Below are 46,228 nucleotides of genomic sequence, written 5' to 3' on the forward strand. Positions count from 1 at the left end.
GCAGCCGATTAGGATTCAAATGCCTAGAGTACCGTGGCGGGCATAAAAACTATTCAGGAGAGCTTTGCCCTTGATTCCTTGTTTGTTTTTTAATATCACAAATGCTGTATTACAAGTACCAAATTATCAAACCTCCCCTTCGTCATCGCCACCTATATCGGCACTTATCATAACCACATAAACGGGTGATTGGCATAAAACCGATGCAGCCGAGCAGCGACCTTGCTGGTCCGTAAAGCATCCAACCCTTCCCTGACATGCCTAGCCTAACTTATTACCTGACCGCTTCCGTCATCAAAATCAAAGGCCTGAAAAAGACCTTTTCCGGCTCCCCCATCGACTACGCCAAGCTGCGCAAAGATGATGTACACGCGCCCACAAAAAGCCACACGTTGGGGCAGGCGTTTTACACGGTAAAGGCGGGCTTGGCTACCCTGACGGAAATCAGGCCTGCCAGCGTCAGCCAACCCGAAGTAGCCATTCTGTATTGCCCCGGTGGCGCGTTCGTCTACGGCCCCACGGAAATCAACTGGCACGGCATTGCCCGACTGGCCAAGCAAACGCAGCTGACGGCTTACCTCGTTGACTACCCCAAAGCGCCCGAAAGCCAGATCGGGGCCCTCAACCGTAGCCTCGACGATGCCTACGCTTACTTGCTGACTCGGTACGCGGCCCGCAACATCATCCTCATTGGCGACTCGGTTGGCGGCACGCTGCTTATGCTGCTGGTGCAACGGCTGCGGCAACGCTGTGCCACTGAATTGCCGAACAGCCTCATCCTGGTGTCGCCAGTGGTTGATGCGAGTATGACCAACCCGGCCATTGCAGCCCTAGACCCGCAGGACATTATGCTCTCGATGGCCGGAGTGTTGTCGGCTAAGCAGATGTGCGCCGGGCCCTTGGCGCTGCGTAGCAAGGAAATATCGCCGCTTTACGGCATCTTTGAGGGCTTTATGCCCACGTATCTGTTCATCGCCGAGCGTGACATCATGCGACCCGACGAAGAACTATTGGCCCAGAAGCTAACCAGCGCAGGCGTGCCACTGCGCGTTGTACGGGGTAAGGGTATGCCGCATATCTGGCCTTTCCTGCCGGTGATGAGCGAGGCTCGGCAGGCCCTGAACAGCATCGGAAACATTATCGCAGAGCAGGCACGTACCACTGAAACATCATCTGTAGCTTTGATGTAGCTGCTGGCACGGCACACCCCAGCAGGGCTCATTAGCCTTGAAAGAACCCATTCATTGCCGCTATGCTTCACGACGATACAGTGCTGCTAAACAGCATTGTCCAAGACAAGCTGCCTTTCTCAAGTGGTGTAGAATGGTTTGACGGTCTGGATGAGGCAGGAAAACAAGCTGCCCTTTCACAACTTCATTTCTTCGTTTTACAAGCTCATCCCAGCAGCACGGAGATTGAGCAGGCCATTGCTCAAGCCCCAGTCAAACGTGGAGCAACGCCGCTGGTGTTGCTGCGTAGCTTTCCCCTGCGTGTCGCGATTGAGAAGATTGTAAACCTTACTGCCGGCGAATACCGCAATGCATTTGCGACCTTGTTAACGCTGTTTAAGTTGGCTGATACTCGTCGGCGCCGTACGGAGTGCCTCAATGGCTGTAGCCACGATTGGCACAACATTCCTTGCTAAGTCAGCATAAAGTTTCTCTTTCTCATTCAAACAGGTAGTCTGCTATGCACGACACGCTTGCAATCGATTCGATGGACATTCTTTACCGCGAAGCCGAGCTGGCCGATATTCCAGGTATGTCACGGGTGCGCATGGCCGTGAAGGAGAATGTGCTTTCCAATCCAGCTTTGGTTACTACGGCCGATTACATCACTTACCTCAGTGAGCGGGGCAAGGGGTGGGTAGCCATTGCGGCTGGTGAAACCGTTGTTGGCTTCGCCATTGCCGATCTGCAAGACCACAACATCTGGGCGCTGTTTGTGCAGCCGGAATATGCCGCGCAAGGCATCGGCAAACGGCTGCACCAGCTGATGCTCGACTGGTACTTCAGTCAAACCACTCACCCCATTTGGCTCAGCACCGAGCCAAGCACCCGCGCCGACGTATTTTACCGCCGACAAGGCTGGCTGGAAACAGGCCGCACCAGCAGCGGGGAAGTGCGGTTTGAACTGACGGCTGAGGCGTGGGCCCAGCTTTGCACCGCAGCCCATGGAAACCACCGCTTACCTGCGTAAGCTAGCAGCGGCCGGCCACCCCGATGCGCACTATCGCCTCGGGTACCGCCTAGCTTTCGGGCGAAAACGGCCGCGCCCTACCCGGTGGTCAGAGGCGCTGGAACACTGGCAAACCGCTGCCGCGCAGGGGCATGTAGAGGCGCTTTTTTACCTGGGGGTATGCTACGAGCACGGCCGTGGCGTTGCCATCGATTTAAACAAAGCATTGGACTACTTCCGCGCGGCGGCTGAGCAAGGGCACGACGTAGCGGCGTACAACCTAGGCTTCTGCTACTTGCATGGCGACGGCGTGCTGCAAGATGAAGAACAGGCCGTAAGCTGGTTTCACTACGCGGCCTGCGCCGGCAACCCTGAAGCGCAACGCGACCTGGGCTACTGTTATTTCTACGGCCACGGCGTGGAGCCCGACGCAGCTACGGCCGTGCAGTGGTACCGGAAAGCCGCCGCTGCCGACGACGCCAAGGCGCAGTGCAATCTGGGTCGATGCTACCTGGAAGGCACCGGCGTAACTGCCTCACCCCGATGGGCTAGGTTCTGGTTTCAAAAAGCGGCAGCACGCGGCAGTCGTCGGGCGAAGGCTGAGCTACGACGCCTAACCTAACTTGGCGTAGCCAGTTCCTAGTCTGACGAAGCCTTCTTTAGTTGCGCTGTTTATTTAAACGTTCAGCCTCAGCAACTTTGATTACCAAGCATATCCAAGAAGCTGCTTCTGAAGTTTATTAGTGTCAAGGCTTCGGTCAGGCGCTTAACTTGCGACCCTATGAACCGTGTCGTCCTCGCGTTTGCCACCGCACTGCTTGATCTATCTGCTTCGGCCCAAACCGTCCACTCTCCCACCCGCAAGCTCAGCTTCCGCTTCAGCATCAGCCCGGCGGGAGAGCCCACTTACCAGCTCAACTTCGGCCCAAAAACCGTACTCAAACCCAGCCGCCTCGCAGTGTTGCTGCAAGGCCAACCCGGCTTCAGTCAGGGCCTGACGGTAGTGCGGGTAGATTCGACGCAGACCGACGAAACGTGGACGCCGGTATGGGGCGAGGTCAAGCAGATCCGCAACCGCTACAAGGAGCTGCTCGTGACGCTGCAGCAGCCCGGCCAGGAGCAGCGGCAAATGCGGGTGCGCTTCCGCTTGTTCGACGACGGCCTGGGCTTCCGGTACGAGTTTCCGGAGCAGCCCAACCTGAAGTACTTCACGGTACAAGAAGAGCAGACGGAGTTCAACCTACCCGCCAACCATAAGGCCTTCTGGATTCCGGGCGACTACGACTCCAACGAGTACGTCTACAAAACCACCCGCCTGAGCGAGGTCAACAGCGCCGACATTCCGCCAATTCAGCTGAAATCGGCACCGCAGCGGGTGCAGACGCCGCTCATGCTGAAGTCCGACGACGGGCTGTACGTCAACATTCATGAAGCCGCCCTGGTGAATTATCCGGCCATGATGCTCGATGTAAATCAGCAGACGTACGGCCTTCGGTCTCACTTGGTGCCTTCGGCCACGGGCGCCCTAGCATACCTGCAGGCGCCGGAGCACACGCCGTGGCGCACCATCGTGGTGAGCGACAAAGCGCCCGAGGTGCTGGCCTCAAAGCTGATCCTGAATCTGAACGAGCCGAGCAAGATTCAGGACGTGAGTTGGATCAAGCCGCAGAAGTTTGTGGGCGTGTGGTGGGAAATGCACGTGAATAAGGCCTCCTGGAACTACGCCGACGTCTCGAACATCAAGCTCGCCAACACCGACTGGAAAGCCCTGAAGCCCAACGGCCGCCACGGCGCGAATACCCAGAATGTGAAACGCTACATCGACTTTGCAGCCCGGCACAGCATCCCGGGGGTGCTGGTGGAAGGTTGGAACGTGGGCTGGGAAGACTGGCACGGCAACTGGAAGGAAGAAGTCTTTGACTTTGTGACGCCTTACCCCGATTTCGGCGTGCAGGAGTTGCAGCAGTACGCCGCTAGCAAGGGCGTGAAGCTCATCATGCACCACGAAACCTCCGGCTCGGTCACCAACTACGAGCGCCGCCAGGACGAGGCCTTCCGCTTTATGAAGCAGCACGGCTACGACGCGGTAAAAACCGGCTACGTAGGCCGCATCATCCCACGCGGCGAGCACCACGACGGTCAGTGGATGGTAAACCATTACAACCGCACCGCCGAGCAAATGGCGCAGCTCCAGATCATGGTAGACATGCATGAGTCGGTGCGGCCCACTGGCCTGCACCGCACGTATCCCAACTGGCTGGCCTCGGAAGCCGCCCGCGGCAACGAGTTCAACGCTTGGAGCGAAGGCAACCCACCCGAACACGAAACCATTCTGCCCTTCACCCGCCTCATGGGCGGCCCCATGGATTACACGCCCGGCGTGTTCCAGATCAAGCTCGAAAGCTGGAACCCCGCCCAGAACAAAGGCCGCCAGGTGCACACTACGCTGGCCAAGCAGTTGGCCCTATACGTGACTCTTTATTCGCCCCTGCAGATGGCTGCCGACCTACCCGAGGCCTACGAGCAGCGCCTCGACGCCTTCCAGTTCATCAAGGACGTGCCCGTGGATTGGGACGATACGCGCATCCTGCAGGCCGAGCCCGGCGACTACGTCACCATCGCCCGACAGGCCAAGGGCCGCGACGAGTGGTACCTGGGCGCCATTACCGATGAGCAGGCCCGGCAGCAACAAGTGAAGCTGGATTTCCTCACGCCCGGCACACAATACGTGGCAGCTATTTATGCTGATGGCAAAAACGCCGATTGGGAAAAGAACCCCATGGCTTATCAGATCCAGCGCGTGTTGGTGGACAGACGATCGGTGCTGAAGCTGCAGCTGGCCCCAGGCGGTGGCACCGCCATCAGCTTCAAGCCGGCCACGGCCACGGAAGCCAGAAAGCTGAAGCGCCACAAATAGCCGCCTCAGCTTCTGCGAAGGCGCAATATCACCGCCGCGCTATGCGTTCAAAAGCAGCAAGTCACCCCGTGTGATTTGCTGCTTTTTACTTATCGGATTCCCACTATCCTTTCACCCTGCTTGCCCCACTACCTCGCCATACGCGTGTCCGCATTTATGGAATAACAGCCCGCTGCGCATCCCTTTCATACCATAAATCACGCACCTATGAAAGCCTACACCGCCCTATTTCTCGCAGCGTTATGCACTTCTACCTGCACCCCACGAGTTGCGCAGGTATCCCTTCCCGAACATGAGCCGCAGGCCACGGCCGGCACCGATTCGCAAAGTGAGTTCGGAGCTACTGACTCTGGCTTGATCTATTCCAGTACCACCATGCGGCAGTTGCGGCACATTGTGGACTCGCTCAACTACCGCTTTACCACCTGCGACCTACGCAAGCAGTACCTAGGCGTAGCGCAAGGGCGGGCCCACTACATCGTCCTCACCAAAGGCAACCTGAAGCAAGCCCAGCAGGACATGGCTGAAAACCTTACGGTGGAAGCTTTCCTGCGGAAATATCCGCAAGCAGAAGTACAGAAAGACCTGCTCGTAACGCGCAGCCGATACACATACCGGGAAAATAATGAGATTGTCGAGTTCAGCAGTTTACCCACCCAAGATGACAGCGGCCCGGAAATAGAATTCAGTAAAAGAACCAACGCCTACCCTCATCCGGTACAGAACCGGTGGGTCGTTCAGTTTCAGGAAAAAACCAGCTATTCTGAAGCTAGCCTGCGGGCTTTTTATTTCCCCGAGGAATTACGTCAGCCAGTACTTCCAGTAGCCTATGCCCGCCTGATTCAGTATTCCGACTGCATGGTAGATACCACAGCGCGCATCTTCACCGATAACGCCAAGCGTACCAGTTGGCGATACGCAACAAGCAAGAGCGGTCCTCTACCGGCTTTCCTTGACTACATCCACGCGCAAACGCGCCAGCCCAAAGAGGATACCAAAGACTATACAGCTTACCAATCAGCGCTGCAGAAATGGGAACAACAGCGCTTTACTATCCTCGACGAGCTGGCCAAGACCGACAACTTCCGGCAGCTTCTTTCTAAAGCAGTGGCCGAAGCTCAATTGAAGGGCGGCTCCGACGATGAATTTGAAGAATACGTCAGCCGCTACCACTCCCCCAAAACCGCCTTACAGCTCAAGCGCAACCGCATAGTAGTAGGTGGGTGCAGCCAGGACGACAGCCCCCGCCTGCATGCGCTGAGCATTGCCAAGCTGGCAGCCGAAAGCGTGAGCTGGGAAATCTTCCTCCGCGCCCACCTTGATATCATGAACGACCGGTTTGAGCGCGTTTCGGATGGCAGCTACGCCTGGGCCGGCCGCAAAACCTACCTCAAGGAATTGGAAGTACTCGACATCAACGTGCTGGACCTGCTACTCGGCATCAGCTTGCGGGTGCAGAATCCCAGCCAGAATCACTACTACGGCAACATTGGCCGGCTGGGCCGCGCCTTGGCCGAAACCTCAGCCCCAGCCCAGCTGGAAGCCCGCATGCGTAGCATGATGGCCGACAGTGAACTGGACGATTATAACCGCCTGCTTATTTTTTACTTGTTTCGCAGCTACGTAGCCAACCTCGCTGACAAAGCACAGCAGAGCCGGAGCCAACAACAGTTGCGCCAAGCGGTACAAACGCTACCTTCCCACCTGATGGCTCACGTTAAGATTGATTAGCGCAGCCACCTTTCTGGACTAGCCAAATGCCCGCGGCGCATAGCTTAAAGCCTGCTGCGACGAAGCACATTTAACGAAGAAGGCCGGACAAGTACTGTCCGGCCTTCTTCGTTTAAAGAGCAAGTAAGATGGTATTACTTCTTCTTGTTTACCTCTGCCAGCAACTGCTGATTCAGGCGGGTGTATTCCTCCTTGGTGTGCTCGTTCTTCTCGGATTTCACCAGCTCTAAAGACTTCTTGGCCGCCGTAACCGCCTCCTCTTTACGATTGGCTTTCTGCAGCATTTTGCCCTTCCAATAGTAGGCGTAGAAACTCGGCTGCTGCTTGATGGATTCATCCAGCCAAGCAATGGCTTGATTTATATCTTTATCAGTGCTGTAGTAGTACTGCGCGGCAGCGAAGTAAGGCTTTTTGTCGGTTTTCATGGCCTCCTGAATCTGGGCCATAATGCGCGCATCGGCGTCGGCTACAATGGGCACGCTCACCCGCATTTTGTCCCAGCGCAACGTCAGTTCGGCGGCGGCAGGCTCCAGGTTTTCCAGCCCGATAGAAAATGATTCCATGGCCGTGTTGGAAATGCGCGGCTTGGCTTTTACACGCAGCAAGTCCAGTTCAGGACGGTAATCGTAGGCCCCCCATTGGGAGGTATCCTTGTTCAGGATAATGGTCCATTCCTTAGGATCAGGGATGGTAAACAACGCATAAGTACCGGCGGGCACCACCTGGCCGCCAAACTTTACTTCTTCCCCGAATTTGATGCGCGTAGAGGAGTTGGCTCCGGTACGCCACACTTCACCGTAGGGCACCAGCTTGCCAAATACCTCTCGCCCTTTTTTGGAGGGGCGCGCATACACCAGATCGATGTACGACGTTGAGAAGTCATGGCGCATGCGCACAGTGGGGCTCATCGCCGGCAAACGAAGCTGCTGGGCCTGCGCTGGCAGGGCGAGCAACCCGCAACAGCCAACCGCCAAGCAAAGGGAAAGAAAGGATTTCATGCAGTGAGGAAGTGGTGAAATGGACGTATAAGCAACACCAGGATACTGATAGCCGTGCAGCTTTCGCCGCAGCGGCCCCGCTCATACGGGCAAACAGGGGCGCAATATGCAACTGCCATCAACGTCCTGCTTACAAGCAGTAGTATGTTAGCCGAAGTTGCAGCGTCCACTGCAGCCAAAATTGTGCCGTGGTACTGCGTAAGCCTTTTCCAGCCTGCATTTCGTTTTCCGTTGCCTATTGAGCCGGCTGCTACTTCATTTAGGGGGAACTAGCAGCAGCCTTTTTCACCTTATCAAACTACAACTCCGGTCTGTTGGCCTGCAGGTCTACCTCCAGCCTCAGCAACTGTATTTTTCAAGGAAACTGCATTTGATGTTCCGCTGCTGAAGCGTATTTTTGACCTGCCTCCCCGTCGGTTGTTGATGATTGATTTCTCAGGCGCTTCCTAACCCTTCCTCTATGCATTCCCTGCGGCAAAAACGCCTGTTCGTGCGCAACGAATTCGGTCTGACAGCTTCCGGCCTCCGAGTTAGCACCTATACTTGGAAGGAAGGTCGGGAACAGGTGCTTCCGTACGAAGAGTTGGGCATGAAGCGCGAATACCGCCTGCAACAAACCAACTGGCGTCTCTTAGTGGCTTTCCTGACCGTTTTTGCCTTGGGCGTGGGCCTGCTGGTAAGCGAGTGGACAGCCGAAGGTGAAAATACCGATCTGCTATTCTGGCTTACGGCAATTTTCATCGGGTGCTCTTGCGCGCTGATCTCAGCTTTTTACACCCGAAAGCACTCATTGGTACTCACTGGCGGCCACTACTCCCTGGAGCTGCGCCTCGACCGCAGCAGCCGACAGCAGGTAGAAGCATTTGCCAATGCGCTGCAGGACCGCGTGCGCCAGCGCCATTTGCACAATTTCTTCGCCGAAGAAACCCTCTACACGGCTGATTACCGCCTCAACCGCCTGCGCTGGCTGCGCCAGATCGGGGCCGTTTCGGATACGCAATTCCAACGCATGGTGCGCCGCGCTGAAAAACTGGGCGTACCCAGAAAGCGCGTAAAAGCCGCCGCCGTAGGCTTTGATTTTTCCCTGAACTAGCAGCGGTCGGCCTACTGCCCTATAGCCTGACCAAATACCAAGCCCGGGCAACTAAGTTGCCCGGGCTTGGTATTTGGTCAGTTCCTGCTCCTGCACTTGCCACAGCGGAAGCAACACCACGCCGATTGAACATAGCTACAGGCAAGTATAAAAATCTGGGAGGTACTTGGTACACCGTATCGGTTTATGTTCGTACTTCGCGGCGCAAATGCCCCGTAGAGTTAAGGAGTGCTTGCAGACAAGAATCAATGTTCGACTTCACTTTCTCCTTTGAGCAGCGCGCTTTTGCTACCCGCGGCCGCCAGGCTGAGGTAGCGGTGTGTGCCGTGAGCAAGAAGGGTAAGTGCACGAAACGGGTAAAACATACCCGCAGCTGACCGTCGCCTTACTTCTTCGTCTTTACTGATACGAACCTTCAAGCGCCGGTCTCCCAACCGGCGCTTTTTTCTTGCGTTTTACCCAGCAGCAGGTCCCGCGCCCGTTGCGCCTTTGTCTTCTTCTTTCTCAGTTAACATGAAAGTTCTCAAGTTCGGCGGCACGTCCGTCGGTTCGGCCGAGCGCATGCGTGCCGTAGCCGAGCTTATTCGGGCCGAGGAGCCGCGCATCGTGGTGCTCTCGGCCATGTCGGGTACCACTAATGCCTTGGTGGCCATTGCCCGGCTGCTCTTCGAAGGCGAAATCACGGCGGCTACGGCCCAAACCGAGATTTTGCGCCAGCAATACCACATCGTGGCCAAGGAGCTATTGCCCGCCCCTGTGGTACCGGAAGCCCTTAAGCAACTCGACGAAAACTTCAAGAGCATCTTTAACCTGACACGGAATCCCCTTTCGCCCTCGGGCGAAAAACTGATTCTGGCGCAAGGCGAACTGCTAAGCACCCAGCTTTTTCACCTCTACCTCACCCGCGTACTGGGCGAGGAAGCAGTGCTGCTGCCGGCGCTGGAATTTATGCGTCTGGACAAGAATGAGGAACCCGATGCCGCTTACATCCGCGAGCATTTGGCCTCACAACTAGCCGCCCACGCCGGCCAGCGCTTGTTTATCACGCAGGGCTACATCTGCCGCAATGCCGAAGGCATTATCGACAACCTCAAGCGCGGCGGCTCAGATTACTCGGCGTCGCTGATCGGGGCCGCGGCCAGCGCCGAGGAAATTCAGATCTGGACCGACATCGACGGGCTGCACAACAACGACCCGCGCGTGGTGGAGGACACTTACCCCATTCGGGAGCTGTCGTTTGATGAGGCGGCTGAGTTGGCTTATTTCGGAGCCAAAATTCTACACCCCAGCTCGGTGCTGCCAGCGCGGGAGCATGGCATTCCGGTTCGCTTGCTAAACACTATGCAGCCGCACGCCCCGGGTACGCTCATTTCGTCACGCACCGGCTCGGAGGCTATCAAAGCCGTGGCTGCCAAGGACGGCCTCACGGCCATTCGCATCAAATCCAGCCGCATGCTGCTGGCTTTTGGTTTCCTGCGCAGCATTTTCGACGTGTTTGAGCGGTACCGTACGCCCATTGACATGGTGACGACCTCCGAAGTGGCCGTCTCGCTGACCATCGACGACAGCAGCAACCTGCCGGCCATTTTGGAGGAGCTGCGCCGCTTCGGGGTGGTCGAAGTCGATACCGACCTGACGATTGTGTGCCTGGTAGGCAACCTGGTGCAGGAGCACCACGGCGCGGCCGGGCAGGTATTTGATACGCTGCGCGATGTACCGCTGCGCATGATCAGCTACGGCGGCTCGCCCAACAACATCAGCATTCTGATCAATACGGCCGACAAAGCCCGCGCCCTGCACGCGCTCAACGACGGCCTGTTCCGGCGTCAGCCGCAGCCTAAGGCGGCTGCTCCAGAGCCAGCCGGAAACTAAGGCAGTGCCCTTCCGGGTTTTGGTTTTTCTTATTTGTCGCTTTATACATTTTTGCTTCCTGCCGTATCAGCCACCGTCATAGGAGGTGGCTGATACGACGCCTCCCGCTCCGGGAAGAAAAGGAAGTGAGGCCCCATCTACTATGCCTCTACAACTCCCGCCGGACCTCGCCGACCGGCCTACGCCCTTTTACTTGTACGACCTGCATTTGCTGCGCCAGACGCTGCAAGCCGCTCGCCAGGCCGCTCAGGCCCGCGATATTCAGGTTCACTACGCCCTGAAAGCCAACACCAACGACCCAGTGCTGCAGCTCATTCGGGAGCACGGATTCGGGGCCGATTGCGTGAGCGGCAACGAGGTACAGCGCGCCCTGGATGCCGGTTTCGCGCCCGACCACGTGGTATTTGCCGGCGTGGGTAAATCGGACGCAGAAATCAACCGCGCGCTAGCCGCTGACATTTGGTGCTTTAACGTGGAATCGGGGCCAGAGCTGCTGGTGCTAAACGAGCTGGCCGGTGCCCAAGGCCGCCGCGCCCGGGTGGCGCTGCGTCTGAACCCCAACGTGGATGCGCGCACCCATCACTACATCACCACCGGGCTGGAAGCCAACAAATTCGGCATCAGCATGGGCGAACTGGCGCAGGTGGTAGATATGCTGCCTTCGTTGCCGCACGTGGAGCTGGTGGGTCTGCACGTGCACATCGGCTCCCAGATTACCGACATTTCGGTGTTTGAAACGCTATGTCACCGCGTAAACGAACTGCAGCAGTGGTTTGAGCACCGCGGTATCGAGCTACCGCACCTGAACGTAGGTGGTGGTTTGGGCGTGAATTATACCCAGCCCGACGAGCAACTGATTCCAGACTTTGAGGCCTACTTCAGCACGTTCGAGCAGTACCTGCGCCGCCGACCGGGGCAGCAGGTGCACGTGGAACTGGGCCGGGCGCTGGTGGCGCAGTGCGGTACGCTGGTGAGCCGGGTACTGTACGTAAAGGAAAGCCAGCAGACGCGCTTTGCCATTTTGGATGCGGGCATGACGGAGCTGATCCGCCCGGCATTGTACCAGAGCTACCACCGCATCGAGAACCTCAGCAGCCAGGGTGCCGAACAGGTTTACGACGTGGTAGGCCCGATCTGCGAATCGTCGGACACCTTCGGCCGCAAAGTGACCTTGCCCGAAACCCGCCGCGGCGACGTGGTGGTGCTACGCACAGCCGGCGCTTATGGCGAGGTTATGTCATCGAATTACAACCTGCGCGATAAGGCCGCGGCGGTCTACGTGTAAGAACAAAGCTTTCCTTGGCATGCCGCTGACATATGTAAAGCACGCCAATCAGGTAGTTAGTTTAAATGAGGCGTGGTGCTTCATTTGGCGCATGCCAGATGAAGCACCACGTTCTTTTTTGCCGGCCTGCCCCTATTCAGCTACCTAATGCGCTGCTATTTGCCGTAGTAAATCGTCCAAGAACCTATATGCTCGTGGAGCGGCAGCTGCTCAATCAGCCACCGCCGCTCAGCGGGCAGTTCGCCTTGCACCAGTAGTACCGGCCGCTGGCGCAGCCACGCCCGCATGGTAGTGTCACTTGGGCTGGGCAGGTCGACGTAGGTTTGGCGCCATTTATCGTCGCGCTCAAACTGCGTTTCGCGGTCGAGGGTGTGGTTGCCATCGTACACCGACACGGGAATACGACCCAGGTCGAAAGCCAGGGAAGCCAGCAAGCGGTTGTAAACCAGTAGGGGGCGGTCGGTGAGGCGTAGCTCCCGCAGGCGCTGAGCTACCGGGCGGCTGCCGTTGGCCTGCACTTCGATTTCGCCCAGCAAGGGCTTAGCGGCAACCAGCAGCGCGGCCGTAAACACCACCGCCATAACCAGCAGCCGCGGTGCAATGCGCACTTCGTCCCAAAGAATGTGAGTGAGCAGCAGTACCACCACGCCCGCCGCCGGCCAGATGGCCGTGATAGGCCGGATGGTCAGGCCGAAATCGGGGCCGAAGATGGGCAGCAGGCACAGGGCCCCCAGCAGGATGCCGAATAGCGCCACTAAGCCTACATACCAGCGAAACAGCACCGCATCGGTGCGGCGCCCAAACAGCTCCACGGTGAGTAGAGCTACGCCCGGGAAGATGGGCAGCACATACAGGAGCAGCTTGGATTTCGAGAGCGAAAAAAACAGCAGCGGCACCAGCACCCACCACAGCAGCACCATTTGCCAACGCCGGCCCAGGCCGCGCCAGCCCGTGCGCCCCAGCTCCGTCAGGAACACCACCGACCACGGCAAGGCCCCGACCGGGGCTAGTATTAAATAGAACCACCACGGCTTGGCGCGGTAGAAGGCCGAAGCATTGGCAAACCGCTTTACGGTATGATCAAACAGGAAATAGCGGAAGAAAGCCGGGTCGTCGAGAGCCAGCATCAGGTACCAGCTCACCCCTACCGCCACGAACAATAACGCGCCCAGTACGTGGTGCGCCGTCCACGGCCGGCGCGGCGCACCCTTAGTCAGGTGCAGTCCGACGACAACCATCAGGGGTAGTATCGCTGCCACCGGTCCTTTGGTGAGAAAGCCCAGCCCCAGCGCCACCCAGCCCATGTACAGCCACTTGGTAGCTGGTTCAGCCCGAGGAGTGTAGTGGTAGCGCACAAAAGCGTAGGCCGACAGCAACTCCAGCATGGCCAGAAAAGCATCGGTGGTCACATTCAGGGCCGACATCATCACTACGGGCAGCGTGCCATACACTACGGCCGTGGCAATGGCCCGGCGCGCATCACCATCGAACAGAATCCGGGCCAGTTGGTACATCAGCGCTATTTGCACGAGCACAGCCAGCACGGGCAGTACGCGCACTGCGCCAGCGCTTACCCCAAATACACTGATGCTTAGCGCCGTAAGCCAGTAAGTCAGCGGCGGCTTGTGGAAGTGCTGAATGCCCAGCAACCGCGGACGCAGCCAGTCGCCACTGATCAGCATTTCGCGGCTGATTTCGGCGTAGCGGGCTTCGCTGCTTTCGAGTACACCCCAAGCATTGATGTTGATGAAGAAGGCTCCGCCAAGGGCCAGCAGCAATAGCCATAGCCAAAAGCGGGAAGTCATCGGAACTGCGGGCATAGGCAGACAGAACGAGCGAGCAGGCAAAAGTATAACTAAACCGTAGCCGGTTTCTACCCCAATGCAGCAGTCCTAGTACTGAGCGCCCCCATTATAACCTTCGCACGGAGCACCGAATAGAACTGGATCGGCCGCCATTTTAACCTTTGTCACCACGCCCGGTTTAAATCAAACCATTGTCTACCAATTCACTGCTTTGTGTATGCGTATCCTGCTCACCGGCGCCAATGGCTACATCGGCCAACGCCTGTTGCCGCTGCTGGTGGAAGCCGGCCACAACGTGACTTGCCTGGTGCGCGACCCGCGCCGCTTCGAGCTGCCTATGCCGCTGGAGGAGCGTGTGCAAGTGGTGCGCGCCGACCTACGTCAGCCCGACACGCTGCGCCAGTTGCCCACCGAATTTGATGCGGCTTATTACCTGGTGCACTCCATGAGCACCAACGGCCGCGACTTCCACCGGGCCGAGCAGCAGTCGGCGTCCAACTTCACCCGCTACCTCGATGGCACCAGCATTCGGCAGGTGATTTACCTGTCGGGCATCGTCAATGATCGGAACCTCTCGCCACACCTTCGCTCACGGCAGGGTGTGGAACGGGAGCTGCGCAAGGCCGCACAGGCCCGGCTCACGGTGCTGCGTGCCAGCATTATTATCGGCTCGGGCTCGGCGTCGTTTGAAATCATCCGAGACCTGGTGGAGAAGCTCCCCGTGATGGTAGGCCCGCGCTGGCTGAACTCGCGCTGCCAGCCCATTGGGGTGCGCGACGTGATGCACTACCTCACGGCGGTACTCGGCAACGTGGCTTGTCTGGGTCAGACCTTCGACATCGGCGGGCCCGATGTGCTGACATATAAGGAAATGCTGACGGGTTTTGCGCGGAAGCGGGGCTTCAGGCGCCCTATTCTGACGGTGCCGGTGCTCACGCCGCGGTTATCGTCGTGGTGGCTGTTTCTGGTCACGCGCACCTCGTTTTCATTGGCCCGTACCCTGGTGGATTCGCTGCGCAACGATACCGTGGCCGACTCGCGGCGGAGCATCCGGCGGGTGCTACCCCACCAATGCATGACCTACGCCGAAGCGCTGGAGCTGGCTTTTCAGCGTATCGAGCAAAACGAAGTTATCAGCAGTTGGAGCGATGCGGTGAGCAGCGGCGTAGCCGATAAAAACTACATGGATTACGTGCGGATTCCGCAGCACGGCATGTTCTTCGATCAGCAGACGCTCCGCTTCACCCGCCCGCCTGGGGAAGTGCTCGACAACGTGTGGCGCATCGGGGGCAAAAACGGCTGGTACAAAACCGACTGGCTCTGGCGCGTGCGCGGCCTGCTTGATAAGCTGGTGGGCGGCGTGGGCCTGCGCCGCGGCCGCCGCTCCCCCACTCAGCTCCGCCCCGGCGACCCGCTGGATTTCTGGCGCGTACTGGTAGCCGACCGCCCCAGCCGCCGCCTGCTGCTCTACGCCGAAATGAAATTACCCGGCGAAGCCTGGCTGCAGTTTCGCATCCTCGATAACCACGACGACTCGCATACACTAGAACAGTTGGCGGCCTTTCGCCCGTACGGGCTGGCCGGCCGCTTGTACTGGTACGCGCTGGTGCCTTTCCACTTCGTCATTTTCAAAGGCATGATTGAAAACATCGTGCATTACGGGGACTCTCCTGCCGTCCGATCTGCGCCAGCCCCCTTAACTACTTAGAAGTACACGCCGCGCCGCTTGGCTGCGTATGTTTGGCACGTGAAACACCTGCTGCTTGCCACTGCTTTGAGTTGCCTTGCTGCTCCGCCGCTGAAGGCCCAAACTTCCACGCCGCCTGGCCGGCAAGTAACCAACAACTGGTTGGTGGGTACCGAAGCACTGTTCGGTAAGCAACCCAACCTCGCCTTCGGGAACCCCGGCTACAAGGCTGTTGGGCTGCACGTGGCACACCGCAACCATTGGCAAGAGTCTGATGCCGATTACAGCACCACCTTTACCGTAGGCCTGCGCGGCGGTGTTGGTAGTCTCGAAGGTGATTTTCGGTATCCTATTTTGGGCAATACACGCTTGTGGGGCTTCAACCCCTACGCTGCTGCCGATGGCCGCTATTTCGGGGGTTCGTTTGGGGTTTGGGTGGGCAAGCTGGGGTATTTCCGCGAGCTGCAGGCCGTACGCTTTGTGCCGCAGGTAAGCGTGCGCGGCGGCCGCCTCGACAGCTGGCACGCCCAACTCGATTACGCTCACAATCTCACCGGCCTGGGCAACCCTTCGGCGCGCCTGGATGTGGGTCGCGGCTTTGGCTCCGAAGGGCAGTTTCGGTTATTGGTAGGCGCGGCTTTCCCCACATCGTCCTTCGACAGCGAAGCAATGCAGGTATTCGGGCAAGCACATCTGGCGCTGGGCACAGCCTGGAGCATCAGCGCATATTACCAGCCACCGTTCCGGGCCGATCAATCGCCCACGCAGGGCACATTGCAACTTGCCCGCAGCTTCTAAGCCTACAGTCTGCGCACCAGCCACATAATGGCGCTGAGCAGCAGGCTCAGCAGCAGCATGGATACAAGGGGCGCGTAGAAGCGGAAATTGGGCCGCTCGATGCGGATGTCACCGGGCAGGCGGCCAAACCAGCTGAACATGCTGCCGCCGCCCAGCCAGATGATGGCGCCGAGTACTACGATGCCTAGGCCGACGAGTACAAGAAGTTTACCGAGTTGGGGAGGCATTGGTGGGCTGGGGGTTGACGGGCTGCCAGGCTTGCGTACGCTGAAGTTCTTCTAGACAGTGATACAGAAAGAACAAGCCAGGTCGACCTACGCCATCCGGATCATAAATCGTTTTCGTGCGGCCACCATCAAATGTTACGGTCAGCTCTACGAAAGGTCGATGATTCAGGCCCGATTTACGGTAGCCACTACGACGCTGACTGAAGCGTACGTAGTTCAACAGATCATTTACTGCTGCGTGACTGGCCGTATCCAGTTGTGTTTCCAACACTTGATTGGTCGTACGAGGTGGCGTGTCGTAGGTGGTGTTTTCCATCGACAATGTGGCCTTGCCATCGGGCAAAATGAGTATGTCTAGTTTGCTTGCGGCTTTATAAGCGACAACGGAATGGTAACGGACGGTATCAATGCGGTGCCGCAACGGGTGTGGCTCGTAGGGAATAAACCCACCGTATCGGTAGGCTAGCAACTGCTTCCGTAGCTGCCGGGGTTTGCCATTCGGGCCCAAGCGCCGTGCAAAATCAACGTATAGCAACAACGGCTTGCCTTTGCGGTAGACCACTCGGGCATTGGGCAGCCGATGATACCCTGAATCGTAAAAGTTACGCACTACCCGGAACCGGTTATTACCCGAATCCAGCACACAAAATACCAATGGAATATTCTTACGGCGGGCCAGCACTAGCAGGTCAGGGTAGCCATTGCCGTCGAAATCGGCTTTGAACCAGGTTTGGCTACTGTGCACGGCGAAGCGGGTGTCTTGATGGGCCCGATAAGCACTTGTCGCTGAATCACCGAGCACGGCTGCGGCATACTCCCAGCCTAGGGGCTTAATCAGTTCCAGAACTTCGGCCTCAGTTTGAATGGCAGCTATTCGGCTAGGTTCACGTGCTGGTTGGTCTTGTGCTAATAGCTGCAGATTTGGCAAGAAGATCCATGCGCTTAACAACACAAAGCCGGCAAGCAAGCGTAGCTTTCTCACGCCTTCTTCTCAAACACAAACTGCACCTGCCCCTCAGCGGTGACTTCTAGGGCGGCCTCGAACTTGGCCCCCGTGCGCTGCGAGACGAACCCGCGAATCACGTCGGACTTACCGCGGCGCAGCAGCTTGGCCACTTGAGAATCGGTAAGCTGACGGCCGCAGAGCTCCAGCGGCACGCGAAACTGGCAGTCCTCGCGGAAGCGTGAACAGCCCCAGGCGGTTTTGCCTTTGAGCATGGTGCCCAAACGGCACACCGGGCAAGGAATCTGCTGCGGCTTGTCGTCGGCGGCGGGCTTGCTTTCGGCGGCGCGCAGCAGTTCGGGTTCGTGCTGAGCGTTCAGGCCGATGGCGGCGTCGAACTTCTGACCCAGGTCGTCGATGAAGCCTTTGATGACGGGCGTACGGCCCTTGGCGAGCAAGGCATTGAGTTGCTTGTCGGTAAACTTCTTGCCTTCGAACACCAGCGGCAAGCGGAACTTGCAGCCATCTTTCCAGCGCGAACAGCCAAAAGCCGTTTTGCCCTTAAGCACGTGGCCTTGCGCGCAGGCCGGGCACGCGCCGAAAGCGCCATCCGGCAACGTTGCGCCCGCCGCAGGAACTGCAGGCTTCGGCGTGGGCTTGCTGCCGCCATTCTTAGCCACCGACGTAGCAACTTCAGAAGCCGTGGGTGGCAGGGCCACCATTCGGGCGCGGTCCTGCTTCACCTCCTGCACCATCTCCTGCACGAGGCCTTTTAGCTCCTCCAAGAACACGTCGGGCTCCAGGTTGCCGCCTTCGATCTGCCGCAGCTTCTGTTCCCACTGGCCCGTCAGCTCTGCTGATTTGAGCGTAGGGTTACGAATCAGGCCGATCAGCTCCACGCCCGTCGGCGTGGGCACAATGCGCTTCTTTTCACGCTGAATGTAGCCGCGCTTAAACAACGTCTCGATGATGGCCGCGCGGGTAGAAGGCCGGCCGATGCCGTTTTCCTTCATGGCTTGGCGCAACTCTTCATCGTCCACGTTGCGGCCGGCCGTTTCCATGCCGCGCAGCAGCATGGCCTCGGTGTATTCGCGGGGCGGCTGGGTTACCTTCTGATCTAACTTGGGTTTGTGCGGGCCCGATTCGTCCTTCACGAAGCTGGGCAACACGGTATTCACCACGTCGTCGTCGCCTTCGCCGGCTTTGGCCGTGCTGGGCGCCTGCTGCTGCGTGGGGTCGCCGTACACGATGCGCCAGCCGGGATTCAGAATCTGGCGGCCGCGCACCCGGAAAGGGTAGCCGGCGGCTTCGGCCGTTACGGTAGTGTTCGAAACTTCGCAGTCGGGATAGAAAGCGGCCAGGAAGCGGCGCACGATGATGTCGTACACGTTCGACTCCCAGGTGCTCAGGCCGCCGGGCGGGTTACCGGTCGGGATGATGGCGTGGTGGTCGGTGACTTTGTTGTTGTTGAACACCTTGGTGCTCTTCCGAATCTTCTGCCCTAGCAGCGGCTGCACCAGACTGTGGTATGCCCCGCTGATGCCCTGCAAGATGCCGGGAATCTTGGCGTACTGGTCGTCGGGCAGGAAAGTGGTATCGACGCGCGGATAGCTAACCACCTTTTTCTCGTAGAGGCTCTGCACGGTCTTGAGCGTATCCTCGGCCGACAGCCCCAACTGGTTGTTGCACTGCACCTGCAAGGAGGTCAGGTCGAAGAGCGAAGGGGGCGTTTCCAGCGCCTTCTTGATTTCGACGCCGGTAATGGTCAGCGGCACATCCTTCACCGCAGCCATGGCCTTGTCGGCTTCCTCTTGGGTCACGAAATAGCCACGGGCCTTGAGGCGGGCCTTCTCATCAGGCTCGTCGTCTTCGGCTTTGCCCTTTTTGGGCGGGGCCACGTGGCTGAACATGGTACCACGGTACTCCGTGCGTAGCACCCAGTAAGGCTCGGGCTTGAAGTTCTTGATTTCGTGGTAGCGGTCGACGAGCAGGGCCAGCGTGGGCGTCTGCACCCGGCCGAGGCTGAGTACCTGGCCGCGGCCCGAGGCGTACTTGAGTGTGAAAAGGCGCGTGGCGTTCAGACCCAACAGCCAGTCGCCGATGGCGCGGCTCTTGCCAGCCATGTACAGGCGGTCGAATTCCTTGCCGTCGCGCAGATTGGCAAAGCCCTGCCGAATAGCTTCCTCCGTCAACGATGAAATCCAAAGGCGCTTGAAAGGCTTGCGGTATTTGGCCTCCGTAAGCACCCAGCGCTGAATGACCTCCCCTTCCTGCCCGGCGTCGCCGCAGTTGATGACTTCCTCGGCATCGGCCAGCAGGCGCTTGATGGTGGCGAACTGCTTGCGCACGCCGTCGTCCTCCATGAGCTTGATGCCGAAGCTTTCGGGGAGCATGGGCAGATCGTGAATGCTCCAGCGTTTCCACTCAGGGTGGTAGTCCTGCGGCTCCTTCAGGGTGCAGAAGTGCCCGAAGGTCCAGGTAACCTGATAGCCATTGCCTTCAAAATAGCCGTCCATGCGCAGGCGCGCACCGAGTACGTTGGCTATTTCACGAGCGACGCTGGGTTTTTCGGCAATGCAGACTTTCAAGACCGCGGAGTTAAGCTGATTTCACGAATGCGCTGATGACGGACGCGCCGTCTCCGACGTTGAATCAACAAAAATACGCGAATAAAAGGTCGTTTGGGCTGTGTAGTTCTGCTGCTCGTAGCCGGTGTTTTATATAGCGGCTGCGTCAGCTTGACCAAGCTGAGCAAACGCCTGCATTGGATGGCAGGGCCCTGCGAGCAATCCGAACGCATCAGCAGCGACGCCTCTCAAGCAGAAGTATGATGCATAGCCACCGAGCCAATGAACAGTACCTCTTTGGTTGGAAGGCTACTATCCCTGACAGACCATACATTGAATTATTTACTACTGATTCCAACCTCTAGAGGCCTGAACGGGTCAGCACTATACAGGACATACACTTTCTATTATCTCCCTTATGCGTCATCTTTTACTTGTTTTCCTTTTCGCCATCAGTTTACCTACCCTAGGTCAATGGCAGCGCACAACCGATCCAATTCCTTTTGGCACTTTTCATTTTGATGGCTCCCTGACAGCCGTCGATGCGCAAACGGCTTGGTTCTCCCATGCCGATTCTTATGGCATTGTAAGAACAGAACTCATATTCCGTACCAGCAATGGTGGCCAGAACTGGCAGGACGTAACGCCACCTGCCCCTACCGGCGGGCGTTACACCAAGCATCGACTTCATGCAGTGGATGCTCAGCATGCCTGGGCAACCGTGGAAGTTCAGAACACTGGCAATGGCAGCATTTCTAACCAGCTATTAGCCACTGCCGATGGCGGCGCTACTTGGGTAACGCGCAACTTACCCGCCGCTACTGGCCCTATAAGGAGTTCCTTACACTTTTTTGACCGCACGGAAGGGCTTCTATTTGATCGGCTAAACGGGCTGCTTTACCGCACTACCAACGGCGGGCAGACTTGGCAGCAGCAAACTTCTTTCCCGACAGCCCCTAGCGGCTCTATGTTCAACGGCTTCGGGCAAATGGGCGAGGTGTTCGGTCTTTACGTAAACCTTGCGCCGAACAATAATCAGCTTTGGCTTACCAGCGACCGGGGCCTGACCTGGCGCACGTCGTCCTTGCCCGTCTTTCCGCCCAGGGGTATAAAGTTTCGGGATGCGCTTCACGGGCTGATGTATGGCAGTAGCGCCCTAAAAACCGATGACGGTGGGACTACCTGGACAAACGTAAGCCCTCCGCCGTTTTCTATTGCCACCATCAGCCCCGTACCCGGCACCCGGGCTTACGTTGCGGGTGCGTTTAAATTCAACGGTGTGTCCTTAACGCAGCCACTTGGTTCGGCTGTGACCTACGACGATGGAGCCACCTGGACGCTACTAGACAATTCAAATGCTTATTACGACATCCAGTTTACAGCCCCTTCTGTGGGCTGGTCTATCCAAGGAGTGGTAGACCCGCCGACAATGTTAACCGAATACCGTGGCGTAAGTCGCTACACAGGTGCGTCACTGGTTACTACTTCTTCCGCCAGACCAACCGAGCTTTCTGCGGAGGTGTATCCTAATCCTAGCACTACCGGCCTTTTCACGGTGCGCTTACCGCAGGATGTCGGTCAGGTCAGCTCGGTTCAGGTCACGGATGGTCTTGGTCGAAGCGTCTATCAGGCCCCAAACCTGCCCGTCGATCAACGCTTGGACCTACGTGGACAACCAGCTGGCTTGTACACATTGGAAGTACATACCAAGTTCGGTTTGTTACGCCGTAAACTGATGATTCGATAAGGCGCTAGACTTTTACAACTAGGAACCACAAGCTTAGGAAAGCTTCAGGATAATCGGCGCAGCTGAGAAGTCTGTAAATGACTTTGGACAGCAACATCCTAGGTAGTGCATTAAATCATGTACTGCCTAGGGTGCTATGCTTAACCGTAGGAACTGTCCGGGGTCAGCCGCCGAGCTTATTCGTAACAAATACATCCCTGCTGCCAGCCTCGGCAAATTCAACTCCAGCTGCTGTGCTCCCGCTGGCATTTGTTGGTCCGTCGCATGCAGCACTGCTACCTGTCGGCCCTGCATATCAAGCAAATTCACCTCAACGGCTTGCGCCCGCGCCAAGTTGAATCGCAGCGTCACGCGGTCGGCCGCCGGATTTGGGTATAACTGTACTTCGGCCAGCACCGTTGCGGTGGCGCGGCTTTCCAGCACCGCCCCGGTGCTGGCCCGACGGAAACGGCGGAAGAAATTCCAGAACTCATCCGTGGCCGAGGCGTGCCAGACGTGGGAGTTGCCGACTACGTTCATTACTACTACCTCCGCATTTTGAGCGCAGCCTGGATACCGCTCCCGCTGGATGTTGTCGCCGTTTCGCTGAATATTGTCGATGAGGGGGGTAGTCTGACACTGGTTTAGTCTGGACCAAAAATACGCCACCATGGGGTCGGTAATAGCGCGGTCGGTGAGGCTAGCTTCGTTGGTACCGCGGTAAAACATGATGGGAATCTGCTGCTGCGGCAGGCAGTCGACAGTGGCTTCGGCCGAGGGCGGGCTTGTGCCCGGAATAGGACTGCCGTTGCAGCCGCCATGGTCGCAGCGGCCGTCGCGGCCGAATTTCCAGGAGCCCGACAGTGGCCCTATGGCCGCGAAACGCTGGGTAAAGTCGCAGCCCATGCGGAAAGTCATCCAAGCGCCATTCGAAAAACCAGCCAAGTACATGCGCGTGGTATCGACGGCGTATTGGCGCGTCACTTGGTTGAGTACCACGTTCAGAAAACCCACGTCGTCCACGTTGGGGCCAGTGCTGGGCGCGTACGCGTTCCACGACAGGCTGGTGGAGCTACCCACCTGCGAGGTGCCGTTGGGATATACAGTGATAAATTGCTCGGCATTGCCTTTATCCTGCCAACGGGCAGCGCTGGCGTGGTTGGTGGCGTTGCTGAAGCCCGGGTGCAAGGACACGACGAGCGGTAGCTTTGGACCGCTGGGCGAGTAGCCAGTAGGTGTATATAGTAAGAAGGTCCGCTGCCTTCCCTGCCAAGTGAGCGTGCCCAACGTTTGGGCATGCGCTACCGAAACCATAAGAATGGTAGAGAAGAAGGCCAGTAGCTTCAGACGACCGCAAAACATAGAAGCAGATATACAACTCCTTGATTCGGAAATACCAGGGAGGTTTAAAGCAGAGTCAAAGCTAACTTACTCCGCTGAGGTCTTCTACAGTCGTTTGCCTGGATTTTTCTGAAAGCCGTCAATACTAACAACGCCACTACTAGCCGCAATTGCTTGGTCAATTACCGCCCGCTGATTCGCCAACGAGGCTCAAGGTGCCTCCCCTTGAATTGATTCAGCTTGACCCTTTACAGGCAACTAGTGCAATAGACCTGTGAATGTTGCCCCTAGTCCTTGCTTAGGTGTTCCCGCACCGCCTTTTCCCACCGTGCTGGCTGACGGCGGAGGTAATTCTCATGGCCAACGCCGGGAAACAGCACTACCTGCTTCGGCCCAGCGAGGTGCGCGTAGATGCGGCGGGTTTCGGCCAGCGTTACTTTGGGGTCGGAGGTGCCTTGCATCAGAAGCACCGGCACCCGAATGCGACGGGCGTAGTCTTCGGGATTGTGCGTGAAAGCCCAGAAACCGTGCTGCGCGCCGCCCCAGAATGCCAGCACGCCGGCCAGCGGGGTGGCCGGAAGGTGCATTTCAGCGAAGCGGTTGGCCACCGTTTGATAAGTACTACCAAACGGACATTCCAGCAGCACCGCGTGAGGCTGTATGCCGTACTCACTGATGGCTCGCATGGTGGCCACAGCCCCCATCGAGACGCCGTACAGCACAATGCGCTGCTCGCCACGCCGGCGCAGGTACTCGTAGGCAGCGCGTACATCTTCGGCCTCGCGGTAGCCGATGGTGACATCGGAGCCCGCGGAGCCGCCCCCGCCGCGGAAGTCCAGCAGCAGCACGCTGTAACCGAGCCGGCGAAAGGCAGCGGCGGCATCCAGCAAGGATGACTTTTCCGCGCCGTAGCCGTGAAACAAGGCCACCGTGCCGCGGGGAGTGCCGGTGTCGGGCCGCGCTAACCAGGCCGATAGCCGGGCGCCGCCGGATGCTGGTAAGGTTATGGCTTCGTAACTGCTATCCGGCAGTGCAGCTGCCGCGGGCCGGGGCTGCGCTACCCCAGTCGCCAGCACGGCTATTTTATCGGCCAACCCAAGCGTTGCGGGGTTGAGCCGCACGGTAGCGGCATCGTCAAAATGCGTCAGCCGGTAGGCATGGTTGAAGGCTACGCCATTGAGCAACGCAACACCAGCCAACACCAGCCCTAGTGTACGTTGCCGCACCTTCCGTTTTCCGACCATGCTACAAAATTAAAGCCTCTGCGCCATTGGGGTTTGTAACGCTGCTACACAAGAACACCCGCAGACTTTGGGCCTGCGGGTGTTCTTGTGTTATGCTGTACTGTAACGCTATTTCGGGCCGTGCTGGGCCTGCAGCTTTTGCGTAACATCGGCGGCTATCTGCGGGGCTAAAGGCTTCGCTTGGCCCGTGTTGTTGTAAATGTGGCTGAACTTATCCAGCTGGGAATCTACCTGCAGGTCGCGCAGTGTGCCCGTGCTGATGTCATAGACCAGCCCGTACAGCTGCGGCGGGTTGGACTGCTGCCGGGCGTTCTGGATAACGTTGGTTTTTGCTAGGTTACGCACCTGCTCGATTACGTTCAACTCGACGAGGCGGCGCAAACGCGCTTCTTGGTCTGGAATGCTTTGCAACTCCGTTTCATTCAGCCGGATTACGTCGCGAATATTGGTAAGCCAGCTGTCGATGAGCCCGTACTGCTTATCGGCGGATGCCGCCGCCACGCCGCCGCATCCGTAGTGCCCCACTACCATAACCACTTCTACCTTCAGCACTTCCACTGCATACTGAAGCACCGAGAGCATGTTGATATCGGTGGGTACTACCAAGTTGGCAATGTTGCGGTGGGTAAACATTTCGCCGGGCTGGGTGCCGGTAACGGCCGCAGCGGACACCCGCGAGTCGGAGCAGCCGATATACAAATACCGTGGCTGCTGCCCCTTCGCGAGATTTTCAAAGTACTGAGGGTCTTCGGCAAGTTTGGCTTGCGCCCAACGGCGGTTGGCTTCAAGAATTTGTTGCATATCAGCTGGGACAGAGGGAATGAATCAAAGGATTGAAACTTCCCCTTGAGATACTGCTGACTAAGACCGGAAGTTTCGGCTTAGTGGCCGAGTACTTCCACTTGGGGGATGTTACGCAGTTCCAGGCGCACCCCTTTGTCCTCCGCGCCTTGGCGAAAATTCTCAATGGCTTCCAGCACATCGTAGTCGATGGCAATAGAATCGGCGCCGTCGATAATAACGTGAGTGCCAGCCTTGAAGCGGTCCAGGGTCGTGGTAATGGCGGCCTTGTTTAGGAACGACACGTGCTCCGAGAGTCTCAAATGCACTGTCCCGGGAGCATGGTCGGGTTCGAAGTGGAAAAAGTAGGCCGATTCGGCGTTATTTTTCAAAATGTAGAACATGGCAAACGCCAAACCTACGCCCACGCCCTTGAGCAAGTCGGTGAACAGGATAACCGCCACCGTGACGATAAACGGCAGAAACTGCGCCCAGCCCAGTCTCCACTGCGTGCGGTACAGTGCAGGCTTCGTGAGCTTATAACCCACCATCAGCAGTACGGCTGCCAGGGCGGATAGCGGAATCAGGTTTAGGATGGGTTCCATGAACAGCACCGCCGTCAACAGCAATAAGCCGTGGAAAAAAGCGGAGATGCGCGTTTGACCGCCCGCGTTGATGTTGGCCGAGGAACGGACGATTACGGCCGTGAGCGGCAGCCCACCGATGAGGCCCGACAACAGATTGCCAGTGCCCTGTGCTACCAATTCGCGGTTGGTTGGTGTGCGACGTTTTAAGGTATCCAGTTTATCCACGGCTTCCACGCTCAACAGCGACTCCAGCGAAGCCACAATGGCAATGGTAAGGGCCAGGGTATAAATATTGAGGTTAGAAAGCACGCTCCAGTCGGGGAAGCGCAAAGACGCAACCACATCACCCACCGAATTAATATTGGGCAGCCTCACCAAGTGCAGCGACTTCACCTGCCACTCGGGGCGCGTGGCGGCAAACAGACTGTTGATCAGGATGGAAACGATTACCACAATCAGAGCGCCAGGAACCAGCTTCAGCAAACGGTTGCGCTGAATAATGCCCCGCTCCCACATCACCAAGATGGTTATTGAAACCAAGCCTATGATCAAAGCCCCTGGTTGCAGCTTGCTGATGGCATCGGTAATGGCCGAAAAGGTGTTCAATCCGCTGGGCTGGAAGAAGTTAAGGTCTTCGAAAAAGTCTTCATCGCCGCCCAGAAAGTGCGGTATCTGCTTCAGGATCAGAATCAGACCAATGGCTGCCAGCATACCCCGAATCACGGAGGTAGGAAAGTACATGCCGATAACGCCAGCCTTAACCAAACCAAGCACTATCTGGACAGCACCAGCCAGTACTACCGCTACCAGAAAGGCTTCGTAACTACCGGCTTGTTGAATCCCGGCTAGCACAATGGTAGTAAGGCCTGCAGCCGGGCCGCTTACGCTAAGCTGTGACCCACTAACCCAACTGACCACCACACCACCGACAATACCCGCAATCAGGCCTGACAGCAGCGGAGCACCCGAGGCGAGGGAAATACCCAGGCACAGCGGCAGGGCTACCAGAAAAACCACCAATCCGGCCGGAAGGTCTTTGGCTAGCGTGGAAGTGTACGATAGCCTAGGTCTGGGGTCGGGAGAATTGGGTGCCAGCTTATCCGACGCGTCATGCGTCGTGGCTATATGTTCTGAATTCATACGGTTTGGGGAAGGGGGGATAATGCAACATCCCGTAAAGAAGACTAAAGCCGCTTTACACGATTAAGGGATGCATACGATGCAATGTCACTGCTGGCACTTAAAAAACCGTTAAAATGGGATTAAATCGATGTTAAAATCTGATTTAAATTTTTTCAACTGTTTTAGGCATTTGCAAGACCACCTTAGTGCCTTTGCCTAGTTGGCTATAAACGGCGATAGTTCCCCCGTGCAAATCCATGATTTTGCTAGTGAGTGGAAGTCCGATTCCGTGCCCCGGCACTCCCCGGGCATTATCAGCGCGAAAAAACGGGACAAACACCTGCTGCCGATCGAGTTCGGCCATGCCCACGCCCCAATCTTGCACCTCTACCAGCACTTGAGTATCAGTGACGCGCAAGGTAGCCAGCACCGGCTCGGTGGCACCGCGGGAGAATTTGCAAGCATTTTCCAACACGTTAAGCATGGCGGAGAGTAACAGGGCCTCGTTTCCCTTCACAAGGGGCTCGGCGTCAACGGGAAGGTTGAAGTCTAGGTCGACGCGGCACACGGGCTGCCGCCGCTGCACTTCCTCGTGTGCCTGGAGCAGCAGTTCATCCAGTCGCAGGGTAACTAGGGGAACCTGGGAGGGGTCGTCGGAGGCGCGCGCTATTTGGAGCAGTCCGTTGGTGAGGTCTTTGAGCAGGCGGGCCGCGTCGAGAGTGTCGCTCAACACTTGCTGATAATCCTCGGCACTGCGCGGCTGTAGCAAGGCCACTTCCAGCTCGCCGATGAGCACGGTAAGGGGCGTGCGCAACTCGTGGGAGGCATCGCGCACGAAGGTCCGCTGGCCCACAAACGCTGTTTGGAGGCGGTCGAGCAGGCTGTTGAAAGTACTGGCCAGCTGCGACACTTCGTCCTGGCCATCGGCCCCCGATAAGCGCCGGTGCATATCCGAAGCGGTAATGCTGCTCATCTCCTGCACTGCTTGGCGCATAGGGCTAAGCGCCTGACCTGCAAACACCCACCCCCCGATGCCAGTGAGCAGCAGCGTCGTCACTAAGCCGATGCCCAGCACCTTTAACAAGCCATTGAGTTTGTCGCGGCTGTCGGCATCTTCTGACCAGCCCACAACCAAGAAAGTACCCCGGCCGGGCACTTTAAAGTACTCGCCCACGGTGTAATGCCAGATTTGATGAGTCTGGAGCATTTGTTCCTCCTCCTCGCCAGTCAGCCAGCTTGCCGGGAAGGTGCGCTTCGTAGCCTGACCCTCCCGAAAAAGAATGTTGCCTCTCTGATCATAAATGCGCACTTCCTCGGCCGGCAACGTGCGGTAAAACTGGCGTAAGTAGCGGCTATAGGCCGTTCGGTAGCGCGTATCGGTTTTGCTGCGGTCGGCATCAAAGTACACGTGGGCTACTACTTGCACGCGGTTGCGCAGGCTTTCCTCAAAAACTTGGCTTCGCGAGAGGTAAGTAAACGCATAGATCAGAACCGAAAACAACAGCAGGGTAACGGCCACAATGGCCGCAAACTGCAGAGCCAGGCGCAGGCGAATGGACATTTTTTCTGAGGGCTAAAAATGCCTGAAGGGGCAATCGGTTGATGGTTCAGGACAGAACAACCAACCAATTACCCCTTCAGCTATCTGCTATTTTAGTCTTCCTTGAGCACGTAGCCCATGCCCACCAGGGTGTGAATGAGCTTGGGCGTGAAGTCTCGGTCGATTTTTTTGCGCAGGAAGTTGATGTACACATCGATGACGTTGGAGCCGGTATCGAAGCTGGTTTCCCAGACGTGCTCCAGAATATCAACGCGCGATACCACGCGGCCTTGGTTGCGTAACAAGTATTGGAGCAGGGCAAATTCGCGGGCCGTAAGCTGCACGGGCTGCCCCGCACGCGTCACTACTTTGCTCATCGGGTCCAATGTGAGGTCGGCGAGGCGAAGTACGGGCTGCGTGGGCTGATCCTGGCGGCGCCGGGCCAAGGCCCGGATACGAGCCAGCAATTCCTGAAAGGCAAAGGGCTTGACGAGGTAGTCATCGGCGCCGGCGTCGAGGCCCCGAATCTTATCATCAGTCTCGCCTAAAGCCGTGAGCATCAAAATGGGAACTACCGGGTCGTGGGTGCGCACCTGCCGGCATACCTCCAGCCCGCTCAGGCCGGGCAGGAGCTGATCCAGGATGATCAGATCATACGTCGTGGACATGGCTTGGCGCAGGCCCAGCAGGCCGTCAGCCGCAATGTCCACGGAATGCGTTTGCTCGGTCAGGCCTTTTTGCAGGAAGGCCGCCACCTTCGGCTCGTCTTCAACCAACAGAATCTTCATACTAGCTGCGAATACGCTGACTAAGGTAGCGGGTTGTTTGCAGCTGAACGGCAAAACCCCCGTAAGACGGTAGAAGACGGAAAATGGTTATAGCAAATTTCGTTACAAAAAATTATCAGAATAATTTAAAATATTCTTGACATCTTTGTTTACGTCCTATACGTTTATGGAAAAATTCTATCAGTACGCTCTCCAACCGCTTTGCTTGTTTTCACGTTCATTCCGCTCGAAAAGCTGCGCCACCAGCTTCGAGTAAGAAGAACGAGTAACAATTCAAGGCCAAACTCTCCACCTCCATGACCCCATTAATGCACCGTGTTCTGCTGTGCCTGCTACTGCTGCCCCTACTGTCAGCCTGCGTATCACAGAAAAAGCTGCCCTATTTCCAAGGCAAAGAGTATTCAACCCGCACTCCGGTAACCGTCGCGAACGACGCCCCGAGCTACAAGCTCCAACCGAACGATGTGTTGTCGGTGCGCGTGCAAAGCGTGCAGCCGACCTTGAACGAAATGTTCAACGTGACCAGTACCCAAGCCATCATCACCGGCGACCCTGGCAACATGTTTATGTCTGGGTACAACGTAGATGAGAGCGGTACCATTAACCTACCCACCGTAGGGAAGGTGAAAGTATCCGGGCTCAGCGTCGACCAGGCACAGTCTCTGATTCAGAAAGAAGTAGGCCGCTACGTGCGCGACGCCAACGTGCTGGTAAAGCTGCTCTCTTTTAAAATCACTGTGCTGGGCGAAGTACGTAACCCTGGCCGGTATTTTGTCCACAACGGGCAGTCTACCGTGCTGGAAGCTCTAGGCATGGCCGGAGACCTGACGGAATTCGCTAACCGCCAAAACATCAAGCTCATCCGCCCCACCGCCAAGGGCAACGAGGTCGTTCTGCTAGACCTCACCGACCCCAAACTGCTTTCCTCGCCCTACTACTTTATGCTTCCTAACGATGCATTGTACGTAGAGCCGCTGCCTGCCCGTACCAACCGCGGCAACGCCACAAACCTTGCGTTGGCTTTCTCGGGCATCTCAGCTCTCGCCCTCATTGCGAGCTTCATCTACACCGTCGCTCAAAACCGATAGTAAAACTGCTGGGCATACCCTTTCGGGGCTGCTTTTCTCCACCTCTTCCAACTCCCGACCAGCATGGAATCACGCGTCTCTACCCAAAACGACATAGACTTAAACCAGTTATTTTTTAAGCTTCGCTCCCGCTGGCCCTTCTTCGCCGTGGGGCTGTTGCTGGCAGGCGCAGTTGCCTTCCTGTACCTCAAAGTGAAGGCACCCGAATACGATTTTCGGGCTACCATGCTGCTAGGCAACCAGAGCACCGGTTCCAAGCGCGCCCAGGAACTCCTGGAAATGCTCGAAGTACAGGACAAAGGCGTGAAGCTAGAAGACGAAATCGGGCTGGTAAGCTCTACCGGCATGGTGCGTCAAGCCATCATGCGCCTGCCTGACTTTCAGGTTAGCTACTACGCTGCCCCTGATAACTGGCTCAACAAGATTCAAACCCTGCAGGTACGCGAGCGGCCCACGGGCTCGGTACCGTTCCGCGTTATTCCGGCGCCCGATGCCCCGCAGATCAGCGGCTTGCGCATCAAGGTAGAGCCCCTCGCCGATGGCAGCTACCGCCTGCAAGCCAGCGGCAAGAAAGCCAATCTGACCAGCCTGAAAACTGGCGAACTGGTACGCGAAGTGCTGGACCCCGAAATCGACCAGGTAGTAAAAGCCGGCCAACCGCTGCAGCACCCTTTGCTGAACGTGACCATTCAGCCGGAGCCCGGCGTGCCGGCTAGCGCCGACGAGCATTATTACTTTACACTCAACGATGTGGGAAGCCTCACGGGAGCTTACGCCGGAAACCTGCGAGTACGCGCTATCGACCAACAGTCCCGCATCATTGAGCTATCGGTAAAAGGCAACGTACCAGCCAAGGCTACGCAGTTTCTGGATACGCTGATGGGCGTGTTCATCGCGGCCGACCTTCTGGAGAAAAACCAAACCGGTCAGAAAACGCTCAGCTTCCTAGACCAGGAAATTGCCAAGCTCAGCCAGGCTCGTCAGCAATCGGCAGAAGCCCTGAGCAGCTTCCGCGCCGAGCGTGGCGTGGTGGATGTGACGGCCCAGTCGACCTCAGGCATTCAGCAGACATCCAACCTAGAAGTAGAGCGCAGCCGCATTACCTCGCAGCGCAGCTTCTACCAGAACATGCTGCGTCAGCTCCGCAATGACCGCGCCGTAACGGCTGCTTCCGCTTCGGGCGTGAGCGACCCGGTGCTGAGCAGCCTGATCCTGCAGATGGCTGAGCTTTACAAAGAGCGTTCGGGTCTGGTGGTAAATGCCAGCGCCAACAACCCGCTGGTAGAAGTGCTCGATGAGCGCATTCGGAACACGAAAGCTTCGCTGGAGCAAAACCTGAGCAGCATGATTCGCTCGACGGACATCCAGCTGAATGACCTCACGGGCCAGCTCAACCGCATCAAGTCGGAAATGAGCCGCATGCCGGAAAACGAGCGTCAGCTGGCCGTGCTGAAAAGCCGTTCAGACTTCAACGACAAGAACTACAACTTCCTGGTGGAGAAGCGTAACGAGGCCGCCATTGCCTTGGCTACCAATACCACCGACAAGAAGATTATCGACCGCACAGCGATGAGCAGCGACGGGCCTTCGGCGCCGAAGCCCATGTTTGTGGCCTTGATGGCACTGCTGGCCGGCTTGCTGGGCCCGGCGGGTCTTATCCTGATGATGGACAAGGCAAACAACCGCATCCAGAGCAAGGAAGACCTGTCACGCGTGACGGACATCCCGATGCTGGGCGTAGTAGCGCACGGCAGCAAGTCGGAGCGCGCCGAAATGCTGCACAACCCGAAAGGCCCAATTGCAGAATCGTTCCGCTCGATCCGCGTGAACCTGCAGTACCTCTCGGCCGGACTGGACAAGAAAGTACTGGGCATCACCTCCTCGGTACCTGGCGAGGGTAAAAGCTTCTGCGCTGTGAACTTGGCCTCGGAACTGGCACACTCAGGTCGCCGCGTTATCCTGGTAGAAACCGACTTGCGCCGCCCCACCATTGCCGGCTACTTCGACTTCGACCCCACGGCCCCAGGCCTGGCCTCTTACTTGGCCGACATCAACCCGCTAGGTGAGTGCGTACGTGCCTCCACAGTGACCAATCTGGACGTGATTACCTGCGGCCCTATTCCGCCGAACCCGACGGAGTTGCTGGAATCGAACCGGATGTCGGCCCTGCTGGATCAGCTCCGCACTGAGTACGACTACGTGCTCCTGGATACGCCGCCCGTAGGTTATGTATCGGAATACTTCGTGCTGCTGCGCTACCTCGATGCCAACATCTACGTAGTGCGCCAGAACTACACCGACCGCTCGCTCATCAGCCAAATCGACGAACTGTACACCGAGGGCAAAATCAAGCACGTGTACATGATCATCAACGACATGCACTTCAGCAAAACCTACGAGTACCGCTACAAGAAGAATTCCTACACCTACGGCTATACCAGTTAGTCCGTAGCGTACCTGCGCTGCCTTCCTCTGCCTCCACCTCTCCCCTGCAAAGCGTATGGCGTCGTCATCCTCATCTGATTCTTCTTCCTCTCAAAGTCTTACCGCAGCTACCGTACACGGAGTGAAGTGGACCATGGCCGCCAACCTGGCCACTTCCCTGCTGCAAGTTGGCTACACGGCCGTAATGGCGCGCCTGCTTTCGCCGGCCGCCTTCGGTCTGGTGGCGCTTGCCGGTATCCTGCTTCGCTTCGGGTCATACTTCGCCCAAATGGGCATGGAGCAGGCCATCATCCAAAAAGCAGAACTGACCGACCGCGACATTCGGGCGGCATTTACTTCCTCCATCGGGCTGAGCGTTCTGTTCGGTGGTCTGCTGATCGTGCTGGCGCCGTTGGGCGGCCAGCTCGTGAACGAACCCGGCGTAGTGCCCGTGGTACGGGCCCTTGCCTTGGGTATGGTGTTCATCAGCCTCTATTCTACTGCCGTAAGCCTGCTGCGCCGCCAGATGAAGTTTCGCACCTTGGCCCTGGCCGAAGTAGCAGCCTTTTTCATTGGCTTCCTCGGGGTAGGCGTCGGCATGGCTTGGCAGGGTTACGGAGTATGGAGCCTCGTGGGCGCCCAACTCTCGCAGAGCGCCATATTGGTGGTACTAACCTACGGAGCCACCCGCCACCCTATCCGCCCGCTCTTCGACTGGGAAACCTATCGGCCGCTCGTGCAATACGGGGGCTGGTCGTCGGTTATCAGTTTTTGCGAGTACATGACCGGCGAGCTGGATAAGCTCAGCATCAGCCGCCTATGGGGCGCTGCAGCCGTGGGCTTGTACTCTCGGGCCTGGATGCTGATTGGCTTGCCCATTTACACGCTTTCATCGAGTGTGGCCCGGGTAGCGCTGCCTTCCTTTAGCCAGGTGCAGCAAGACCGACCACGCTTGCGTGGGGCTTACCTGCGTAGCCTGGTATTGATCGGGGCCCTTATTCCGCCTGTGTGTCTGGGTGCGGCCGTGGCTGCGCCCGAGCTGGTCCGCGTGATGCTCGGCGACAAATGGTTGGAAGTGGTGCCGGTATTCCGGCTCATCTGCGGGGTATTTGCCCTGAGCATGATGAATATGTTTGCCGCTACGGTAGCCGATGCTACCGCCACTCTCTCCCGTAAATTCTGGCTGACGCTGGCTCATGCCGTCGCTCTGCTGGCCCTGTTTGCTGCCTTGCGAGGCTTCGGTCTCATTGGGGTAGCCATGGGGGTATTGCTCGGCGAGGTACTGCGTACCGTATTCTACATTGGCCTGATGCGTCGTGTGCTAGATGTATCACCACTAGCAGTGCTACGCTGCTACATGCCGGCAGCTGTGCTAAGTGCCGGCGTAGCGGCCAGTATTGGAGCGGCTGCGTGGGTAACCCGCGGTGCCGATATGCCCCTCGCGGTCATCTTTATAGCCGAGCTAGCGGCAGGCGGCCTGAGCCTTGCAACCCTGGCCCTGCTGCTGCCTCTGCGTCAGCTACAGACCGAAGTGGCCAACCACATCAGTCACCTACAGGTACCGGGCCTGACCCGGCTGCAGACTTGGCTGCTGCGCCACGAGCGTTCGGCCGCAGTGGTAGCCCAATCATCAACCACTTCTAGCGTGCTGGTGCCATGAAAATCAACCTCAGGTTTCTGCTGCTGATTGCTCTGCTCCTGTTGCTATTCACGGACCGGGCGTTTAACGAATTTATTTTCGAAGACGAAGACGACCCCTTGCTGGGTCGGTACAACTACCTGGTAGTAGGCCTTTCGTTGTTGGGCTGCCTGATCTACTACCGCTACATGGAGCGCCCCATGCGCCGCTGGATGCTCGTGACGCTGGGTTGCCTCTTTGCCCTGGCTATGGAGTCTTACAACGGCTGGGGCACTTGGCTCGCGTATCCGCACGTATTCAGCAAGCTCACCATCATGCTGCCGCTGTTTGCGCTGTACGGCTACTACATGCGTCACGGCATGCCCCCCATGCAATTGCTGGCCAAAGTCGTGCTGGTGGTACTGGTGCTGAACCTCTTCATGTACCACGATGATGCGCTGAGCTTAAGCTCTTTTCTGCAAAACGAACGGGGCTTTTCCGTTACCTCCGCCTATCTGTTTCTGCCCGTAGCGCTGTTGGCCCTTAATTGGTACTTTGCCCGTGGCAACTGGTTCTGGATGTTCACCTTCCTGCTTTGCATGGCCATGATTGTCTTCCTGCAGCACCGCACCGTGTGGGTTTCTGCTGCTGTGGCCATAGCCGTGAACATGCTGATAGCCTGGCGCCGCGTACCGCAGATCAAGCTATCAGCCAATCGGGTGGGTATGCTGGTGCTGGTACCTTTCGTGCTGGCGTCTACCGGCGGTATAGCTGCCTTGCTTGAAAATCCTGATGTAGCTAAAAAGCTGGCTCAAAACATCGAAGACATCCAAAACCCCGACAAGCAGGGTACCGGCAGCTGGCGCCTGGAGCAAATGCAGTCATACGTGCCCTTCATTGAGCAACGCCCCATGGCCGGGTGGCGGCTGGAAGGCTTTGAGCTGCCAGTACAGTTCTATAGCGCTGAAACCGGCACCGCAGTCTGGGAAAATGGTACCGGCCACCACTTCCATAGCTTCTATCTCGACCGCGTATTCTACTTCGGCGTATTAGGCTTACTGCTGACAGTGGTCATGCCGATAGTTCTTATTATTCGACGGTTACGCCAGCGCATGCCATTCACACCCGAAACGGCCGCCTTACTTGCCTTTATGAGTAGTTCGTTGGTTTATGGCATTTCGTATGACTGGCCCAATTTCCTCTACGGGTTTATTGGTTTCGGCCTGGCGGCTCTGACTGAGTATGTGCCCCAGCCCGAAGCTGCCCCCGAGCGCACTCCACGCCGCGCCGCGCCGGCTCCACCACAACCTACCCTATTAAAACATGTACCCGCCTGATAACACCCTTACGCTGACTGCTCCCCCACGGGCAGAACGCGAGGAACGGCCGCCACAGGTTCCGCCTGCGCGCCCCCGTCGTGTGCTGTGGCTGGCGCCCTACCCATACCCTACTGATGCGGGTGCCCACCCAGTGCCTTGGATAGTTTCTTTGGCTGAGCGCTTGGCCAACCGGCCGAAGGATATCGACCTGACTATCGTTAACTGGGACGCTACGCTCAAAACTGACGAAGAACACTACGAGCAGGGCGGTATTCACTTTGTATTCCTGAAGGTACCTTCGGTGAAGGTGGATATCCTGAGCCTGTACAGCCTGCGTGTAGCGCGGGTAGCCCAGTGGCTACGTCGCCATTACCGGCAGTTTGATCTGATTCACCTGCACGGCTCAGAGCTGCAACTTCCGGCTGTGGTGGCCGATCTACCGACCAAGGAGGTACCGGTGTTGCTATCGGTACAGGGCATCATTTCGGAGTGCGTGAAGTTTGCTCCCACGGTATCGTGGTACAAGGCGCTTTGGTCACTGGCCAGCTACTATGAGCGCAAATACCTGCCCGCCGTGCAACATTTCCTGTGCCGCACCCATTGGGACCAAGCGCACATCGAGCATCTCAGCCCCGGCGCCAAGATTCACCACAACTGGGAGCTGCTGCGCCCCGAGTTTTACGCCGCTGCCACCCAGCCCCTCCCCCAGCCCGACGTAACCACACAACCGAAAGTGCTGTTCGTGGGCGGGCACCAGGTTATGAAGGGCTTCAACGAAGCTCTCTCCACTCACGCTCGCCTGCGTCAGCAGATTCCCAACCTCAAGCTCATCATTGCGGGCTTTGTGGGCGAAAAGGAGTGGGCCGAGTCCCTGCAGAAAGCTGGCTTGACCGATTTGCGTCCCGGCGAAATCGAACGCGTCGGCTTTCAATCGGCAGCTCAACTGGCAGCTTTAAGCCGTGAGTGCTTTTGCCTCCTGCACCCCTCTTACATCGACAATAGCCCCAACAGCGTTTGCGAAGCCCAAATGGCAGGCCTGCCCGTAGTAGCCTCCGATGTGGGTGGCCTACGCTCGCTGATCGACGACGGCCAGACCGGCCTACTGTCCAGCCTGCAGCCCGATGAACTGGCTACCAAAGTGCTCCAACTCTACCGCGACGGTGACCTGCGCCACCAGATTGCCGAAGCGGCCCAAGCTGTAGCCTGCCAGCGTCACGATCCGGACACCATTGTGCAGCGCACTATCGATCTGTACCGCGCCCTGACCTAACCTCAGCACCTCCCTCCGCCATGCCTGCTCCACTACCTGCTTCTTATCCAGCATGCACCACCCCGGTGTTGCTGCTGGTGTTCAATAGACCCGAAACTACCCGCCAGGTACTGGCTGCCTTACGCCAGGCCCGCCCTACGCGTCTGTACGTAGCGGCTGACGGCCCCCGACCCGGCCGCCCCGACGACTTGGCTCTGACCCGGGAAGTGCGCGAGCTGGTGCTGGCAGCTGTAGACTGGCCTTGTGAGCTGAAAACGTTGTTTCGGGAAACCAACCTGAACTGTGGAGTAGGCCCAGCCACGGCTATCGATTGGTTTTTTAAGCACGAAGAAGCCGGTATCATTCTGGAAGACGACTGCCTGCCCACGCCGGCGTTCTTTCCTTTCTGCACCGAAGTACTGGAGCGCTACCGCGACGATACCCGCGTGATGCATGTGGGCGGCAACAACTTTGCCCGTGAGGCACAGCAGCCCCTGCGCGCCGGCGCCGACTCATATTACTTCTCGGCTCAGGTAAACAGCTGGGGTTGGGCCACATGGCGCCGCGCTTGGCAGCACTACGACTTCCAAATGCGCCTGCTACCTGAGTTACGCGAGCGGGGCTTGCTGAGCCGTATGTACGATTCGCCGCTGCAGCGCCGCTACTGGTTGAATAAGTTCGAAGCGGTGCGCCAATCACCCCAGCCGCCCGATATCTGGGATTATCAGTGGCATTTCACTGTGGCCGCCAATTCGGGCCTGACCATCGTGCCGGCCGTGAATCTGGTGCGCAACATCGGGTTCGGCACCGATGCGACCCACACCTTCGATTCGGCCGACGCTCACGCCGACGTAGCCACCTACGACCTGACTTTCCCGCTGCAGCACCCACCCGTGGTACTGCGCGACCGGCAGCGCGACGATAACCGCTTCCGCGATTTCCTGATCGACCGGGTGAAAGCCCAAGGCCAGCGCCTGATGACGCGGCTGCTTAAGCGAGGCACGAAGCCGACTGTGGCCCCAGTTGCTGCTTCTTCAGTTCCCAGCGTCGCACCGGCTCAGGCAGAACTGGCATCCACCGTCAACCTCGCCCGGTCATGAACATCCTGTTCTCGGCCTACGCTTTCAACCCCAACATGGGCGGCGAAAGCGGAAACGGCTTTCACTGGGCCTGGCAGCTCGCCAGTCAGGGCCATGAGGTGCATTGCCTCACCACTGACTTTGAACGCGACGAAGTAAGCCAACACTTGGCCGCTCGCCAACAAGATCCTATCGCGCGGCGTATCCACGTCACCTTCGTGACGGTGGCGCCGTTGTTCGTGTTCCTGTACCGCTGGCAGTTTGGCGTGTATGTGCACTACCTCGTATGGCAGTACCAAGCATGGCGCGCTGCGAAGCAACTGGCTCAGCACGTAGAATTCGACCTGGTGCACCACGCCACGTACGGCAGCCTGCAAATGGGCTCTTGGCTGTGGCGCTTGAATAAGCCGTTGATATTCGGTCCGATTGGTGGCGGGCAGCAGGCCCCGAAAGCCTTCCGGAGCTACCTACCGGGCTGGTTCAAAACCGAAACCATGCGTAATTTCATCGGCTGGGCGCTGATGACTTTTGACCCAAACGTGCGCCAGACGCTACGTCGCGCCGCCGTGGTGCTCGTCAGCAACCGCGAAACCGCCCAGCTAGCCCGCCAGATGGGTGCCCGCCGCGTGGAGCTGTTTCTGGACACGGGCCTGCCGGAATCTTTTTACGGCCAGGCTTACCAACCCCGCGCCGAGCACCCGGAGCTGCGCCTGCTGTGGCTGGCCCGCGTGTACCCGCGCAAAGCCCTGCCGCTGGTGCTCGAAGCCCTATCGAAAGTCTCGCCCAATGTGCGCTTTCACCTCACCGTAATCGGCGATGGGCCGCTGGGCCATATGGTACCTGGCTGGATTCAGCAATACGGCCTGACGGGCCGCGTGACGTGGCGTGGCGAAGTGCCGTGGGCGCAGGTACGTACGGCGCTGCTGGAGCACGATGTGTTTATGTTCGGCAGCCTGCGCGACTCTTTCGCCTCGCAGTTCCTCGAGGCTATGGCCTGCGGCTTGCCCATCATCACCCTGGACCACCAAGGCGCCCGCGACTTTATTCCCGCCAATGCGTCCATCAAAGCGCCCGTAACCACGCCGGAAGAAACCACTACCGCCTTAGCCCAGGCCGTGGAGCAGCTGGCGCAGTCACCCTCACGCCGCAATGCCATGGGCAAGGCCGCCTATCAATTTGCGCTTACCGAAACCTGGCCCGCCCGTGCTGAACGTTTCCGCCGCATAATGGAAACGGTGGTGCCTGCTTCCGAAGCACTGCAGTCCACACTGAAGTCGGCCTCGGTCGCTGAACCGAACGCTACGGCCCCCGTATTAGCCGCGAGCTAGTGTCTCTCCACCTCTTGCTTTCCCACCTATGTTATACATCGTTATACCCGTATTCAACCGGCTGGCTTATACCCGGGCCTGCCTTGACTCGCTGCGCGAACAAACGTTGCAGCAGTTTCGCACCGTAGTCGTCGACGACGGCTCCACCGACGGCACCAGTGAAGTGCTGGCCCGCGACTACCCTGAAGTGCACGTGGTCAAAGGCAACGGACAGCTATTCTGGACGGCCGGCGTCAATGCCGGCATCCGCTACGCGCTGGAGCGCGGCGCCGACCGCGTGATGACCATGAACAACGACGTCATCACGGCGCCAGACTTCATTGAGCGCATGCTGCACTGGGCCGGTCGCTACCCTGATGCGCTGCTCGGCGCTCTGGAGCTGGATGCCAATACGCGGCAGCCAATCTACGGCGGTGAAGTGTTCAGCTGGGTAACGCACACCCGCCGCGACTTGCTCCACGAGTTGCAGCCCGCGCAGCAGCGGGGCTTGCACGCGGTAACGTACCTCCCGGGCCGTGGCCTGCTCATCCCGGCGCAGGTATTCGCGGCCATTGGCCTGTTCGATGAAAAACGCCTCCCCCACTACCTCGCCGACTTCGACTACACCAGTGTAGCGCGGCGGCACGGTTTCCCGGTCTACCTCAACTACGACGCCAGCCTGCTCACTTACCCCGACGAAAGCGGACAGGAACTCACGCGTAAGCAGCGCAGCCTGAAGGGGTATTATGAACACCTATTCGGCATTCGGGGCGGCGGCAACCTCCTTAACTTCACCCATTTTGCCCTGAAGAACTGCCCGAAACCGCTGCTTCCCACGTTTTTGCTGAATGGCTACGCCCGGCGTGTGACAGGATATTTCCTGCATTAAGCCGCAGCTTGCACCACCATGGTTATTCTAGTTAAAAAGTTCGGCCAGCTGGGCAACCGGCTGTTCCTGTTTGCCCACTTGATGGCCAACGCCATTGAGCATAAGTATGAGCTGGCCAATCCCAGCTTCAACGGCTATGCCCGGTTTTTCAAAGCGTCGGCAACCAATGACTTCGCCGGCTTGCCTATTCGCATCAATGTGTTGGCCGACGCCAAATCAGAACGCTGGCTCGACCGGTTCCTGGGCTTGGTGCAGCGTACAGTGATGTTCAAAACGCTGCAGAAGCTGCGGCGCGCCGTTCCCGCTGCGTCGCTGCCTGAGTTGCTGCTCATCGACGACGAGCACAGCTATGACCTCAACCAGCCCAGCTACCTGAAACTGGCCCAAAACCGTACTGTGCTGCTTCATGGCTGGTGCTTCCGCGACCGGGCCAACCTGCAAAAGCACGCCCCACTGATTCGGGAGCTGTTTGCCCTTATCGAGCCCCACCGCTCCAACGTAGAGCGCGTACTTCAGCAAGCTCGCCAGCAAGCCGATGTGCTTATCGGTGTGCACATCCGCCGCGGCGACTACGCCACTTACCTCGACGGTCGCTATTTCTACGACGATGCCACCTACCTGCGTTTGATGCGCGCAGTAGAAGCGCAGTTTCCAGCCACCACCCGCGTTGCGTTCCTGATAGCTTCCGACACACCTCCTGCGGCCGAGACCTTTGCGGGTCTGCAAATGCACATGGCTTCCGGGCACTTCGTAGAAGATCTTTACTCACTGGCCGGCTGCGACTACCTCATCGGGCCGCCAAGCTCCTACTCTATGTGGGCTTCGTTTTACGGCGAGGTGCCTCTGCTGCACGTAGAAACCCCTGAACAGTCCGTGGACTTAGCTGATTTCGCTGTGTACCGCGACGAATAACTCTTACTGTATGCTGCGTTTGATTTCTGGGCTCTTGATGGCGAGCTGCCTTATGTTGCCGGCCGCCCGCTCGGGCCAGGGTCCTTCAGCGGCAACATTGGTTATTCGCCGTGGAGGCACGTATACCGGGAGCTTCCACAGCGCCAATTCCGGGACGCCCTGCGTGCGCATCATGACCACCGAGCCGGTGCTGCTGGAGGCATGCACCTTGGAAGGTGCCGGCAACCTCATTGATTGCCTGACTCCTGGTGCACAGCTCACGGTAAGGCGCTGCGTAGGTAAAGGTCTGCCCCCTACCAAAGACCAAACTGCGCGCGGCCGCTTTCTCAACGCCAGCGACGCCCGTTCCATTCGCATAGAGGAATGTCGGCTTGAGCAGACTTCTGGGATATATATATACCGCTGGAACGGCAACGGCACCGCTGTACAAACCCTGAAGGTTATCGGCAACCGCGTACGCAATATAGATGGGCGGTACCGTGACGGTGGAGGCCTCACCGTGAGCTTTGTGGGCCTGAACCGGGTGAGCAACGTCGGCAACATTGAAATTGCCTGGAACGAAGTCATCAACGAGCCTAACAACTCGATGGTAGAGGACAACATCAACCTCTACAACTCCTCCGGCACGCCCAACAGTCCAATTCGGGTGCACGATAACTACGTGCAAGGAGCCTACCCATATCCGGCTACCTCGCCCACGTTCAGCGGCACTGGCATGACCACCGACGGCGACGGAAGTTCACCACTTACCACCACGGCTTACGTGGAGGCATACCGCAATCAGTTTGTGAGTACGTGCAATGCCGCCATGAACCTAGCCGCTGGTCACCACATTCGCTATTACAATAACCGAATGGTTACCAGCGGCTTATTACCTAATGGCACCAAGCTGGCAGCTACTTACGCCGGCACCTCCATCTTCAACGCTTACAATAAACCTAAGACCGTATTCTTTGCCAACCGCATCGATCATAACGTCATAGGCTATGCCAAACCGGGGTATCAGATTCCTTATCCCGACCGTCACGACCTAAGCCATGAGAACTGTACCCCATGTACTGACAACGTGCACCTGCCCAATCCTATAACGTTGAATACTGAGAGGCAGGAATGGCAACTTTGGCAACGTAAAATCCAAAATTATACTCAGGGTAATAAGCTGAAAACTACCACGATATCTACGCGCTGAATATTTTTTTCAGCTAAAAGCAATTTTCCCCCTTGACGCAAAATAGCCTTCAGGCTGCGTCAAGGGGGTTTTCTTTGTCCCATTTATAGACACGCTAGTTTTTATCCAATTTAATTTTTTTAACCTCACCCTTGCAGGTACCTATTTTTTTATACATTTGCATTGAACCCTCGGTACTGATTTATAACTATTCATAGTTAATCAGTTAAGTTCTTCCCTCCGAATGAGTGCTACCTCACTCGCCTGCCATGGCAGAAATTGGATGGAAAACAAAGCGGGGCGGATGCCGGAAGGGCAGCGCCTGATGACGTTGGCATGGTGTGGTTGGAACGCTAAATCTTTATTTACAGCTTCAAACAAGCTCCTTTAAACGTTCGAGCGTAGGTGCACAACGCTAGTTAAGTGCTACTACCCCTAAGGCTGGTAGCGCAGGACGGGACGGAAATAGGAGAAAAAGGGTGTGAAGCTGTAGGGAAGAAGGAAACATCTCAATTGCACAAAAACAACTCACCAACCTGGAACGGATTTGACTTTGTCCATGGTTGGAGGTTTACTTTCATCAAAAGGGAATTTTCTCTTAATTACCTCAGAATGCAAAACACCTCTGGAACCCGCCCGCGGAGCCTCCGCAGCAAGTCCTCTGGTACACACTTTCTGCCCTTGGTGGCGCTTGTGCTGACCTTCTTTGGCCTGTGCCCATCCTCGGTACTTGCCCAAGCACCAAACGTTACCTACAATGGTCCGCTCGTAATTACCCGCGGAGGTACTTACTCCGGCAACTACCGTAGTAATGATTCGAACACCCCGGTAATCCGCATCGATACGTCGGATCCGGTAGTTATCGAGAACTGCGTACTGGCTGGTGCCGGCGACATTATCTGGGCCAACAACGGAGCAGCTAACCTCACCGTTCGCAACAACCAAGCTTACGGCCTCACTCCGAGCATTGACAATAAAGCACGCGGCCGCTTCTTGGCTGCCAGCAGCGCCCGGAACCTGAACGTAGAGGGCAACTACCTGGAGCATACCACCGGTTTCACCATTTATCAGTGGATCGGCGACGGCTCTACCTCGCAGACCCTGCGCATCGTGCGCAACAAGGTGAAGAACATCGACGGCCGTCACCGTAACGGAGGCTTCACGATGTCAAACTTTGTGGGCCTGAACCGGGTGGTCAACCTAAGCAACATGGTAATTGCCTGGAACCAGGTAATTAATGAGCCCGACGTTAGCTCGGTGGAAGACAACATCAACTTCTACAACTCGGGCGGTACGGCCAGCAGCCCGGCCCGCGTGCACGACAACTACATCCAGGGTGCTTACCCGCTGCCCGCTACCCAATCGGTATTCTCGGGCACCGGCTTCACCACCGACGGTGACGGCAGCACGGCTGCTACCACGGCCGCCTTCATCCAGGCTTACAACAACCAGTTCGTGTCCGTCTGCAACGGCGCCATGAACATTGCCGCCGGCCACGACGTGCGCCTGTACAACAACCGTGTGGTAACCAGCGCCTTGCTGCCCGACGGCCGTCGTCTGATGGGTACCTACTCCGGCTACTCGATCTTCAACGCTTACCAGCAGCCGTCGTCGGTGATGTACAACAACTCCATCGACAACAACGTGGTAGGTTACGTGAAGTGGGGCTACAGCTCGCCTTTCCAGGACCGTCATGACCTGAGCTCGGGTAACTGCGGCAACTGCCCCAACCAAACGCACTTGCCGAACCCCATCACGATTGCCACCGAGCAAAACGAGTGGAACCTGTGGGTGCAGAAGCTGAGCCAGAACGGCATCACGCTTGGTGTTGGCGGCTCGGGTGGCACTTCGCCTTCCCCAACTCCTACCACTACCACGACTTCATCCCCCACCCCGACTCCTACTACCACCACGACTACAACGACTGGCGGCGGTAACACGGGTAGCACGCCGATGACCGGTCCGGCCAACGCGACGTTCTACCGCGCTATCAACATCAATGGCGGCGCCGTGACCCTAGACGGCCACAACTGGGAAGCATCTGCCAACGCCGCTAACGTGAGTATCAACGGCTCGCCGGCTACGGCTCCTTCGGTTACCCTGACGCCGAACACCGACGCTACCCGCGCCGAAATGATCCGCGCTTTCCGCTTCGACAACAACTTCGACGTAGCTGTCGGCAGCGTGCCCAACGGTCAGTACTCGGTGTACCTGTACGTGATGGAGAACATGAACTCCAAGACCTTCAACATCACCCTGGAAGGCCAAGCTGCTCAGAGCAACTATGTGAGCGGTGACCCCGGCACCTGGCGTCGTTTGGGTCCGTTCACGGCCAACATGACTGACGGCACCATCAACATCGGTACCAACGGTGATTACGCTAACATCTCTGGCATTGAAATCTGGAAGCACGCTGCTACCAACCAAGCTCCCACAGTAAGCCTTTCGGCTGCCGCCACTACCGTTACGGTAGGCCAAGCCCTTGCTCTGACGGCTACGGCGGCTGATGCCGACGGCACGATTGCCAAAGTGGAATTCTTCAGCGGCGCTACCAAGATCGGAGAAGACACGTCGGCTCCTTATACGCACAGCCTCACGACTTCGGTAGCTGGTGCTCTCAGCCTGACGGCCCGTGCCACCGACAACGCCGGTGCTACGACTACTTCGGCGGCAGTATCCGTAACGGTGCAGCTGGCTCCGACTACTGCGCCTACCACTGGTACTACGCCCGCTCCTTCCCCTACCAACGCTACATTCTTCCGCGCCATCAACATCAACGGCGGCGCTGTAACCCTGGACGGTCACAATTTCGAAGCATCGGCTTCAGCGGCTAACTTCCACATCAATGGCTCGCCCGGCACGGCTCCTACGCTCACGCTGGCTCCGAGCACTGATGCTGCTCGTACGGACCTGATCCGCTCTTTCCGCTTCTCTGACAACTTTGACGTAGCGGTGGGCAACGTAACTAGTGGCTCGTACTCAGTGTACCTCTATGTAGTAGAGAACATGAATGCCAAGACCTACAACGTAACCGTAGAAGGTCAGACCGCGCAGAGCAACTACAACAGCGGGGCTCCCGGCACGTGGCGTCGTCTGGGTCCGTTCACGGCCAACGTAACGGATGGCACCATCAACATCGGCACCACCGGCGAGTTTGCTAACCTTTCGGGTGTGGAAGTGTGGAAGAACAATACAGCTACCGCCACCCCGCCTGCCACAACGACCCGCACGCTGTACCGCGCCATCAACTTCAACGGTACGGCACAGACTATCGACGGCATCAGCTACGAGCAAGGTCAGACTTTGGTCAACCTCTCCAGCAACGGCGGCAAACTGGCGAATCAAACCGTAACGCTGACCCCGGCTACCGATGCAGCCCGTGCACAGATGATTCGCTCTTCGCTGTGGGGAACTAGCCTGCGCATCTCGGTCCTGAACGTTCCGAGCGGCACCTACGAAGTATCGTTCTACGTGTGGGAGGACAACCGCGCCGAAACCTACAGCGCTACGCTGAACGGCCAGCCGGTACTGACCAACCACAACAGTGGCTCGGCAGGTACTTGGCGCAAAGTAGCTCCGCAACTTGTAAACGTGACCAACGGCACCATCGAGCTGCGCAGTACTGGCGGCGCTATGAACGTTTCGGGTATGGAAATCTTCCGCGTGCAGTAACTCACTTGCCAATGGGCTGCCCAACTTGGTTAGCCCATTCGGTTACAAAAAAGCCGACCCTGATGAGGGTCGGCTTTTTTGTTGAACGACCTAGACTATGATTTTACTAATATCGATGCTGATTTAAATAATTTATTTGTTTAACTCCGAGAACAAAAATCAATCATTTGTCGATTAAGCCACAGCAAAACAACTCCACCTTTTCTCCCTCTTCATGAAGCGTGCCCTCATTACCGGCATCACGGGCCAGGACGGCGCCTATTTGGCCGAACTC

34 protein-coding genes are annotated in these 46,228 nt (G+C 57.7%); 23 read left to right on the forward strand and 11 right to left on the reverse strand.

Going from position 1 to position 46,228, the window contains the following annotated elements:
* Window positions 1–257 precede the first annotated feature (257 nt).
* The 6 genes from AC5FXY_RS12340 to AC5FXY_RS12365 all read left to right on the forward strand — a co-directional run bounded on the left by AC5FXY_RS12340 (window position 258) and on the right by AC5FXY_RS12365 (window position 6,826).
* Entirely contained in the window at window positions 258–1,190 is a 933-nt protein-coding gene (locus AC5FXY_RS12340) for an alpha/beta hydrolase (protein WP_493556982.1), read from the forward strand.
* Window positions 1,191–1,252: 62 nt separating this feature from the next.
* Window positions 1,253–1,645 (forward strand): DUF5958 family protein, encoded by a 393-nt coding sequence (locus tag AC5FXY_RS12345; protein WP_493556983.1) that lies wholly within the window; start codon window positions 1,253–1,255, stop codon window positions 1,643–1,645.
* 44 nt (window positions 1,646–1,689) lie between these two features.
* Complete coding sequence (locus AC5FXY_RS12350; RefSeq protein WP_493556984.1) at window positions 1,690–2,199, forward strand: GNAT family N-acetyltransferase; 510 nt, start codon at window positions 1,690–1,692, stop codon at window positions 2,197–2,199.
* Window positions 2,174–2,800 (forward strand): tetratricopeptide repeat protein, encoded by a 627-nt coding sequence (locus AC5FXY_RS12355; RefSeq protein WP_493556985.1) that lies wholly within the window; start codon window positions 2,174–2,176, stop codon window positions 2,798–2,800. The genes AC5FXY_RS12350 and AC5FXY_RS12355 overlap by 26 nt, the downstream gene beginning before the upstream one ends.
* A gap of 159 nt (window positions 2,801–2,959) precedes the next feature.
* On the forward strand, window positions 2,960–5,095 hold the full coding sequence (locus AC5FXY_RS12360) for a glycoside hydrolase family 97 protein (protein WP_493556986.1): 2,136 nt from the start codon (window positions 2,960–2,962) through the stop codon (window positions 5,093–5,095).
* A gap of 207 nt (window positions 5,096–5,302) precedes the next feature.
* Window positions 5,303–6,826: a hypothetical protein gene (locus AC5FXY_RS12365; protein WP_493556987.1), complete on the forward strand. Its 1,524-nt coding sequence runs from the start codon at window positions 5,303–5,305 to the stop codon at window positions 6,824–6,826.
* Window positions 6,827–6,960: 134 nt separating this feature from the next.
* Here AC5FXY_RS12365 and AC5FXY_RS12370 read toward each other — a convergent pair whose 3' ends face one another.
* Entirely contained in the window at window positions 6,961–7,824 is an 864-nt protein-coding gene (locus tag AC5FXY_RS12370) for a DUF2911 domain-containing protein (RefSeq protein ID WP_493556988.1), read from the reverse strand.
* A gap of 460 nt (window positions 7,825–8,284) precedes the next feature.
* Between AC5FXY_RS12370 and AC5FXY_RS12375 the strand changes: the two genes are divergently transcribed.
* From AC5FXY_RS12375 to lysA, 3 genes are all read left to right on the forward strand, one after another.
* The gene (locus tag AC5FXY_RS12375; protein WP_493556989.1) at window positions 8,285–8,917 is read left to right on the forward strand and encodes a hypothetical protein; all 633 of its coding nucleotides are present in this window, start codon (window positions 8,285–8,287) and stop codon (window positions 8,915–8,917) included.
* A gap of 513 nt (window positions 8,918–9,430) precedes the next feature.
* Window positions 9,431–10,789 (forward strand): aspartate kinase, encoded by a 1,359-nt coding sequence (locus AC5FXY_RS12380; protein ID WP_493556990.1) that lies wholly within the window; start codon window positions 9,431–9,433, stop codon window positions 10,787–10,789.
* Window positions 10,790–10,931: 142 nt separating this feature from the next.
* A complete protein-coding gene (gene lysA / locus AC5FXY_RS12385) occupies window positions 10,932–12,074 on the forward strand; it encodes a diaminopimelate decarboxylase (protein WP_493556991.1) in 1,143 nt (380 codons plus the stop codon).
* Between the two features lie 155 nt (window positions 12,075–12,229).
* Here the strand turns inward: lysA and AC5FXY_RS12390 are convergent, their stop codons facing one another.
* On the reverse strand, window positions 12,230–13,879 hold the full coding sequence (locus AC5FXY_RS12390) for an ArnT family glycosyltransferase (protein ID WP_493556992.1): 1,650 nt from the start codon (window positions 13,877–13,879) through the stop codon (window positions 12,230–12,232).
* 217 nt (window positions 13,880–14,096) lie between these two features.
* On the opposite strand from AC5FXY_RS12390, the gene AC5FXY_RS12395 reads away from it, so the two are divergent.
* Entirely contained in the window at window positions 14,097–15,587 is a 1,491-nt protein-coding gene (locus AC5FXY_RS12395; protein WP_493556993.1) for an SDR family oxidoreductase, read from the forward strand.
* A 39-nt stretch (window positions 15,588–15,626) separates the two neighbouring features.
* Window positions 15,627–16,364 (forward strand): hypothetical protein, encoded by a 738-nt coding sequence (locus AC5FXY_RS12400; RefSeq protein WP_493556994.1) that lies wholly within the window; start codon window positions 15,627–15,629, stop codon window positions 16,362–16,364.
* Window positions 16,365–16,366: 2 nt separating this feature from the next.
* Here the strand turns inward: AC5FXY_RS12400 and AC5FXY_RS12405 are convergent, their stop codons facing one another.
* The 3 genes from AC5FXY_RS12405 to AC5FXY_RS12415 are packed head-to-tail and all read right to left on the reverse strand — an operon-like array spanning window position 16,367 to window position 20,122.
* Entirely contained in the window at window positions 16,367–16,591 is a 225-nt protein-coding gene (locus AC5FXY_RS12405) for a DUF2905 domain-containing protein (RefSeq protein ID WP_493556995.1), read from the reverse strand.
* A complete protein-coding gene (locus AC5FXY_RS12410; protein ID WP_493556996.1) occupies window positions 16,572–17,558 on the reverse strand; it encodes a hypothetical protein in 987 nt (328 codons plus the stop codon). The genes AC5FXY_RS12405 and AC5FXY_RS12410 overlap by 20 nt, the downstream gene beginning before the upstream one ends.
* A gap of 11 nt (window positions 17,559–17,569) precedes the next feature.
* Window positions 17,570–20,122 (reverse strand): type IA DNA topoisomerase, encoded by a 2,553-nt coding sequence (locus AC5FXY_RS12415; RefSeq protein ID WP_493556997.1) that lies wholly within the window; start codon window positions 20,120–20,122, stop codon window positions 17,570–17,572.
* A 397-nt stretch (window positions 20,123–20,519) separates the two neighbouring features.
* On the opposite strand from AC5FXY_RS12415, the gene AC5FXY_RS12420 reads away from it, so the two are divergent.
* A complete protein-coding gene (locus tag AC5FXY_RS12420; RefSeq protein ID WP_493556998.1) occupies window positions 20,520–21,848 on the forward strand; it encodes a T9SS type A sorting domain-containing protein in 1,329 nt (442 codons plus the stop codon).
* A gap of 126 nt (window positions 21,849–21,974) precedes the next feature.
* Here the strand turns inward: AC5FXY_RS12420 and AC5FXY_RS12425 are convergent, their stop codons facing one another.
* The 6 genes from AC5FXY_RS12425 to AC5FXY_RS12450 all read right to left on the reverse strand — a co-directional run bounded on the left by AC5FXY_RS12425 (window position 21,975) and on the right by AC5FXY_RS12450 (window position 29,229).
* Window positions 21,975–23,189 (reverse strand): T9SS type A sorting domain-containing protein, encoded by a 1,215-nt coding sequence (locus tag AC5FXY_RS12425; protein ID WP_493556999.1) that lies wholly within the window; start codon window positions 23,187–23,189, stop codon window positions 21,975–21,977.
* A 266-nt stretch (window positions 23,190–23,455) separates the two neighbouring features.
* Entirely contained in the window at window positions 23,456–24,412 is a 957-nt protein-coding gene (locus tag AC5FXY_RS12430; RefSeq protein ID WP_493557000.1) for an alpha/beta hydrolase, read from the reverse strand.
* 108 nt (window positions 24,413–24,520) lie between these two features.
* Window positions 24,521–25,213: a carbonic anhydrase gene (locus AC5FXY_RS12435; protein WP_493557001.1), complete on the reverse strand. Its 693-nt coding sequence runs from the start codon at window positions 25,211–25,213 to the stop codon at window positions 24,521–24,523.
* An 80-nt stretch (window positions 25,214–25,293) separates the two neighbouring features.
* Window positions 25,294–26,919, reverse strand: coding sequence for a SulP family inorganic anion transporter (locus AC5FXY_RS12440; protein ID WP_493557002.1), 1,626 nt, complete (start codon window positions 26,917–26,919; stop codon window positions 25,294–25,296).
* Between the two features lie 145 nt (window positions 26,920–27,064).
* Window positions 27,065–28,462, reverse strand: a complete 1,398-nt coding sequence (locus AC5FXY_RS12445) for a HAMP domain-containing sensor histidine kinase (protein WP_493557003.1) — start codon at window positions 28,460–28,462, stop codon at window positions 27,065–27,067.
* Between the two features lie 92 nt (window positions 28,463–28,554).
* Window positions 28,555–29,229, reverse strand: a complete 675-nt coding sequence (locus AC5FXY_RS12450) for a response regulator (protein ID WP_493557004.1) — start codon at window positions 29,227–29,229, stop codon at window positions 28,555–28,557.
* A gap of 308 nt (window positions 29,230–29,537) precedes the next feature.
* Here AC5FXY_RS12450 and AC5FXY_RS12455 point away from each other — a divergent pair, with 308 nt between their 5' ends.
* The 11 genes from AC5FXY_RS12455 to AC5FXY_RS12505 all read left to right on the forward strand — a co-directional run bounded on the left by AC5FXY_RS12455 (window position 29,538) and on the right by AC5FXY_RS12505 (window position 45,954).
* Window positions 29,538–30,317: a polysaccharide biosynthesis/export family protein gene (locus tag AC5FXY_RS12455; RefSeq protein WP_493557005.1), complete on the forward strand. Its 780-nt coding sequence runs from the start codon at window positions 29,538–29,540 to the stop codon at window positions 30,315–30,317.
* A gap of 63 nt (window positions 30,318–30,380) precedes the next feature.
* Window positions 30,381–32,762 (forward strand): polysaccharide biosynthesis tyrosine autokinase, encoded by a 2,382-nt coding sequence (locus AC5FXY_RS12460; RefSeq protein WP_493557006.1) that lies wholly within the window; start codon window positions 30,381–30,383, stop codon window positions 32,760–32,762.
* Between the two features lie 55 nt (window positions 32,763–32,817).
* Window positions 32,818–34,401, forward strand: coding sequence for a lipopolysaccharide biosynthesis protein (locus AC5FXY_RS12465; RefSeq protein ID WP_493557007.1), 1,584 nt, complete (start codon window positions 32,818–32,820; stop codon window positions 34,399–34,401).
* Complete coding sequence (locus tag AC5FXY_RS12470) at window positions 34,398–35,696, forward strand: O-antigen ligase family protein (RefSeq protein ID WP_493557008.1); 1,299 nt, start codon at window positions 34,398–34,400, stop codon at window positions 35,694–35,696. The genes AC5FXY_RS12465 and AC5FXY_RS12470 overlap by 4 nt, the downstream gene beginning before the upstream one ends.
* Window positions 35,683–36,948, forward strand: coding sequence for a glycosyltransferase family 4 protein (locus tag AC5FXY_RS12475; protein ID WP_493557009.1), 1,266 nt, complete (start codon window positions 35,683–35,685; stop codon window positions 36,946–36,948). Before AC5FXY_RS12470 ends, AC5FXY_RS12475 begins: the two co-directional genes overlap by 14 nt.
* Before the next feature lie 20 nt (window positions 36,949–36,968).
* The gene (locus AC5FXY_RS12480; protein WP_493557010.1) at window positions 36,969–38,027 is read left to right on the forward strand and encodes a nucleotide-diphospho-sugar transferase; all 1,059 of its coding nucleotides are present in this window, start codon (window positions 36,969–36,971) and stop codon (window positions 38,025–38,027) included.
* Window positions 38,024–39,334, forward strand: coding sequence for a glycosyltransferase family 4 protein (locus AC5FXY_RS12485; RefSeq protein WP_493557011.1), 1,311 nt, complete (start codon window positions 38,024–38,026; stop codon window positions 39,332–39,334). The genes AC5FXY_RS12480 and AC5FXY_RS12485 overlap by 4 nt, the downstream gene beginning before the upstream one ends.
* Before the next feature lie 28 nt (window positions 39,335–39,362).
* A complete protein-coding gene (locus tag AC5FXY_RS12490; protein ID WP_493557012.1) occupies window positions 39,363–40,202 on the forward strand; it encodes a glycosyltransferase family 2 protein in 840 nt (279 codons plus the stop codon).
* A gap of 18 nt (window positions 40,203–40,220) precedes the next feature.
* Window positions 40,221–41,114 carry an alpha-1,2-fucosyltransferase gene (locus AC5FXY_RS12495; RefSeq protein WP_493557013.1) on the forward strand — a complete coding sequence of 298 codons (894 nt, stop codon included), beginning with the start codon at window positions 40,221–40,223 and terminating at the stop codon, window positions 41,112–41,114.
* 52 nt (window positions 41,115–41,166) lie between these two features.
* Complete coding sequence (locus AC5FXY_RS12500; RefSeq protein ID WP_493557014.1) at window positions 41,167–42,303, forward strand: glycosyl hydrolase; 1,137 nt, start codon at window positions 41,167–41,169, stop codon at window positions 42,301–42,303.
* Between the two features lie 591 nt (window positions 42,304–42,894).
* Window positions 42,895–45,954 (forward strand): Ig-like domain-containing protein, encoded by a 3,060-nt coding sequence (locus AC5FXY_RS12505; protein ID WP_493557015.1) that lies wholly within the window; start codon window positions 42,895–42,897, stop codon window positions 45,952–45,954.
* Window positions 45,955–46,228: the final 274 nt, after the last annotated feature.

It is taken from the genome of Hymenobacter sp. FMD4 (assembly GCF_058932745.1).

What these genes read in the sequence shown, in the direction of transcription:
- AC5FXY_RS12440 (WP_493557002.1), bottom strand. Translation starts at nt 26,919, where the DNA reads ATGAATTCAGAACATATAGCCACGACGCATGACGCGTCGGATAAGCTG.
- AC5FXY_RS12380 (WP_493556990.1), top strand. Translation starts at nt 9,431, where the DNA reads ATGAAAGTTCTCAAGTTCGGCGGCACGTCCGTCGGTTCGGCCGAGCGC.
- AC5FXY_RS12490 (WP_493557012.1), top strand. Translation starts at nt 39,363, where the DNA reads ATGTTATACATCGTTATACCCGTATTCAACCGGCTGGCTTATACCCGG.
- AC5FXY_RS12435 (WP_493557001.1), bottom strand. Translation starts at nt 25,213, where the DNA reads ATGCAACAAATTCTTGAAGCCAACCGCCGTTGGGCGCAAGCCAAACTT.
- AC5FXY_RS12475 (WP_493557009.1), top strand. Translation starts at nt 35,683, where the DNA reads ATGTACCCGCCTGATAACACCCTTACGCTGACTGCTCCCCCACGGGCA.
- AC5FXY_RS12495 (WP_493557013.1), top strand. Translation starts at nt 40,221, where the DNA reads ATGGTTATTCTAGTTAAAAAGTTCGGCCAGCTGGGCAACCGGCTGTTC.
- AC5FXY_RS12445 (WP_493557003.1), bottom strand. Translation starts at nt 28,462, where the DNA reads ATGTCCATTCGCCTGCGCCTGGCTCTGCAGTTTGCGGCCATTGTGGCC.
- AC5FXY_RS12470 (WP_493557008.1), top strand. Translation starts at nt 34,398, where the DNA reads ATGAAAATCAACCTCAGGTTTCTGCTGCTGATTGCTCTGCTCCTGTTG.
- AC5FXY_RS12465 (WP_493557007.1), top strand. Translation starts at nt 32,818, where the DNA reads ATGGCGTCGTCATCCTCATCTGATTCTTCTTCCTCTCAAAGTCTTACC.
- AC5FXY_RS12340 (WP_493556982.1), top strand. Translation starts at nt 258, where the DNA reads ATGCCTAGCCTAACTTATTACCTGACCGCTTCCGTCATCAAAATCAAA.
- AC5FXY_RS12390 (WP_493556992.1), bottom strand. Translation starts at nt 13,879, where the DNA reads ATGACTTCCCGCTTTTGGCTATGGCTATTGCTGCTGGCCCTTGGCGGA.
- AC5FXY_RS12395 (WP_493556993.1), top strand. Translation starts at nt 14,097, where the DNA reads ATGCGTATCCTGCTCACCGGCGCCAATGGCTACATCGGCCAACGCCTG.
- AC5FXY_RS12345 (WP_493556983.1), top strand. Translation starts at nt 1,253, where the DNA reads ATGCTTCACGACGATACAGTGCTGCTAAACAGCATTGTCCAAGACAAG.
- AC5FXY_RS12485 (WP_493557011.1), top strand. Translation starts at nt 38,024, where the DNA reads ATGAACATCCTGTTCTCGGCCTACGCTTTCAACCCCAACATGGGCGGC.
- AC5FXY_RS12370 (WP_493556988.1), bottom strand. Translation starts at nt 7,824, where the DNA reads ATGAAATCCTTTCTTTCCCTTTGCTTGGCGGTTGGCTGTTGCGGGTTG.
- AC5FXY_RS12425 (WP_493556999.1), bottom strand. Translation starts at nt 23,189, where the DNA reads ATGTTTTGCGGTCGTCTGAAGCTACTGGCCTTCTTCTCTACCATTCTT.
- AC5FXY_RS12430 (WP_493557000.1), bottom strand. Translation starts at nt 24,412, where the DNA reads ATGGTCGGAAAACGGAAGGTGCGGCAACGTACACTAGGGCTGGTGTTG.
- AC5FXY_RS12460 (WP_493557006.1), top strand. Translation starts at nt 30,381, where the DNA reads ATGGAATCACGCGTCTCTACCCAAAACGACATAGACTTAAACCAGTTA.
- AC5FXY_RS12350 (WP_493556984.1), top strand. Translation starts at nt 1,690, where the DNA reads ATGCACGACACGCTTGCAATCGATTCGATGGACATTCTTTACCGCGAA.
- AC5FXY_RS12375 (WP_493556989.1), top strand. Translation starts at nt 8,285, where the DNA reads ATGCATTCCCTGCGGCAAAAACGCCTGTTCGTGCGCAACGAATTCGGT.
- AC5FXY_RS12355 (WP_493556985.1), top strand. Translation starts at nt 2,174, where the DNA reads ATGGAAACCACCGCTTACCTGCGTAAGCTAGCAGCGGCCGGCCACCCC.
- AC5FXY_RS12420 (WP_493556998.1), top strand. Translation starts at nt 20,520, where the DNA reads ATGCGTCATCTTTTACTTGTTTTCCTTTTCGCCATCAGTTTACCTACC.
- AC5FXY_RS12505 (WP_493557015.1), top strand. Translation starts at nt 42,895, where the DNA reads ATGCAAAACACCTCTGGAACCCGCCCGCGGAGCCTCCGCAGCAAGTCC.
- AC5FXY_RS12455 (WP_493557005.1), top strand. Translation starts at nt 29,538, where the DNA reads ATGCACCGTGTTCTGCTGTGCCTGCTACTGCTGCCCCTACTGTCAGCC.
- AC5FXY_RS12450 (WP_493557004.1), bottom strand. Translation starts at nt 29,229, where the DNA reads ATGAAGATTCTGTTGGTTGAAGACGAGCCGAAGGTGGCGGCCTTCCTG.
- AC5FXY_RS12480 (WP_493557010.1), top strand. Translation starts at nt 36,969, where the DNA reads ATGCCTGCTCCACTACCTGCTTCTTATCCAGCATGCACCACCCCGGTG.
- AC5FXY_RS12360 (WP_493556986.1), top strand. Translation starts at nt 2,960, where the DNA reads ATGAACCGTGTCGTCCTCGCGTTTGCCACCGCACTGCTTGATCTATCT.
- lysA (WP_493556991.1), top strand. Translation starts at nt 10,932, where the DNA reads ATGCCTCTACAACTCCCGCCGGACCTCGCCGACCGGCCTACGCCCTTT.
- AC5FXY_RS12365 (WP_493556987.1), top strand. Translation starts at nt 5,303, where the DNA reads ATGAAAGCCTACACCGCCCTATTTCTCGCAGCGTTATGCACTTCTACC.
- AC5FXY_RS12405 (WP_493556995.1), bottom strand. Translation starts at nt 16,591, where the DNA reads ATGCCTCCCCAACTCGGTAAACTTCTTGTACTCGTCGGCCTAGGCATC.
- AC5FXY_RS12500 (WP_493557014.1), top strand. Translation starts at nt 41,167, where the DNA reads ATGTTGCCGGCCGCCCGCTCGGGCCAGGGTCCTTCAGCGGCAACATTG.